This is a genomic window from Paractinoplanes polyasparticus (assembly GCF_019710575.1).
In the GTDB taxonomy this organism is placed as follows: Bacteria; Actinomycetota; Actinomycetes; order Mycobacteriales; family Micromonosporaceae; genus Actinoplanes; species Actinoplanes polyasparticus.
The window spans coordinates 817258-872258 of sequence record NZ_JAHWFK010000001.1 but is presented as its reverse complement, the minus strand read 5'-3'; the positions used below and the strand labels follow the sequence as shown (position 1 = coordinate 872258).

Annotated in this window: 58 protein-coding genes (2 of these 58 only partly in view); 26 read left to right on the top strand and 32 right to left on the bottom strand. The window is 71.3% G+C overall.

The annotated features are described in order from the left end of the window. The 3 genes in view from KXC43_RS04700 to KXC43_RS04690 are tightly spaced (at most 9 nt apart) and all read right to left on the bottom strand, a layout consistent with a single transcriptional unit that may run on beyond the window. Positions 1-1252, bottom strand: the 5' portion of a protein-coding gene (locus KXC43_RS04700) for an acetyl-CoA acetyltransferase (protein ID WP_221374609.1). It extends 263 nt beyond the left edge of the window; the window shows 1252 of its 1515 coding nt (coding positions 1-1252); it begins with the start codon at positions 1250-1252; its stop codon lies off the left edge, out of view. Further along, positions 1252-2364, bottom strand: a complete 1113-nt coding sequence (locus KXC43_RS04695; RefSeq protein ID WP_221374608.1) for an NAD(P)H-dependent flavin oxidoreductase — start codon at positions 2362-2364, stop codon at positions 1252-1254. The genes KXC43_RS04700 and KXC43_RS04695 overlap by 1 nt, the downstream gene beginning before the upstream one ends. Positions 2365-2373: 9 nt before the next feature. Further along, positions 2374-3045, bottom strand: coding sequence for a DUF305 domain-containing protein (locus KXC43_RS04690; RefSeq protein WP_308128953.1), 672 nt, complete (start codon positions 3043-3045; stop codon positions 2374-2376). A 126-nt stretch (positions 3046-3171) separates the two neighbouring features. Between KXC43_RS04690 and KXC43_RS04685 the strand changes: the two genes are divergently transcribed. Both KXC43_RS04685 and KXC43_RS04680 read left to right on the top strand, forming a co-directional pair. Further along, complete coding sequence (locus KXC43_RS04685) at positions 3172-4605, top strand: LVIVD repeat-containing protein (protein WP_221374606.1); 1434 nt, start codon at positions 3172-3174, stop codon at positions 4603-4605. A gap of 205 nt (positions 4606-4810) precedes the next feature. Next, a complete protein-coding gene (locus KXC43_RS04680) occupies positions 4811-5578 on the top strand; it encodes an SAM-dependent methyltransferase (RefSeq protein ID WP_221374605.1) in 768 nt (255 codons plus the stop codon). 29 nt (positions 5579-5607) lie between these two features. On the opposite strand, the gene KXC43_RS04675 is transcribed toward KXC43_RS04680, so the two are convergent. Together KXC43_RS04675 and KXC43_RS04670 are read right to left on the bottom strand one after the other, a co-directional pair. Then, positions 5608-6246: a response regulator gene (locus KXC43_RS04675; protein WP_308128952.1), complete on the bottom strand. Its 639-nt coding sequence runs from the start codon at positions 6244-6246 to the stop codon at positions 5608-5610. Next, entirely contained in the window at positions 6239-7378 is a 1140-nt protein-coding gene (locus KXC43_RS04670; RefSeq protein ID WP_221374604.1) for a GAF domain-containing sensor histidine kinase, read from the bottom strand. Before KXC43_RS04670 ends, KXC43_RS04675 begins: the two co-directional genes overlap by 8 nt. A 121-nt stretch (positions 7379-7499) precedes the next feature. Here KXC43_RS04670 and KXC43_RS04665 point away from each other — a divergent pair, with 121 nt between their 5' ends. The 4 genes from KXC43_RS04665 (at position 7500) to KXC43_RS04650 (ending at position 11699) form a co-directional block, all read left to right on the top strand. Beyond that, a complete protein-coding gene (locus KXC43_RS04665) occupies positions 7500-8180 on the top strand; it encodes an SDR family NAD(P)-dependent oxidoreductase (RefSeq protein WP_255643355.1) in 681 nt (226 codons plus the stop codon). Next, complete coding sequence (locus KXC43_RS04660) at positions 8177-9136, top strand: S-adenosylmethionine:tRNA ribosyltransferase-isomerase (protein WP_221374603.1); 960 nt, start codon at positions 8177-8179, stop codon at positions 9134-9136. Before KXC43_RS04665 ends, KXC43_RS04660 begins: the two co-directional genes overlap by 4 nt. Positions 9137-9265: 129 nt before the next feature. Further along, positions 9266-9958 (top strand): GNAT family N-acetyltransferase, encoded by a 693-nt coding sequence (locus KXC43_RS04655; protein ID WP_221374602.1) that lies wholly within the window; start codon positions 9266-9268, stop codon positions 9956-9958. Positions 9959-10100: 142 nt separating this feature from the next. After that, a complete protein-coding gene (locus tag KXC43_RS04650; protein ID WP_221374601.1) occupies positions 10101-11699 on the top strand; it encodes an ABC-F family ATP-binding cassette domain-containing protein in 1599 nt (532 codons plus the stop codon). A 55-nt stretch (positions 11700-11754) separates the two neighbouring features. Here KXC43_RS04650 and KXC43_RS04645 read toward each other — a convergent pair whose 3' ends face one another. From KXC43_RS04645 to KXC43_RS04625, 5 genes are all read right to left on the bottom strand, one after another. Continuing rightward, positions 11755-12201, bottom strand: coding sequence for a DUF6918 family protein (locus tag KXC43_RS04645; RefSeq protein ID WP_221374600.1), 447 nt, complete (start codon positions 12199-12201; stop codon positions 11755-11757). 202 nt (positions 12202-12403) lie between these two features. Beyond that, positions 12404-13165, bottom strand: coding sequence for an esterase/lipase family protein (locus KXC43_RS04640; protein ID WP_308128951.1), 762 nt, complete (start codon positions 13163-13165; stop codon positions 12404-12406). Positions 13166-13250: 85 nt separating this feature from the next. Next, a complete protein-coding gene (locus tag KXC43_RS04635; protein ID WP_221374599.1) occupies positions 13251-14201 on the bottom strand; it encodes an ABC transporter substrate-binding protein in 951 nt (316 codons plus the stop codon). An 87-nt stretch (positions 14202-14288) separates the two neighbouring features. After that, positions 14289-14750 (bottom strand): hypothetical protein, encoded by a 462-nt coding sequence (locus KXC43_RS04630; RefSeq protein WP_221374598.1) that lies wholly within the window; start codon positions 14748-14750, stop codon positions 14289-14291. Between the two features lie 55 nt (positions 14751-14805). Then, on the bottom strand, positions 14806-15609 hold the full coding sequence (locus KXC43_RS04625; protein WP_308128950.1) for an MBL fold metallo-hydrolase: 804 nt from the start codon (positions 15607-15609) through the stop codon (positions 14806-14808). A gap of 57 nt (positions 15610-15666) precedes the next feature. Here KXC43_RS04625 and KXC43_RS04620 point away from each other — a divergent pair, with 57 nt between their 5' ends. Beyond that, positions 15667-16623 carry a TIGR03885 family FMN-dependent LLM class oxidoreductase gene (locus tag KXC43_RS04620; protein ID WP_221374597.1) on the top strand — a complete coding sequence of 319 codons (957 nt, stop codon included), beginning with the start codon at positions 15667-15669 and terminating at the stop codon, positions 16621-16623. On the opposite strand, the gene KXC43_RS04615 is transcribed toward KXC43_RS04620, so the two are convergent. Beyond that, positions 16624-17127, bottom strand: coding sequence for a hypothetical protein (locus tag KXC43_RS04615; protein WP_221374596.1), 504 nt, complete (start codon positions 17125-17127; stop codon positions 16624-16626). 157 nt (positions 17128-17284) lie between these two features. Here KXC43_RS04615 and KXC43_RS04610 point away from each other — a divergent pair, with 157 nt between their 5' ends. Then, positions 17285-18085, top strand: coding sequence for a methyltransferase domain-containing protein (locus KXC43_RS04610; RefSeq protein WP_221374595.1), 801 nt, complete (start codon positions 17285-17287; stop codon positions 18083-18085). On the opposite strand, the gene KXC43_RS04605 is transcribed toward KXC43_RS04610, so the two are convergent. Next, positions 18060-19241 (bottom strand): LCP family protein, encoded by a 1182-nt coding sequence (locus KXC43_RS04605; protein ID WP_221374594.1) that lies wholly within the window; start codon positions 19239-19241, stop codon positions 18060-18062. The two genes, KXC43_RS04610 and KXC43_RS04605, sit on opposite strands and share 26 nt — an antisense overlap. Positions 19242-19758: 517 nt before the next feature. Between KXC43_RS04605 and KXC43_RS04600 the strand changes: the two genes are divergently transcribed. From KXC43_RS04600 to KXC43_RS04590, 3 genes are read left to right on the top strand one after another with little or no spacing between them, the layout of a single operon-like run. After that, positions 19759-19965: a hypothetical protein gene (locus tag KXC43_RS04600; protein WP_221374593.1), complete on the top strand. Its 207-nt coding sequence runs from the start codon at positions 19759-19761 to the stop codon at positions 19963-19965. Next, positions 19947-20507, top strand: coding sequence for a hypothetical protein (locus KXC43_RS04595; protein ID WP_221374592.1), 561 nt, complete (start codon positions 19947-19949; stop codon positions 20505-20507). The genes KXC43_RS04600 and KXC43_RS04595 overlap by 19 nt, the downstream gene beginning before the upstream one ends. Next, a complete protein-coding gene (locus KXC43_RS04590) occupies positions 20500-21084 on the top strand; it encodes a hypothetical protein (RefSeq protein WP_221374591.1) in 585 nt (194 codons plus the stop codon). Before KXC43_RS04595 ends, KXC43_RS04590 begins: the two co-directional genes overlap by 8 nt. Here KXC43_RS04590 and KXC43_RS04585 read toward each other — a convergent pair. Then, a complete protein-coding gene (locus KXC43_RS04585) occupies positions 21030-21716 on the bottom strand; it encodes a S1 family peptidase (protein WP_221374590.1) in 687 nt (228 codons plus the stop codon). The genes KXC43_RS04590 and KXC43_RS04585 overlap by 55 nt on opposite strands. Positions 21717-21871: 155 nt before the next feature. Between KXC43_RS04585 and KXC43_RS04580 the strand changes: the two genes are divergently transcribed. Continuing rightward, on the top strand, positions 21872-23308 hold the full coding sequence (locus KXC43_RS04580) for an aldehyde dehydrogenase family protein (protein ID WP_221374589.1): 1437 nt from the start codon (positions 21872-21874) through the stop codon (positions 23306-23308). A 69-nt stretch (positions 23309-23377) separates the two neighbouring features. Continuing rightward, a complete protein-coding gene (locus KXC43_RS04575) occupies positions 23378-24463 on the top strand; it encodes a hypothetical protein (protein WP_221374588.1) in 1086 nt (361 codons plus the stop codon). Between the two features lie 39 nt (positions 24464-24502). On the opposite strand, the gene KXC43_RS04570 is transcribed toward KXC43_RS04575, so the two are convergent. The 4 genes from KXC43_RS04570 to KXC43_RS04555 all read right to left on the bottom strand — a co-directional run bounded on the left by KXC43_RS04570 (position 24503) and on the right by KXC43_RS04555 (position 28340). Then, the gene (locus KXC43_RS04570; RefSeq protein WP_221374587.1) at positions 24503-25147 is read right to left on the bottom strand and encodes a class I SAM-dependent methyltransferase; all 645 of its coding nucleotides are present in this window, start codon (positions 25145-25147) and stop codon (positions 24503-24505) included. 4 nt (positions 25148-25151) lie between these two features. Beyond that, complete coding sequence (locus KXC43_RS04565; protein WP_308128949.1) at positions 25152-26201, bottom strand: alpha/beta fold hydrolase; 1050 nt, start codon at positions 26199-26201, stop codon at positions 25152-25154. Positions 26202-26548: 347 nt separating this feature from the next. Further along, positions 26549-27541 (bottom strand): MerR family transcriptional regulator, encoded by a 993-nt coding sequence (locus KXC43_RS04560; RefSeq protein WP_221374586.1) that lies wholly within the window; start codon positions 27539-27541, stop codon positions 26549-26551. 367 nt (positions 27542-27908) lie between these two features. After that, entirely contained in the window at positions 27909-28340 is a 432-nt protein-coding gene (locus KXC43_RS04555; protein WP_221374585.1) for a DoxX family protein, read from the bottom strand. A 56-nt stretch (positions 28341-28396) separates the two neighbouring features. Between KXC43_RS04555 and KXC43_RS53530 the strand changes: the two genes are divergently transcribed. Together KXC43_RS53530 and KXC43_RS04545 are read left to right on the top strand one after the other, a co-directional pair. Then, positions 28397-28627, top strand: a complete 231-nt coding sequence (locus KXC43_RS53530) for a hypothetical protein (protein ID WP_438870850.1) — start codon at positions 28397-28399, stop codon at positions 28625-28627. Positions 28628-28738: 111 nt separating this feature from the next. Beyond that, positions 28739-29941 carry an ATP-binding protein gene (locus tag KXC43_RS04545; RefSeq protein WP_221374584.1) on the top strand — a complete coding sequence of 401 codons (1203 nt, stop codon included), beginning with the start codon at positions 28739-28741 and terminating at the stop codon, positions 29939-29941. A gap of 101 nt (positions 29942-30042) precedes the next feature. On the opposite strand, the gene KXC43_RS04540 is transcribed toward KXC43_RS04545, so the two are convergent. After that, on the bottom strand, positions 30043-30462 hold the full coding sequence (locus KXC43_RS04540) for a VOC family protein (protein WP_221374583.1): 420 nt from the start codon (positions 30460-30462) through the stop codon (positions 30043-30045). Positions 30463-30475: 13 nt separating this feature from the next. Next, entirely contained in the window at positions 30476-31198 is a 723-nt protein-coding gene (locus KXC43_RS04535) for an SDR family oxidoreductase (protein ID WP_221374582.1), read from the bottom strand. Between the two features lie 101 nt (positions 31199-31299). Between KXC43_RS04535 and KXC43_RS04530 the strand changes: the two genes are divergently transcribed. Beyond that, positions 31300-32139 carry a LysR family transcriptional regulator gene (locus tag KXC43_RS04530; protein WP_221374752.1) on the top strand — a complete coding sequence of 280 codons (840 nt, stop codon included), beginning with the start codon at positions 31300-31302 and terminating at the stop codon, positions 32137-32139. Here the strand turns inward: KXC43_RS04530 and KXC43_RS04525 are convergent. Genes KXC43_RS04525 through KXC43_RS04515 form a run of 3 tightly spaced genes read right to left on the bottom strand, consistent with a single transcriptional unit; the run spans position 32136 to position 34821 of the window. Next, positions 32136-33263, bottom strand: a complete 1128-nt coding sequence (locus tag KXC43_RS04525) for a DUF3500 domain-containing protein (RefSeq protein ID WP_255643351.1) — start codon at positions 33261-33263, stop codon at positions 32136-32138. The two genes, KXC43_RS04530 and KXC43_RS04525, sit on opposite strands and share 4 nt — an antisense overlap. Positions 33264-33272: 9 nt before the next feature. Beyond that, on the bottom strand, positions 33273-34076 hold the full coding sequence (locus tag KXC43_RS04520) for a hypothetical protein (protein ID WP_221374581.1): 804 nt from the start codon (positions 34074-34076) through the stop codon (positions 33273-33275). 52 nt (positions 34077-34128) lie between these two features. Then, a complete protein-coding gene (locus KXC43_RS04515) occupies positions 34129-34821 on the bottom strand; it encodes a DivIVA domain-containing protein (RefSeq protein ID WP_221374580.1) in 693 nt (230 codons plus the stop codon). A gap of 120 nt (positions 34822-34941) precedes the next feature. Here KXC43_RS04515 and KXC43_RS04510 point away from each other — a divergent pair, with 120 nt between their 5' ends. Further along, positions 34942-35289, top strand: a complete 348-nt coding sequence (locus KXC43_RS04510) for an MmcQ/YjbR family DNA-binding protein (protein WP_221374579.1) — start codon at positions 34942-34944, stop codon at positions 35287-35289. On the opposite strand, the gene KXC43_RS04505 is transcribed toward KXC43_RS04510, so the two are convergent. From KXC43_RS04505 to KXC43_RS04495, 3 genes are all read right to left on the bottom strand, one after another. Next, on the bottom strand, positions 35290-36057 hold the full coding sequence (locus KXC43_RS04505) for an ABC transporter permease (RefSeq protein ID WP_221374578.1): 768 nt from the start codon (positions 36055-36057) through the stop codon (positions 35290-35292). It abuts the gene before it with no gap. Next, positions 36054-37016 carry an ATP-binding cassette domain-containing protein gene (locus KXC43_RS04500; RefSeq protein ID WP_221374577.1) on the bottom strand — a complete coding sequence of 321 codons (963 nt, stop codon included), beginning with the start codon at positions 37014-37016 and terminating at the stop codon, positions 36054-36056. The genes KXC43_RS04505 and KXC43_RS04500 overlap by 4 nt, the downstream gene beginning before the upstream one ends. A 71-nt stretch (positions 37017-37087) precedes the next feature. Beyond that, a complete protein-coding gene (locus KXC43_RS04495; RefSeq protein WP_221374576.1) occupies positions 37088-39922 on the bottom strand; it encodes an ATP-binding protein in 2835 nt (944 codons plus the stop codon). 138 nt (positions 39923-40060) lie between these two features. Here KXC43_RS04495 and KXC43_RS04490 point away from each other — a divergent pair, with 138 nt between their 5' ends. The 3 genes from KXC43_RS04490 to KXC43_RS04480 all read left to right on the top strand — a co-directional run bounded on the left by KXC43_RS04490 (position 40061) and on the right by KXC43_RS04480 (position 43023). Continuing rightward, complete coding sequence (locus KXC43_RS04490; RefSeq protein WP_221374575.1) at positions 40061-41194, top strand: AI-2E family transporter; 1134 nt, start codon at positions 40061-40063, stop codon at positions 41192-41194. 172 nt (positions 41195-41366) lie between these two features. Beyond that, on the top strand, positions 41367-42212 hold the full coding sequence (locus KXC43_RS04485; protein ID WP_221374574.1) for a helix-turn-helix transcriptional regulator: 846 nt from the start codon (positions 41367-41369) through the stop codon (positions 42210-42212). 49 nt (positions 42213-42261) lie between these two features. After that, complete coding sequence (locus tag KXC43_RS04480) at positions 42262-43023, top strand: SDR family oxidoreductase (protein WP_221374573.1); 762 nt, start codon at positions 42262-42264, stop codon at positions 43021-43023. Here KXC43_RS04480 and KXC43_RS04475 read toward each other — a convergent pair. Together KXC43_RS04475 and KXC43_RS04470 are read right to left on the bottom strand one after the other, a co-directional pair. After that, positions 42987-43604 (bottom strand): ribonuclease FAU-1 family protein, encoded by a 618-nt coding sequence (locus tag KXC43_RS04475; protein WP_221374572.1) that lies wholly within the window; start codon positions 43602-43604, stop codon positions 42987-42989. The genes KXC43_RS04480 and KXC43_RS04475 overlap by 37 nt on opposite strands. 64 nt (positions 43605-43668) lie before the next feature. Beyond that, a complete protein-coding gene (locus KXC43_RS04470) occupies positions 43669-44043 on the bottom strand; it encodes a cellulose binding domain-containing protein (protein ID WP_308128948.1) in 375 nt (124 codons plus the stop codon). Positions 44044-44367: 324 nt separating this feature from the next. Here KXC43_RS04470 and KXC43_RS04465 point away from each other — a divergent pair, with 324 nt between their 5' ends. The 4 genes from KXC43_RS04465 (at position 44368) to KXC43_RS04450 (ending at position 47726) form a co-directional block, all read left to right on the top strand. Further along, positions 44368-44946 (top strand): sigma factor-like helix-turn-helix DNA-binding protein, encoded by a 579-nt coding sequence (locus KXC43_RS04465; RefSeq protein WP_255643350.1) that lies wholly within the window; start codon positions 44368-44370, stop codon positions 44944-44946. A 2-nt stretch (positions 44947-44948) separates the two neighbouring features. Further along, complete coding sequence (locus KXC43_RS04460; protein WP_221374571.1) at positions 44949-46034, top strand: hypothetical protein; 1086 nt, start codon at positions 44949-44951, stop codon at positions 46032-46034. 146 nt (positions 46035-46180) lie between these two features. Further along, positions 46181-46819 (top strand): RNase H family protein, encoded by a 639-nt coding sequence (locus KXC43_RS04455; protein WP_221374570.1) that lies wholly within the window; start codon positions 46181-46183, stop codon positions 46817-46819. A gap of 511 nt (positions 46820-47330) precedes the next feature. Beyond that, positions 47331-47726: a GNAT family N-acetyltransferase gene (locus KXC43_RS04450; protein ID WP_221374569.1), complete on the top strand. Its 396-nt coding sequence runs from the start codon at positions 47331-47333 to the stop codon at positions 47724-47726. A 473-nt stretch (positions 47727-48199) separates the two neighbouring features. Here the strand turns inward: KXC43_RS04450 and KXC43_RS04445 are convergent, their stop codons facing one another. Together KXC43_RS04445 and KXC43_RS04440 are read right to left on the bottom strand one after the other, a co-directional pair. Further along, positions 48200-49867, bottom strand: a complete 1668-nt coding sequence (locus KXC43_RS04445) for a glycoside hydrolase family 43 protein (RefSeq protein ID WP_221374568.1) — start codon at positions 49865-49867, stop codon at positions 48200-48202. 84 nt (positions 49868-49951) lie between these two features. Further along, positions 49952-50818: a methylenetetrahydrofolate reductase gene (locus tag KXC43_RS04440; protein ID WP_221374567.1), complete on the bottom strand. Its 867-nt coding sequence runs from the start codon at positions 50816-50818 to the stop codon at positions 49952-49954. A gap of 857 nt (positions 50819-51675) precedes the next feature. Here KXC43_RS04440 and KXC43_RS04435 point away from each other — a divergent pair. Next, the gene (locus tag KXC43_RS04435; protein ID WP_221374566.1) at positions 51676-51882 is read left to right on the top strand and encodes a hypothetical protein; all 207 of its coding nucleotides are present in this window, start codon (positions 51676-51678) and stop codon (positions 51880-51882) included. A gap of 677 nt (positions 51883-52559) precedes the next feature. Here KXC43_RS04435 and KXC43_RS04430 read toward each other — a convergent pair. Both KXC43_RS04430 and KXC43_RS04425 read right to left on the bottom strand, forming a co-directional pair. Continuing rightward, positions 52560-52997 (bottom strand): acyl-CoA thioesterase, encoded by a 438-nt coding sequence (locus tag KXC43_RS04430; protein WP_221374565.1) that lies wholly within the window; start codon positions 52995-52997, stop codon positions 52560-52562. Next, entirely contained in the window at positions 52994-53629 is a 636-nt protein-coding gene (locus KXC43_RS04425; RefSeq protein WP_221374564.1) for a TetR/AcrR family transcriptional regulator, read from the bottom strand. Before KXC43_RS04425 ends, KXC43_RS04430 begins: the two co-directional genes overlap by 4 nt. Before the next feature lie 61 nt (positions 53630-53690). Between KXC43_RS04425 and KXC43_RS04420 the strand changes: the two genes are divergently transcribed. Next, positions 53691-54440, top strand: coding sequence for an SAM-dependent methyltransferase (locus KXC43_RS04420; RefSeq protein WP_221374563.1), 750 nt, complete (start codon positions 53691-53693; stop codon positions 54438-54440). Between the two features lie 165 nt (positions 54441-54605). Here the strand turns inward: KXC43_RS04420 and KXC43_RS04415 are convergent, their stop codons facing one another. Then, positions 54606-55001, bottom strand: the 3' portion of a protein-coding gene (locus KXC43_RS04415) for a histidine phosphatase family protein (RefSeq protein ID WP_221374562.1). Its footprint extends 54 nt past the window's final position; only the last 396 of its 450 coding nucleotides appear in the window; its start codon lies off the right edge, out of view — the gene reads right to left on this strand; the stop codon is at positions 54606-54608.

Genomic DNA, 55001 nt, shown 5'->3' with positions numbered 1-55001 from the left:
GCTCGCTGCGGGACGAGCGGAAGGCGTACGGAATGGTGGTGTAGACGCCCGTCGAGTGTTTGCTCATGATGCCGCCGTTGGCCCCGACGAATCCGTACGAGCCCGGCGCCGACCGCACCCGTTCGACCACCGAGGCGATGGCGTGCATCGAATAGTTGTTGCCCGGCCCGCCGAAGAACGGCAGCCCACCGGTCACCGTGAGCCCGCGGGCGTCGTTCACCGCAATTCCCAGGGCCTCGGCAACGATGAAAACCGGTGCCGCGTAACAGCTGTAGAGGTCGATCGCCGTCAGGTCCGAACTGGAGATCTCCGCTGTCTCGAGAGCGTGCTGCGCCGCCCGGGCCGCGGCCGGTGAAGTGCCGTAGTCGGCCCGTTCCAGCAGATTCCGCTCCCGCAGATCGGCGTGCCCGGCCAGAAACACCCAACTGCTTTCCGGTACGCCGAGCCGCCGCGCCGCCCCGGCCGACATCAGCAGGACCGCCGCCCCCTGATTCACCTTCTCGCGCGCCACCACATAGCGCGTGTACGGATCGGCGATCGGCCGGTTGGCGGCACCGGGAGTCACCAGCGAAACGGCGTCGCGGAACACCGGCGCCGCCGCGTGCGGATTGTCCGCCGCCACTGCGGTGAACGGCGAGAACAGTTCCCCGATGGCCATCGCGTAGTCGTCCCGGGACATCTTCAGCCGGGCCCGCCGCGCGTTCTCGATGAGCGCGTACTGCGACGGCGTGTCCGACAGCCCGTGCGCCACGTGGTGCATCGACACGATCCCGTCGAGCCCGTGCCCGCGCGACTCGAGCGATCCGCCCGGGCTCTCGGTGAAATCGGGCGGCGACCCGGCCGCGGCCAGCGCCGTGATCGTCGAGATCGCCTCGGATCCGAACAGCAGCACCACATCGGCCCGGCCGGCCGCGATCTCCGCCGCGAACTCGTTCACCAGATGCTGCGGCGCCTGCCCGCCACCCACCTCGAGCACCGCCCGCCGCGGCGTGGCCCCGAGCCGTGCAGCCACCGAACGCGGAAAGTTGTCGGAGCACCCCAGCAGCGGCACCGCCCACGGCAGCGAGATCTCGAACTGCGGCACGCCGGCAACCGTGTCGACCGCCGGCGCGTCCACGCCCGCGTCGGCCAGCGCCGCCCGCGCCGCGTCAGCGGCCAGGTCGACCGGCGAGCGCGCCCGATACCCCGGCGAGTCGAGCCGCTCCGACACCTGACCCACGCCGACCAGCACCGGCGTGCGGGAATCGACCATCACAGACGCTCGGCGAGCTCGCGGATCCGCGCCGCGCACTCGGCCGCCATGGTGCGGGTGATCTCGCCGGCCGGCCGGATGTCGCGGAACGACCCGACGACCTGCCCGACGAAGAACGACTCGAGCTTCAGCGCGCCCTCGTGCCCGGCCTCGGCCGCTGCGTCGATCCGCTGCCACGCCTCGTCGACGAGCATCGGCTGCAGGGGCAGCGGCAGCGGGGCCGGGCTGCCCGGCGCCGCCCACTCGTCGTGCCAGGCTGTCCGCAGCTGGCGGGCCGGCTTTCCGGTACGGGTGGGTGAGCGCAACGTGTCGGCCGAGCTCGCGGCCAGGAACTTGCTCTTGATCGCCTGCACCGCGACGTCCTCGGCGCTCGAGAGCCAGACCGATCCGCACCACACGCCGGCCGCACCGAGCGCGAGCGCCGCCGCCATCTGCCGCCCGTCCGCGATGCCGCCCGCGGCGAGCACCGGCCGTTCCCCGGCGATGTCGACGATCTCGGGGGTGAGCACCATCGTGGCGATCGTGCCGGTGTGCCCGCCGGCCTCGGTGCCCTGCGCGACCAGCACGTCGACGCCGGCCGCGATCTGCCGCTCGGCGTGCCGGGCCTGCCCGACCAGCGCCGCCGTCACGACCCCGAGCTCCTTGGCCCGGGCCACCAGCTCGGGCGGCGGGGTGCCGAGCGCGCTGGCGATCAGCGCGATGCGGTGCTTGAACGCGGTGTCCAGCAGCGCGATCGCGCCCGGCGTGGTCAGCGAGGCCGCGACCTGCTGATGATCGACGGTCGGGGCGGGCGGGATGTCGTACTTCTCGAGCAGGCCGCGGACGAACGCGAAGTGCTCGTCGGGGATCTGGGCCCGCATGCTGGCGACCAGGTCGGCCGGGTCGCCGGGCACGAACTTCTCGGGGACCAGCAGGTCGACCCCGTACGGCTTGCCCTCGACCTGCTCTTCGATCCAGGTGAGCTGGGCGTCGAGTTCCTCGGGGCCGTAGACCGAGGCGGCGAGCACGCCGAAGCCGCCCGCGTTGGTGACCGCCGCGACCACGGCGGGGGATCGGTTGAAGCCGACGACGGGGTGCTCGACACCGAGCAGGTCGGTCAATGCCGTACGCATGGCGACACGTTACCCGGCGGTCACTTGCGCCAGGCGCCGGATCTCACTTCCCTGTTCCACGGCCATCTCGTTGGCCACCTCGCGCAGCTTCTCGTCGCTGCCGCCCTTGATCACGTCGGCCGCCATGCTGAGCGCGCCCCGGTGGTGGTCGGTCATCATCGTGGCGAACCTGGTGTCGAACGCGGCGCCGGTGCTGGCGGCCAGGGCGGCCATGTCGGCGTCGCTCTGCATGCCCGGCATCGACCCGTGATCGTGCTTGGGGTCGGTCTCCGGCAGGTTTCGTTCCTTCAGCCACGTACGCAGGAAATTGATCTCGAACGGCTGGGCGTCGCCGATCCGGTCGGCCAGCCCGCCGAGGCGCTGGTTGGCGGCGCGCTCGGGCGCGAGCTTCGCCATCTCGATCGCCTGCTGATGGTGGACGATCATCATCTGGACGAACGTGGTGTCGATGGCGTTGTAGGTGGACCCGTCGGGCGCCTTGACGCTGTCGGAGTCGCTCACGACGGCCTCGTCGCCGGGCGCGCCCGGCAGCACGACGCGATGCGGCGGGGCCGCGCTGACACTCGGACGGGGCGCCGCCGCCGAGCCGTCGGAGCCCATGCGGGCCGCCACCGCCAAGGTCACGGCGCCCGCGAGGACGACCACAGCCGCGACGAGTGTCGATGTCCTGACCCGACCCACCGGTCCTCCACTATCGATCATCAAAGATGTTCCCGGAACCGCCCGCGGCCACTACTGTAACGACAAAAGTGAATACGCATCGTGCGTCGCCACCTCGCCGCACGAAGCGTCCAGGGAGGGAGACCCATGAAGCACACTGCCCCACGAGGGCGGATGCTCAAGCGCCTGGCCGCAGTCAGTGCCTTCGCACTGATCACCGGCCTGCTGACAGCTCCGGGGAGCAGCGCGGCGCAGACACCCGTCGGTGGCAACACGATACCGGGCATCGACGAGATCGTCAGCAGCCCGAACCTCAAGCAGGTCGCTCACCTCGACAAGTCCGGCCCGCTCACCGGCACCAACACGGACTGGGCGTTCCAGGGCCGGTACGCGTACGGCGGCAACTACGACGGGTTCTACGTCTACGACGTCAAGAACCCCAAGGCGCCGACGGTGGCCGCTCAGGTGCTCTGCCCGGGCTCGCAGAACGACATCTCGGTCAGCGGCAACCTGCTCTTCGTCGGCACCGACTCGCAGCGTACGAACGACACCTGCGTCAACGCGGCCTCCACGGCCGCCGTGCCCGGCGAGCGCTGGGAAGGCATCAAGATCTTCGATATCAGCAACCCGCTGACGCCGAAGTACCTGAAGTCCGTCAAGACCGACTGCGGTTCGCACACGCAGACGCTGGTCCCCGGCAAGCGCGGCGAGAAGAACGTCTACCTGTACATCTCGTCGTACAACCTGGCCGGCGTCGACCTGCCCAACTGCGCGCTGCCGCACGACAAGATCTCGATCGTCAAGGTGCCCGTGCGCAACCCGACGGCCGCGGCCGTGGTCGCCACGCCGGTCGTCTTCCCCGACGGCGGCTTCCCCGGCAGTGAGCGAGGCTCCGCCACCACGGGCTGCCACGACATCACCGTGTACGCCGAGAAGAACCTCGCCGCCGGCGCCTGCATGGGTGACGGCGTCCTGTTCGACATCTCGGACAGGGTCAAGCCCCGGATCATCAACACGGTCCGCGACGAGGTCAACTTCGCGTTCTGGCACTCGGCCACGTTCAACAACAACGGCAGCAAGGTCGTCTTCACCGACGAGCTCGGCGGCGGCGGCGCGGCCACGTGCAACGCGACCGTCGGCCCCAACCGCGGCGCCGACGCCATCTACGACATCGTCGGCCACGGCAACAAGCGCAAGCTGGTCTTCCGCAGCTACTTCAAGATCCCGCGCTACAACGCCGACACCGAGGTCTGCGTGGCCCACAACGGCTCGTTGATCCCGGTGCCCGGCCGCGACATCATGGTCCAGGCCTGGTACCTCGGCGGCATCTCGGTCTGGGACTTCACCGACTCCCGCAAGCCCAAGGAGATCGCCTACTGGGAGCGCGGCCCGCTCTCCCTGAGCACCCTCACCGGCGGCGGCTCGTGGTCCGCCTACTGGTACAACGGCTACATCTACTCGAACGACATCACCAAGGGCGTCGACGTGCTCGAGCTCAAGGACTACCGCACGAACATCGCCAAGTTCTTCCGCACCGACACCTTCAACGCCCAGACCCAGGACAACTTCCTGCGCTGGTAGCCGTCGCACGATCCGGCGCCCGTCCCGCGACGCGGAGGCGGGCGCCGGTGGTTTGTGCGCCTGCGGTCCGGTCCCAGGTCGTCTTCGCTGATCAATGGGCCGGCGTCGCGGGAGCCGCTGCCCAGTGCTGGAGCCAGCCGTCCGCGCGGATCCTCCCGGCCGCAAATCGATCGACATCGCGGGCCGGGGCTGCCACCCTGCCCCGATGACCGACGATCTGAAGCAGCGACTGAGCCGGCCACGGTTCCCCCGGAGCGCCGGCTACGGCCCCCGGTGGATGATCGAGAACTGGATGGGCCCGAGTGCTCTGTGGCTGCTCGAATGGCTGTGCTCCGGACTCGGCCTCGCGCCCGGCGCCCGCGTGCTCGACCTCGGTTGCGGCCGGGCCATCACCTCGATCTTCCTGGCGAAGGAGTTCGACGTCCAGGTCGTCGCCGCCGACCTCTGGATCAAGCCCGGCGAGAACTGGCGCCGGATCGACGCCGCGGGCCAGGGCAAGCTCGTCACCCCGCTGCTGGCCGAAGCACATGACCTGCCGTTCGCCGAGGGTTACTTCGACGCCATCGTCAGCGTCGACGCCTACCACTACTTCGGCACCGACGCGCTGTACCTGCCCTACCTGAGCCGTTTCCTGGCTCCCGGCGGCCACATCGGCATCGCGGTGCCCGGGCTGACCACGGAATTCGACGACGGGCTGCCGGATCACCTCGAGCCGTACTGGGAACCGGATTTCTGGACCTTCCACTCGCCGGCCTGGTGGCAGCGGTTGTGGAGCCGCAGCGGCGTGGTCCAGGACGTGCGCGCCGACTTCCTGGAGGACGGGTGGCGCGACTGGCTGGACTGGAGCGAAGCCGTCCTGGAGACGACCGACAACGACACCCCCCGGCGGCTCGTTCCCCGGGAGGTGGCGATGCTGCGGGCCGACACCGGCCGTCACCTCGGCTTCACCCGCGTCATCGCCCAGCGGACCTGACAAAGCCCCGGCACGATCGGCACCGCGGGTCAGCCGTGGCCGGAGTCGCGCGGGACGATGCCCGTGCGGACGGCGTGCAGAGCGGCCTGGGTGCGGTCGGCCAGGCCCAGCTTCATCAGGATGCTGGAGACGTGGGTCTTCACCGTCTTTTCGGCCACCACCAGGGCACGGGCGATCTCGCGGTTGGAGCGGCCGTCGGCGATCAGCGCCAGCACGTCCCGCTCGCGGGCCGTCAGCGCGGGGGTGTCGGCCGGGGCGCCCAGCAGGGTGGTGGCGACCTCCGGTTCGAGCAGCAGGTGGCCGGCGTGCACCGAGCGCACGGCCGCGACCAGGGCCTGCGGGTCGACGTCCTTGGAGAGGTAGCCGCGGGCGCCGGCGCGGACGGCGGGCAGCAGGCGGGCGCGGTCGGTGAAGCTCGTGACGACCAGGACCTTCGCGGGCAGGGCGCGGCGGGCCAGTTCGCGCAGCACGCCCACACCGTCCATGCCGGGCAGCACCATGTCGAGCAGCACCACGTCGGGCGCCGTCTGCTCGACCAGGTCGATCGCGGTCGGGCCGTCCGCGGCCTCGCCGGTCACCCGCAGGTCGGCCGCCAGTTCGAGAAAGGTGCGCAACCCCCGGCGTACGGCGGGATGGTCGTCGACGATCAGCACCCGGATCTCAGTCACCGGGCACCTCCAGGAGCACCGCCGTGCCCTGACCGGGCGTCGACGTGAAGACGGTGTGGCCGCGGACCGAGCAGGCCCGGTCGCGCATCGACCGCAGGCCCAGACTGCGCCCGGCCTTGAGGGTGGCGGCGACGTCGAAACCGGCGCCGTCGTCGGCGACCTCGAGGCGCACGCCGCACGACCCCAGCCGGGCCAGGCTGACCCGGATGACGTGGGCGCCGGCGTGGCGCACGGCGTTGTGCAACGCTTCTTGGGCGACGCGCAGCACCACCGCCTGCTGCGCCGGGGACAGCACGGGCGGATCGTCCTCTGTGTAGTGCAGGCGGGGGCCGTCGGCGCCCGAGGCCCGGTCGAGGATCTGCACCTGCTTGCGCAGCACGTCGGGCAGGCCGTCTTCGTCGAGCCGGGCCGGCCGCAGTTCGAGCACGGCCGCGTGCAGCTCCTCGGCTGCCTCGCGGGCCAGCGCGGTGACCTCGGCCAGCCGGGCCCGGGCGGCGGCCGGGTCGCGGTCGATGAGCAGGTCGGCCGCCTGCGCGGTCAGCCGCAGCCCGAACAGGCGCTGGGCCACCGCGTCGTGCAGGTCGTGAGCGATGCGGGCGCGTTCCTCGGCGATGGTCAGCTCGCGGCTGCGCGCGTAGAGCCGGGCGTGGGTGAGCGCGATCGCCGCGTGCGCGGCCAGCACCCGCACCAGCTCCTCGTCGTGGGCGGTGAAGCCGCCGGGCTTGTTGGCCAGATAGAGCGCGCCCAGGATCTCGTCGCCGTTCATGATCGGGACGCCCAGGAACGCCTCGAGGACGGGATGGGCCCGGGGCCACCAGTCGAACCGCGGGTCGGCCCGGATGTCGTCGAGACGCTGGACGACCGGCTCGCGCAGCATCACCGCGAGGAAGCCGTGCTGGCGGGGCAGCGGGCCGATGGCGGCCTGCTGCGCGGGGGAGACACCGGAGACGAGGAACTGGGCGAACGAGCCGTCGTCGTCGGGCACGCCGAGCGCGGCGTACTGCGCTGCGGCGAGCTCGCGGGCCGTGTCGACGATCGTCTGCAGCACCTCGGGCACGGTGAGCTGGTCGCTGACCGCCAGCACGGCCGCGGAGAGGCGGCGTGCGGTGTTGAGCTGGTCGGCGGCGGTCACGGGCCCACCATAGCCACGAGCTGGGCCGGCCGCCTCGGGCCACGGTCCTAGGACCAAGGTCGTGCTCAAGAGGCGACCTGGGTCCGACGCCGCGGGCCGCCGGAGCGGGCAGGGTCGGGGCATGACGAACACAGCCGTGATCACCGGCGCTTCCCAGGGGCTCGGCGCCGCCCTCGCCCGCACGCTGGCCGGCGCCGGTTGGGCCCTGGTCATCGATGCCCGTACCGGAAAGGACCTGGAGGTGGTGGCCGCGGAACTCGGCCGGGTGACAACCGTGGTGGCGATAGCGGGCGACGTCGTCGACGACGACCACCGCGCCGAACTGGCCGAGGCCGCCTCGAAGCTCGGCGGGGCCGACCTGCTGGTGAACAACGCGTCCACGTTGGGCGGCAGCCCGCCGCCCCCGCTGGCTGACTTCCCGCTGCCCGCGCTGCTCGAGACGTTCGAGGTCAACGTGCTCGCGCCGATCGCGCTGACTCAGCTCGTGCTGCCACAGCTGCGGCTCTCGGACGCCGGGGCCGTGCTGAACATCAGCTCCGACGCGGCCGTCGAGGCGTACGAGGGCTGGGGTGGTTACGGCGCCGCGAAGGCCGCGCTCGACCACGCGAGTGCGGTGCTGGCCAAGGAGGAGCCGGAGCTGCGGGTGTGGTCGGTGGATCCGGGCGACCTGCGGACGCGGTTGCAGCAAGAGGCGTTCCCCGGCGAGGACATCTCGGATCGGCCGCTGCCGGAAACGGTCGTGCCGTACTTCGTGAAGCTGGTCGACGAGCGGCCGGCCTCGGGAAGGTACGTCGCCCGATGACGGTCGTCGACTTCGAGCTGCCGACCGGACTCGAGGCACGCGAGCCGGTGGAGGCCCGCGGCCTGACCCGCGACGGCGTCCGGCTGATGGTGAGCCGGGGGAGCGCGATCAGCCACCACCGGTTCACCGAGCTGCCGCGCCTGCTCGGCCCGGGCGACCTGCTGGTGGTCAACAACTCGGCGACGTTGCCGTCGGCGATCGACGCTTCGGGCGTACGCCTGCACGTCTCGACCGAGCAGGCCGACGGCAGCTGGCTGGTCGAGGTGCGCGACGCCCCGGCCCGGGCCGGGCTCCGGCTCGAGGTGCCGGGCGGCTCGCTGACGCTGGTCCGCCCGTTCACGGCGCGGTTGTGGGCGGCGACCCCCGCGGTCGGCGCGGGCCGCGTGGAATACCTGACGCGGCACGGGCGGCCGATCCGCTACAGCTACACCGACCGGGACTGGCCGTTGCACGTCTATCAGAACGCGTACGCGACCGAGCCCGGCAGCGCCGAGATGCCGAGCGCCGGGCGACCGCTGACCGGCCGGGTGCTGGCTGAACTGGCCGGCCGGGGCGTGCTGGTCGCGCCGGTCACCCTGCACACCGGGGTGGCGTCGCCCGAGGCCGACGAGCCGCCCTACCCGGAGTGGTACCGGGTCCCCGCGTCGACCGTCCGCCTGATGAACCACGTGCGGTCGGCGGGGCACCGCGTGATCGCCGTCGGGACGACGGTGGTGCGGGCGCTGGAATCGGCCGCCGCCGGGCCCGCATCGGGCTGGACCTCGCTGGTCATCGAGCCCGATCATGTCGTGCGGTCGGTCGACGGGCTGCTCACGGGCTTGCACGAGCCGCGTGCCTCACACCTCAAGATGCTCACGGCCGTGGCCGGTGAGGACGCACTGCGGGCGGCCTACGCCGAGGCATTGCGCGAGCGCTACCGGTGGCACGAGTTCGGCGACGTGCACCTCATACTCTGACGTCGGACCGGCGGCGTCCGACGCGGGACGGAATACGGCTCGGGGCCGCCACGGAGCATCGCAGACAGGCGCTATGCGCCCGCTCACAATCGCTGCGCGGCCCACCGTCCGCGCGATAGGAAAGACCGCATGACAACCGTGGACCGGGCCGTGCTCGACAATCCCGCGTGGACGGCGCTGACCCACGGCCAGAAGACCTTCGCCGAGGCGCGCGGCCGAGCTGCCCGCTACCTGCCGGACGTCTCGCCGTTCGCCGCCGTGGCCGATGCCGCCGACCCGGCCGCCTGGGCCGATCTGGCCGAGCTGGCCGGTCCCGGCGGCGAGGTGTGGATGCCCGCCGCCGCCGACGGCACGATGCCCGGTTGGGAAAGGACCGGCGGTGGCGTCGGCGTGCAGCTCACCGGCGAAGATCTGACCGCCGCGCCCGACCCCGAGGCCGTGCGGCTGACCGCGGCGGACGTGCCCGAGATGCTCGACCTCGTGGCGCGCACGAAACCCGGGCCGTTCGGGCCGCGCACCCGCGAGCTCGGCACCTATCTGGGCATCCGGCGCGAGGGCGCGCTGGTCGCGATGGCGGGGGAGCGGATGCGCCCGCCGGGCTGGGCCGAGATCAGCGCCGTCTGCACCGACCCCGCGTTCCGTGGTCAGGGCCTGGCCGCCCGGCTGGTCCGGGCGGTCGCGGCGGCCGTCCGCGAGCGCGGCGAGACGCCGTTCCTGCACGCGGCGGGCACCAACACCGGGGCGATCCGGCTCTACCTCGCCATGGGCTTCCAGCACCGGCGGGACATCAATTTCCATGCGTACCGGCGGGTCGCGAGCTAAACTCGCCGCAGTCTTCCGAGAGCAGGAGCAGGCAGATGGCAGGCGACGACGACATCTCCGGGTGAGGTCCCCGGTCCACGTCGTCCCTCGCTGTCTTCCGCCCGGCCCACACGGCCCGGCGGCCTTCTTCACGGAGCTCTTCATGTCCGACGCTTTTGTCGTCTGCACCTCCCTGTCCTTTTCCTGGCCCGACGACACCCCGGTCTTCGACGACCTGACGGTGTCGGCGCCGGCCGGGCGCAACGGCCTGGTCGCGGCCAACGGCACCGGCAAGTCCACGCTGCTGCGGCTGATCGCCGGCGAGCTGACGCCCACCGGCGGCACGGTCACCGTCGGCGGCGTGCTCGGCTATCTGCCCCAGCACCTGCCCTTCGCCTCGGAGCAGTCGGTCGCCCAGGTGCTCGGGGTCGACCGTACGGTCGCCGCGCTGCACGCCATCGAGGCCGGCGACGCCACCGAGGAGCACTTCGCCACGGTCGGCGCCGACTGGGACGTCGAGGAGCGCAGCCGGGCCGAACTCGACCGGCTCGGCCTCGGTGACGTGGCCCTCGACCGGCGGCTCGGCACGCTCAGCGGCGGTCAGGTGGTGTCGCTCGGGCTGGCCGCGCAACTGCTCAAGCGGCCGGACGTGCTGCTGCTCGACGAGCCGACCAACAACCTCGACGGCGAGGCCCGCGAGCGGCTCACCGCGGTGCTGCGGACGTTCGCCGGGTGCCTGCTCGTGGTCAGCCACGACCGGGCGTTGCTCGACGAGATGGACCGCATCGCCGCCCTCGAGCACGGTGAGGTCCGCTGGTACGGGGGCAACTTCACCGCGTACGCGGAAGCCGTGGAAGCCGAACGTGAGGTCGCCGAACGGCAGGTGCGCAACGCCGAGCAGGACCTGAAACGGCAGAAGCGGGAGATGCAGCAGGCCCGTGAGCGCACTGCCCGGCGGCAGTCGACCGCCGCCCGCAACCTGGGCAGCGCGGGCCTGGCCCGGATCCACGCGGGCAACCTCAAGAACAGCGCCCAGGTCTCGGCGGCCCGCTCGAACGACGTCCACGCGTCCCGGGTGGTCGATGCGCAGGCCCGCTACGACGAGGCGAGCTGGGCGGCCCGGCAGGGTGACCGGATCGTCATCGACCTGCCCGGAACGGCGGTGCCGGCCGGGCGCACGGTCTTCACGGGTACGGGGCTGCAGGCCACGTACGACGGGCGGCCGGTCTTCCCCGGCGCGGGCATCGACCTGATCATCCGTGGGCCGGAGCGGATCGCCCTGGTCGGGCCGAACGGCGCCGGCAAGTCGACGCTGATGCGCCTGATCAGCGGCGACCAGCAGCCGAGCGCGGGCACCGCCGCGCGGGCGGAGGGCCGGGTGGCGTACCTGTCGCAGCGCCTCGACCTGCTCGACGGCGAGCTGACGGTGGCGCAGAACCTGGCCCGCTCGGCCCCGGCGCTGGCCGACGCCGAGCGGATGAACCTGCTGGCCCGGTTCCTGTTCCGCGGCGATCGGGCCCATCTGCCGGTGCGGATGCTCTCGGGCGGCGAGCGGCTGCGGGCGACGCTGGTGTGCGTGCTGTTCGCCGAGCCTGCGCCTCAGTTGCTGCTGCTCGACGAGCCGACCAACAACCTCGACCTCGAGAGCGTCGGCCGGCTCGAGTCGGCCCTCACGGCGTACCGGGGAGCGTTTGTGGTCGTCAGCCACGACGAGCGGTTCCTGGACGCGATCGGGATCGACCGCCGGGTCAGCCTGGCCTGACAGAAGGGAGCCGCGCTCGTCGCTCGGACGGGCGCGGCTCTCTTCGTGCGGCAGATCAGGCGGCGTACTTCTCCACCAGGCCGCCGAGGGCCGGCAGAGCGGCCTCGATGTGCTTCGAGGCGCCACCGCGGACGGTCTTGTAGGCCTTGACGACAACGGCCTTCTCGGAGGCGTTCGCCATGTCGTCGGTGACCAGCAGCATGGCCGGGGTGACCTCGTCCTGGCGCTTGACCAGGTAGTCACCGAAGGTGCCACCGCCGGCGGCCCGGAAGTCGGTCCAGAACGGCTGCAGCTGCTCCAGCATCGACGGGACCATGATGTTCAGGGTCTCCTCGTAGTAGCCCGGCGCGAACGAGGTGACCGCCTTGTAGGCAAGCTTCACCGCGCCGGCGGAGATGCCCGACTTGCCGGCGAGCTCGGCCTCGACCAGCGCCTGGGCGTCCTTGACGATGGCAGCCTTGGTGGCCGGGTTGTCGGAAAGCTCAAGAAGGTTCAAAACCATGGGTGTACGCGCTCCTCATCACGGGACAACGGCGAGCACACTACTCAATGCAGAATCACTTTCAACTCCTGCCTCTGCCGTCTCGCCAGATGCCCCGCCCCGGCTACGATCTTCGGTCTGAACGGTCATTCGGATGACCCGTTCGGCCGGGTGGCCACGCCCCCGCCGGTAACGCTCATCTGCTAGTGGCGCGACACGGTGGTCAGACGGCGGGGCAGGTTCGCGGCTCGCTCAATGGTTCGGCGCCGAGGGCGTCGAGGACCAGGGCGGTGACGTACGGATCGGTCGGCAGTTCGCTGTGGGCGGTGCGCGCGGCCGGGCAGATGCTCTGCAACGGCAGGTTGACGGCGCCGTCCAGGCGGGCCGAGTCGGGCGGCTGGACGGTCTCGTCGTTCTCGGTCCAGATCGACAGCCAGGGCAGCCCGCCCGGCAGTGCGCCGTCGATGCTGTCCAGCAGGTCGCTGCCGGGCGCCAGCTCCTGACAGGCCTGCGGGCACTGTGCGCCCCCGAACCGCGCGCCCAGCCCGGCCAGCCGGGTGCCGTGCAGCGGCGAGCCCAGCGAGACCACCCGCCGAGCCACCTCGGCCCCGTCGTGGCGCTCGACCCACAGCCGGGTCACCACGCCGCCGGCCGAGTAGCCGATCACGTCGACCGAGGGCGCGCCGGCGGTCACCGCCTGGCGGGCGGCCGAGTCGAGCAGGTCGGCCTGCTCCTCGAGCCGGCCGGTGCCGTCGCCGGGCAGGGTCAGCACGGTCGCCGTGCGCCCCTCGGCCCGCAGGCGGTCGGCCAGCCGGCTCAGCCCGGCGCGGTTGCCGCCGTAGCCGGGCACGAGCAGCACGGTTCCGGGCCGGGCCTGGTCGGGCCGGGGCCCGTCGTCGTCCGCCGCACCGAGCAGGCGCACGCCGGCCAGCGTCAGCAGCAGGAGCACCACGGCGCCGGCCACGGCCGGCAGCAGGTACCGCACCGGACCATCATGCGGCAGCGGGCCGCGCCGATTCAGGCGTTCGGGCCAGGCCGGTCAGGCAACCAGAGGCGCCGGCGGACGAGACTCAGGGCAGCAGCTGATCCAGGGTCGGGGCCTTGGTGAAGATGCCGTCGCGCTCGCCCAGCAGCGCCACGCGCTCCAGCGAGCGGCGGTTGATGTCCTCGGGCCAGCTGGGCAGGATCATCGCGATCCGGACGGTGTCGTTGATCTGGGTGTACGTGCCGACGACGTCCCGCACCTCCTCGGGGTGGCCCGCCGCGTAGCGCATCGACTCCTTGATGGCCTCGGTGAAGTCGGTGACCAGCTTCGGCTTCGCGGCCATGGTGCCCTGACTGGTGAAATAGAGCGCCACGGTCAGGTCGGGCGCGGTGTCGACGAAGTTCGAGGCCAGGATCTGCCCGCCCTGGGTGAGCACCGCGCTCAGCGCCGGCTCGACCACCCACGCCGCGTCCACCTTGCCCGCCTGCAGCGCACCCGGCATGTCGGGGAACGGCATGGCCTGGAAGCGCAGGTTGCCCGCGTCGCCGCCGGCCCGCCGCACCGACTGGCGCACGGTGGTGTCGCCGAGGTTCTTCAGCGTGTTCACCGCGATCCGCTTGCCCGCCAGGTCGCGGGCCGAGCGGATCGGGCTGCCGTCGGTCACCACGATCGCCGAGAAGTCGCGCCCGGCCCGGCCGTTGGAGGCGACGCCGCTGGCCACCGCCTTCAGCGGCGCGCCGCCCGACTGGGCGGCCATCAGCGAGGTCACGTTGCTGAAGCCGAACTGGTACTTCCCGCCGAGCACTCCCTCGACGATGGGCGCGCCACCCTGCTCGGAGGTGAGCGAGAGCTCGATGCCGCGCTTCGCGAAGAAGCCCTTCTTCTTGCCCAGATAGATCGGCGCCACGTCGATGATCGGGATGACGCCGACGCTCACCTTCGTGCCGCCGGTCGCCTCGGGCGTCTTGTCGTCGGAGCATGCGGCGCCGGCGAGCACCAGGACGACGGCGGTGGCAGCGGCGAGGATCCGGCGCATGGTGTGCCCTTTCGGATACGCGGCGCAACTGCGCCGGGCGCAATTTACCGGATCAAGGGCGTCGTGGGCTCGGGCGGAAAGGGAAAACTAAATGTCTGCCCGTCCGTCGCGCAGGTCGTCGATCCTGCGGTGCACCTGCGGAGCGGACGAGCCGCCGGCCGCAAAGCTGTCCACCTCGGTCTCGGCGGCGGCCAGCCTTTCGCGTACGCCGTCGTAATCGGACGCGTCCGCGCCGGGCACGCTGAACCGCAGCCGCCATCCGGCCAGCTCGAGCCTCGAGGCGTGCACGAGCAGCTTGCCCGTGGCCGCGGGCAGATCGGCGGCGTGCGCCAGTTCCAGGTGGAGCTCGTCGAGGCCGCGGTCGAGCCCGGCCACATAGGCAGCCCATTCCTGGTCGGCGACCTGGTGGCCGGCGTGAGCGGACTCGAGCCCCTTGCGCAGGCGGTCGAAGGAGGCGCGGATGGCCTCGGCGTAGTCGGCGTGCCGCTCGGCGGCAGCCTGCTCGGCGCCGGAGAGACGGCGGTGGAGGTCTTCGTTCCGTGTTGTCACCGGCCGACTTTACGATCTCGGGCGCACACGTGAGCGACCAGCAGATGAACAGATCTCAGCCCGTCGCGGCCAGCCGCTTCAGCGCCGCGGCGGCGTTCGAGCTGATCGGGGCGCCGTGGCCGGGCAGGATCGTGCGCACGTCGAGGGCGGCCAGCTTCTTGATCGAACCGGCGGCCGTGGTCATGTCCTCGCTGTACTGCGGATCGGGGCCGACCAGGCCGTCGGTGGTGGTGCGCAGCGCGTCCCCGGCGACCAGCGTCCCGGTCGACGGGTCGAAGATCGCGATGTGCCCGGCGGTGTGGCCCGGCGTGCCGATCACCTGCAGTCCGAAGACCTCGTCGCCGTCCTTCAGCGGGGTCAGGGGCTGCGCCGACTGGATCGAGGAGACGTCGGCCTCGCCCGTGTAGAACTTGGCTCCGGTGGCCTGCGGCTGGACGTCGCCGAGACCGCCGGCGTGATCGTCGTGCTTGTGGGTCAGCACCACATGGCGTACGGCGGAGAAGCCGCTGCCCGCTGCCGTGAGCCCCTTGCCGATGGCGTCGGCCGAGCCGGGCACGCCCAGGTCGACGATTGCCGCCTCGGAGCCCCGGATGAGCAGGTACGCCGAGACGAAGGAGAGGTCGACCCGTTTCCAGGCGCCGGGGCCGGCCGAGCCCGAGGGCGCAGCGCCGGACGGTGGGGCAGTCGTCGTCCCGCCCGCCGGCGGGCTCGTCGTCCCGCCCGACGGCGAGGAGGAGTCCGAGCAGGCGGAGAGCACGGCCACGCCGAGCACCCCCGAGCCCGCGGTGAACAGAAGCCTTCGGCTGAACCGAGCATCACCCATGAGCCGATGCTCGGCCGCGCGGCCGATGATCGCCACCGGTACGTGTCCTTCGTATCCGATTCTTAGCCGCCCAAGCTGGGTATGGGGCCAGCCATGACGGAGTACGGAATCCATGCCTCGCACGAGCAGATCCCGCCCGCCGAGTTGCTCGCCGCCGTGGTGGCTGCGGAACGCGCCGGCTTCGAGGCGGCGATGTGCTCCGATCACTTCTCACCGTGGAGCCGGCGGCAGGGCGAATCCGCCTTCGCGTGGTCGTGGCTCGGCGCCGCGCTGCAGGCGACCAACCTGTCGTTCGGTGTCGTGAACGCACCCGGCCAGCGCTACCACCCGGCGATCATCGCGCAGGCCATCGGCACGCTCGGCGCGATGTATCCGGGCCGGTTCTGGGCCGCGCTGGGCAGTGGCGAATTCAGCAACGAGCACATCACCGGGGAGCCGTGGCCGCGCAAGGAGGTGCGCGAGGCCCGCCTGCTCGAATGCGTCGACGTCATGCGCGATCTGCTCGCCGGCGAGGAGGTCACCCGGGACGGCCTGGTCAAGGTCGACCGGGCCCGGCTGTGGACCCGGCCCGAGGTGTCGCCGCCGCTGATCGGGGCCGCGGTCAGCACGAAGACCGCGGCGTGGTGCGCCCGCTGGGCCGACGGGCTGGTCACGGTCAACGCCCCGGAGGACCACCTGCGCGCGATGATCTCGCAGTACCGGGATGCCGGCGGCCGTGGCCCGATCTGCCTGCAGGTGCACCTGAGCTGGGCGCCGACGCAGCACGAGGCCGAGGCCATCGCGCACGACCAGTGGCGCAGCAACATCTTCGCCCCGCCGGTGTGCTGGGACCTCGAGACGGTCGACCACTTCGACGTGGTGAGCGAGAACGTCACGGTCGAGCAGGTCGGGAAGGTCGTCAACATCTCGGCCGACCTCGAGGAGCACGTCGAGAAGCTGCGTGGCTACGCCGCCCTCGGATTCGACCGGATCTATCTGCATCACGTGGGGCAGGACCTCATCCCGTTCGTCGAGACCTTCGGGTCCAAGGTCCTGCCGGCCCTGCGATGATCAGCCGGCGTTGACGCTGCAGTCGCCGCGGAACTGGTAAGTCGTCGTATTCACCTTCGAGCCGCCGAGGTAGTCGATCTGCATGCCCGAGGCCGAGCCGTCCAGCGCGCCGCTGCGGCTCACCACGAGCAGCAGGTTGGCCTCCTCGCCGGCCCGGATCGTGGCGTTCTCGGCGGGCATCCGGAAATCCCAGGTCGGGTTGGCCGCCGGAGGGTAGTTGGCGTTGCCGATGGGGGTGCGGCCGCTGCTCAGCGGCACGATGAACGCCTTGCCCGCCTTGACGCCCTTGGCCCCGGCGAGGGCGATCTTCTGAACGACGAGGTCGGAACCAGCCGGGGCGCGCAGCACGTCGCCGACCACCATGGAGGCTCCCTCGGCCACGCGCACGCACTGCGTGACCGGGTCACCGCCGAACACGAGCTCGTCGCCGCCGTCCGACCCACAGGCGGTCACGGCGACCGCCAGCACAACACCGAGCGTGGCCAGGCCACTCCGCCGAATCATGGTCGGGGACCGTACTGCCCGATTGTTACGGGTTGATCTCAGTGCGTAATGATTTTTTCGAGCCCCAGCGGCTGCGGAATCCGTCGTGGACCCTGCCCGGCGGCGTCGTTTCCGGGGCGGCCGAACACGGTTCTGGCCAAGTGTCAAGACACACGCAATGATGATCGTCGTGGTCTGGCGCAGGTACCTGTTGATTCCCCGGCTCACCCTGGCCGCGCTCGGCGCGCCGCGTTCACAGTCCCGCGCCTGGGAGCGTTACTGGGCCGGCGTCACGCGCACCGGGCCGGGCGGTGACGTGCTGTGGGAGGCCGACGAACCGGCCGAGAACGAGCTGCTCGCGGAGGTGCTGCGGCGGCATGCCGACCCGGACCGGCCGATGGTCGACCTGGGCTGCGGGTCCGGGCGTCAGGCGTACGCGTTGACGGGCTTCGCCTCTCGGGTCATCGGCATCGACGGCTCGGCGGCGGCAGTGGCCCGGGCGTCCGGGGCGTTCACCGGCCTGACCTTCCGGGTGGCCGACATCGCGTCACCCGGCCTGGGGGAGCGGCTGCACGACGAGTTCGGCGACGCCAACGCGCACATCCGCGGTGTGCTGCACGTGCTCGACGACGACGCCCGCCGTGCCGTGGCCGCGAATGTCGCCGCGCTGCTGGGGGAGTGCGGAACGCTGTTCCTGAGCGAGACGAACCACACCGGCGACCCGCTCGACTATCTGCTCGACCAGGGCGCCCGGCCGACCCGCCTGCCGCCGCTGGTGCACCGGCTGATCAGCGCGGGCGTACGGGCGCCGCGCCGCTTCGGGGCCGAGGAAGTCGCGGAGGCCTTCCCGGACGACGCCTGGCAGGTGCTCGAGCAGGGCGCCACCGAGGTGTACGGGGTGCCGCTGGAACCGGGCGGGCCGGTCCAGCGGATTCCCGCGTGGTACGCCGCCGTCAGGACGCGGCGCTCCCGTCCGTGATCACGTTCTCCGGGTGACGCAGCAGGAACTCGGGCAGCTTGTCGGCCGAGGTCGCCTCGAACAGGGCGCGGGTGTCGTCGCTGATCGCCTCGCCGCCGTCGCCGCCGTTGAACGTGCCGCCGTTGGTCTTGATCGGGATCAGGTCGCCGGCGGCCAGGCCCTTGAGGCCGAAGATGAAGTTGTCGACCGGCACGCCGTTCGTGTCCATCTTCAGCGACTTGCCCGCGGCGGACAGGATCCGGGCCACCTTCGACGGGTTGCCCATGATGCCGGCGCTGCTGGCCTTCTTGGCCATCGCGCGCAGCAGCTGCTGCTGGTGACGCTGACGGTCGTAGTCGCCGTTGGTCGAGTGGCGCAGGCGCGAGAACTCCAGCGCCTCCCACGGCTGCATGTTGCGGCAACCCTTCTTGAACACCAGGGCGTCGCGCGGCTTGCTCTTCGGGTCGGCGCCGTGCGCGTACTCGATCTTGCCGTTCTTGACGAGGTAGTGGCTCGACCACATCTCCTTGTCGACGCAGAGGTGCACGCCGCCCATCGCCTCGAGGATGCCCTTGAAGCCGTTGAAGTCGATCACCATGACGCCGTCGAACTCGATGCCGGTCAGCTCGTGGATGGCCTTGGTGGCCAGCTTGGCGCCGCCCTGCCAGCCGCGTCCGCCCTGCGAGCCGAACAGGTAGGCGGCGTTGATCTTGGTGCGCTGCTCGCGGACGCCCATCTCCTCGTCGGCCGGGATCGTGGCCACGGTGTCGCGGGGGATCGAGATCATGTACGCCTTGTCGTGCGAGGCGGTGATGTGCAGGATCAGGATCGTGTCCGACCGGGACTCGCCGTCGCCCCAGCCCGTACGGGTGTCGAGCCCCAGCAGCAGCATGTTCATCGCGCCCTTGGGCAGCTGGCCCGCCTTGGCGTTGGTGTTGCCCAGCCCGCCCGAGGCGCTCAGCACCGACGACGTGGTCTGGATGTTGGAGGTGAGCTGACCGAGGAAGTACTTGACGCTCACCAGGCCGCCGACGCCGACCAGCGCCATGATCACGCCGAATGTGGTGAGCAGTTTCGCCCACAGGGGTGCTTTGTGGCGCTTGGACGTCTTTTTGCCGGTTCCGCCGCCACCCTGCGCGCTGCGCTGTCCCGGACGGGCGTTGCGATCGCCTCTCATGGCGGTCCCAGCCGGCATAGGTGGTAGCTCCCTCGTGTGACGCGGTGCGTTTGGCAACGCGCCGGGCTCAACGCCGTCAGAACAGATATATGGTCACGATCTATTAGTCAACCCCGCTGGACGCGGGGTGACGCCGTGGCAACGTTTCGAATTCAAAAGACCAGATTTCGGTACGCTGAGTAGTGAACCGAGCGCACCGAGACGCCTTCCCATTATTCGACGAGCGTCAAATGGTTGCCCACCCCGTTGTCCGATTCGGGCAGTTTCTGATCTCTGACTGATAGCGATCCCACACTTTCTGGGAATTGCCTGAGCGCCATTCCCGTGCGCATTGATAACCCGATCGCGACGCGCCCTCCGGTCGGTCGGGGCGCGTCCGCCGGCCCAGATACATCGCTGTCCGCTACCGGATGACTCCGGTGCGCACGCCGCGGAGCTCGTGCTCTGATCGGCCTTTCCCGCCATCTGTGCCCGGGGGTGAGACCGTGAGCGTCGTCGTCCTGCTGCTCCTGCCCGTTTGCGCCTGCCCGCGGCCCGCGGCTGGTTCCTGGAGACCTCGCACGCCGACACCGTGCAGCTCAGTGGCTGGTTCAACCAGGTCGCCGACGTCGACCGGGACTGGCCGCACGGCACGGCCCCGGGCGACACCCGCGACTTCACCTTCCACGTCCGCAGCCGGGCGCCGTCGGGGACGCCCGGCTGGCCATGGTGCGCAAGCTGCTGATGACCAACCCCGACTTCCGCGAGCTGGTCAGGGTGCACGGCCGACACCGGATCGTCCGGCTGATCCCGGTCAGCGCGGTCGGCGCCGACTTCGCCGGGATCGGCCCCGACGGGCAGGTCGAGAAGCGGCCCGACGGCGAGGTGCGGCCCTCGAACGTGGACGCGCCGCTGTCGGCCGTCGTGCCGGACATCTTCGAACAGGTGGAACACCAGGTCGACCAGGCCCGGCCGCACGCCCTGATGGAGGACGTGCGGCGGCAGACCGCGGGCGGGCCGGGCGTGGCGCTGGCCGAGCTCGGGTCGTACGTGGCCCGCGCGGCCGGCACGCTCAACCCGCTCTACTCGGTTTTTCTGGGCGAGGCGGTGATGGAGCTGGAACGCGGCCGGGCGGCCCGGCAACGGCTCAGCGAGCGCCTGCTGGGCGAGGCCGAGCGTGAGGTGAGCGAGTTCCGGGACGCCCGCCGGCGGGTGATGCGGTCGCTGCGCAGCCGGGTCGACGTGCTGGAGGGGCGCCTGCCCAGTTCGAGGCTCTCCGATGACTGAGGCCCGCGGCTGGCCGTTCCTGATCGGGGCGGGCCGCCGCAACGACTACCGGACGCTGGTCGCGCCGGACTTCCTGACCGGGTGCGGGGTGCTGGACCGGTATGCCGGGCGCATTCCGGAGGGGGAGACGCGGGTGGCCCGCATCGGGCCCGGTCTGTGGATCGCGTACGAGACCCGGAGCGTCCCGGACGTGCGCGACGAGCACAACCGGCCGCTGCAGGTGTTCGTCGGCTTCGTGGCGGACGCCGCGATCGACCGGCCCGACCCGGCCGACCTGGAGGCGGCGGTGGGCGCCGCGACGCCGGACTACCGCCGGTATCTCGACGACGAGGACTCCTTCGACGTGGCGAGGTCGGCGGCGTTCACGCTGCGCTCGCCGGTCCGGCCGGTGGAGCCGAGGACTCGCTCGAAACTCTGGTGGATCGTCGCTGCCGTCCTCGCTGCCGTCGTCGCCGTGGTGGTCTTTCTGGCGACAAGAAGCCCGGAGCCGGCATGCGTGCCGGCTCCGGGCTCAGAGGTGTGTCAGACGCCCGCGACCGAGCTGATCCAGGAGCGGTTGTACGCGACACTGCCGTAGTACTGGCGGGCCGTGCCGTCGGCCGTGGACGCCACGCCCACCTGCGCGCCGTTGTAGACCTGCGGGCCGCCGGAGTCGCCGCGCCACGCGTTGCCGTTGATCCGGGTGCTGCCGATCGCGCGGCCGCCGTAGGCGTCGGTCTGGTTGGTCGAGGTGACCTGCACGGTGGCGGTCTTCAACGTGGTGGAGGCGCTGCATCCGCTGTAGCAGGTCATGCCCCAGCCGTAGATCGAGTTGGTCGACCCGACCGGCGGGTAGGCGCTCGACAGCGGCATGTACGACGTGGTGATCGGCGACGCGAGCCGCATCAGGGCCAGGTCGTAGCGGGTCGACGTGCTGCTCACGGCCCGGGTGGTGCCGCCCGATGTGCGGTTGACGCTGCCCACCCGCACGGACATGGTGCCCGAGATGCAGTGGCGCGCGGTCAGCACGTAGTTGGCCGAGATGATCGTGCCCGAGCAGGTGAAGCTGCCGTTGCTGAGCACGGCGGCCGCCCACGGCGCGGACGAGACGGTGCCGCCGCCGATGATGTTGGTGCCCGGGTCCTCGACGGCGGCCGAGGCGGCCGAGGGTGCGGCCAGGACGCCGGTCAGGACGGTGGCCAGCGAAGCGACGACGATGCGGATGCGCACGCCGGACTCCTTTCGGGGGATCGTCGACACCTGCGCCGGTCGGGTGCGGCGCCGTATCGAAGGCTGTCGAAGTACCGTACGTGCCGCGGCGGAGAAACGGTTACAGCCCAATTCGCCCCTATCACCGGTGTGATGACCGCCGATAGCCTGGCCGGGTGGATCTCGCGATGTTCGTCGGCGGCGCCTGGGTGCCCGCTCGCTCGCACGCCACCACGGTGGCGACCAGCCCGGCGACGGGCGAGGCGCTCGGCCGTGTGCCGGAAGGGGACCGTGACGACGCCCGGGCGGCCATCGTCGCCGCACGCTCGGCGGCGCCGGGCTGGGCCGGGCTGACAGCCTTCGAACGGGCCGCGCTGATGCACCGCGTCGGCGACGTGATCGAGGCCCGGCGCGACCAACTGGCCCGCACCCTGACCCTCGACCAGGGCAAACCGCTGCGCGCCGAGGCGTACGACGAGGTGGATGAACTCGTCACGTACTGGCGGATGGCAGCCGAGGACGGCAAGCGCCTGGGCGGGCTGCTGCCGAACTCGTCGTCGCCGGGCAAACGCGCCCTGCTGATCCGCCGGCCGCGCGGCGTGGTCGGCGTGATCACCCCGTGGAACTGGCCCTACACCATGCCCGCCGAGCTGATCGCGCCCGCGCTGGCCGCCGGCAACACCGTGGTGTGGACGCCGGCCCCGTCGACCTCGGTGGCCGCCGTCGCCCTGGCCGAGTGCCTGGCCGAGGCCGACCTGCCGCCGGGCGTGGTCAACCTGGTCACCGGCCCCGGGCCGGTCGTCGGTGACGAGATCGCCCGCAACCCGGGCACCGACGCGGTCGCGTTCATCGGCTCGACCGCCACCGGACGGCTCGTCGCGAACGCGGCCGCGGGCAAGGCGACCCTGCTCGAGATGGGCGGGAACGGGCCGATCGTCGTGCTCGACGACGCCGATCTCGACCGTGCGGTCGAGGGCGCGCTGGTCGCCTGCTTCCTCTGCGCGGGACAGAGCTGCACGGCCGGGGAACGGTTGCTGGTCCACTCGGCGGTCCGGGACGAGTTCTCGGCCCGGCTGGCCTCCGCCGTGCGGGAGCGGGTCAGGCTGGGCGACCCGTTCGACGACGCGACCACGATGGGCCCGCTCAACAACGCCGCGGTGGCCGCCAAGATGGACGAACACGTGGCCGACGCGGTGGCCCGGGGCGCGACCGTCCTGACCGGGGGCGCCCGCGCCGGCTCCTTCAAGACCGATCTGTACTGGCCGCCCACGGTGCTCACCGACGTGCCGGCGAACGCGCTGGTCGCCACCGACGAGACGTTCGGCCCGGTGGCGCCGATCGTCGGCATCGGGTCACTCGACGAGGCGATCGAACTGACCAACGCCTCCCGCTACGGGCTGCTGGCCGCGATCTACACAGCCGACCTGACCAAGGGGCTCGCCTTCGCCGACGCCGCGCGCACCGGCTGGGTCAACATCAACGAGTCCTCGAACTACTGGGAGAGCCACCTCCCGTTCGGCGGCCGTTCCGGCTCGGACAGCGGGCTCGGCCGCGTGGGCGGCGCCCACCCCATGGAGGCCTTCACCGAGCTGCAGACGGTCATCATCTCCTGAGCGCCTGACCCGCCCGGGTCCGGCCGACCTGAACCACCGGGTGGGGCCCGGGCCGCGGCGGCAAGATCGATGTTCTCTGCGACCATGGGCGGCATGCCTGGACCCGGCGGACGACGGTTTCCCGTTGGTCCTCTTGCGGTGGCAGCCCTGTTGATTCTGATTCTCAGCGGGCTGTCGCTCGACCGTGCCGACAAGCTCGCGAGCATCGCCGCGCTCTTTGTCGCGCTGGCCGGATTTGTGTACAACTACCGTCCCGGCGGCGCCGACGGGTCGGCGCCGGCTGAACCGGCGGCCGACCCGGGCCCCGGCAGCGGGTCTGCCGCCGTGCTCGTCCGCCGAGGCGCCGCCCGGCTGGGACGTCTGCTCCTCGGAGAACCCAAGATCCCGCTCGGCCTGGCGGCGGCAGCGATTGCCGCCGTCGGCGTGATCGGCGTAGCGGTCACCTACATCGTCGGTGGCCCCGAGACTCCTTCCACGAGTCAGGTCGTCAGCCCGTCGCTGTCGCCGACCTCCGAGCTGCCGTCGTCACCCCCGTCCGAGCCGGCCTCCAGCCCACCGGACGTCGTGGACTGTCCGCAGGCCGGGACGCCGCCACCGATCGCCTCGCCGTCGTCGAACACCGTGCGACGGCAGGCGCGGATGAAATTGCCGGCGCTCTATTACGGCGATCTCGACTCCACGTGCCCTGACTGGGGCATCAAGAGTGGGCGTGACTCCTCGCGGCACGACATCGTGAACGACGGCACAGGCCTGTTCCACGGTTCGGACACCGAGATCTCCAAGTTCGACGGCGGCAAGGTGCCGACCTATGAGGGCTGCCTGAAGAGCACCACCTACCTGGCCGCACCGATCGCGTACGCGTCGTTGAAACCGGGTGATCGGTACTGCGTCAAGACGATCGACCGTGACCGCAGCCGACAGAGTCTGCTGACGGTCGTCTCATCGCAGCGTTCCGCGTCAGGCCGGACTGTCGTCCTGGACGTGCGGACATGGGCGACGACAAGGGCGGCTGACGTGGGTGATGATTCCTGGGCGATCGTCGCGGGCATTGTCATCGCTGTTCTGGTGTTCGGCGGCGGTGGGGCTACGGCCGCGAGCAAAGGCAAAGGCAAAGGCAAAGGCAAGCGGACGCGTAATGACCGCAAGGACGGTTGAGCGCCGCGGAGTCCGATCCGGATGCTCCCGGCCGGGCGGTCAGGCGTGGGCCACGCCGGCGATCTGCGTGTTGAACGTGATGAACGGGCTGTGCAACCGATACGGCGTCAGCTCGACGTCGGTGAAGCCGGCGGCGCGCAGCACTCTTGCCAGGTCTCGTTCGCACGAGCAGCCCTCGAACGTCCACGCCCAGGGGCGGCGCAGCGCTCGCTGAAGCTTGCGCGTGAAGGTGCCGGCGGGAGCGGCCACGTGCTCGACGAAGAGGAACGTGCCGCCCGGTCGCAGGATGCGGCGCACCTCGGTCAGCACCTCGGCCGGGTCGGACACCGTGCACAGCACGAGCGACGAGATCACGGTGTCCGCGCTCCGGTCCGGCAGGCCGGTCTGCTCGGCTGTGCTGTCATGCAGGTCGAGCCGGACGCCGCGCCGGTCCGCGGCCGACCGCAGCCGACGGTGCATCGCGGTGTTGGGTTCGATGGCCACGAGCGTCGAGCCCGGCCGCAGGTAGCGCAGGTTGGCGCCCACGCCGGAGCCGATCTCGACCACGGTGCCGGGCAGGCCGGCGAACACCCGCCGCTTGTGGTGCCGCACGTTCCACTCGATGTACGGGCCCATCAGGCCGAAGAACGTGGCGTTGAAGGGCCCGCGGACCCGGTTCACTTCGTAGCTGGTTGCCAGTGACATGGCCCTATCGTGGCCGCGCGCCGGCACCCGGCGCAGGCGGGGAAATACCCCACTGTGCGCTGTACCAGGCGGCGATCTGAGCTCGGGAGCGAAAACCCAGGCGCAGCCGGATCCGTTCGACGTGGCCCTCGGCCGAGCGCTCGTCGATTCCCAGGCGGGTCGCTATCTCGCGGTTCGTGCAGCCCTGGCTGACCAGCGCGGCCACCTCGCGCTGGCGGGCGGTCAGCCCCTCGGCGTGGCGGCGCGCCACGGGCCGGCCGAGAAAGCGGCGGATCACCCGTACCAGTTCGTCGCGGTCACCGGCGTACGGCAGATGCGACCGGCCGGGCAGCAGGGTCAACCGGGCGCCGCTGATGCCGGCGGCGAGAGCCTCGGCCTGGGCGACGGGGGCCGCTCGATCGCCGGTGCGGTGCACAACCAGCGTCGGTGTCCGCACCCGGCCCAGAAGGTCGCCGACGTCGAGGTCGTAGCTCAGCGCCAGCAGGTCCCGAGCGGTCGCAGCACTTGAGCACGCGCGCTGGTAGCGGGCCTGCGCGGCCCGGGTGGCGGCGTCGGCGTCGGGGGCGAAGATGTCGGTCAGCACGTCCGACCCGAGCCCCCAGTGCGCCTCGACCAGACCCAGAACGTTTTCCCGTACGCCCGGAGCCGACAGTTCCGCGCCACGCACCCAGCCGCCATAGAGGACGAGGCGCCGCACCGACTCCGGATGAGCCGCCGCCCACGCGGCCGCGACGGGCGCCCCCATCGACGTGCCCATGAGGTCGAACGGCTCGCCCAGCGTGGCCGCGACGGCGCTCAGCTGTTCGAGCTCGTACGCCAGCGACGCCGGCCGCTGCGTAGCCGGCGACAGCCCGCACCCGGCCCGGTCGTAGCGCACGAGCCGCCCGCCCTGCGCCAGCGCCTCGTAGAGCGCCCTTTCCGCCGGCAGTTCCCAGCCCAGTCGCAGATGCGTGAGCCAGCCCATCACGTACACCAGAGGCCGCCCCGAACCGATCGAGGCGTACGCCACCGCAGTGCCGTCGTCCAGCACCACCCGATCCAGCCGCTGCCGCACCCCGCCATTGTCCTATGCAGGACTGCCATCGAGGGTGCCGAACCCAGCCGCATTCACCTACCCCGTCCTCAACGCCTCGGGCCATCTCGACACCGAACGTTGGAACGACGACCAATTATTCGAAGGCGGCCTCGAGGCCATCCTCGCCCTCCCCCCACACATCTCACATACGCTCAAACACTGAATAGCGCTGTTGAGCGACCATCCCCGCCGAGTGTGTTCACATCGGAGCGAGCGTGCCGGGCTGACCTTGGCAGCATCACACCGGTATCTGTGCGGTCTGCAGGAGTCCGCCCGGTTCGCCTTGTTGAGCGGGTAGAACAACCGGCCGACCCGCGTATCGCCGATCAGGAAGCCGGTGTTGCGGACGCGCGCAGTGCTGCGGCCAGCCACTCGAACGGCAACGGCTCCGGCGGCACGTTGTTAACGGCCGTGACCAGCGCCATGTACCGGTGAAACAGTCCCGGCGGATCCGGCGGGGTGCGCTCCCATTCCGCAGCTTGCAGCATGTGGTCGGCCGCCTGGAACCGGAACTCGGGGGTGTCCGGCCGCCCCGGGCTGTCCGGTGTCGCGAAAATGCCGGACAGCCACCCGATCCACCGGTCGGCGATCTCGCGTCCCTGCGGTGAGTCCGGCGGCACCCGCTCGCGGGCCGCGTCCATCGCCGCCTGGCCGATCGGCGTGGCTGTCTCCAGAGCGTCCAGCATCGGCGACGAGGTCATCAGCGGCCCGGCACCGGTGGTGCAAACCTGACGCAGCTCGCCGCGCACGACCTGCCGGACCTCGGCGTCGCGGACGAACTCGGCCAGCTCGATCCACGCCTCCAACTGGGCTGCGGTGGGATTTTCAGGCAGTGCCGGCCGGGCTGCTCGCCACCACTGGACCATTCGCTCCGGCGGCTCCCAGCCGGTGGTCACCTCGGTCCAGAACTCGTCGATCAGCCGGTCGCGTTCCTCATCCGGCATGCCGGCCAGCTTGTGCATCAGCGTGACCTGCTCGGCCGTGGTGTCCTGCCGGAGGATGGCGGACAGCACGGCGCGACGGCTACGCAACCGTGCCTCCTGCCTTGTGAGCAGGGCCAGGTGGGTGGCGGCCAGCGCGCGCAGCGTCGACTCGCCAGCCAGCACTTGCCGGATCTCGTCCAGGCCGGCGTCGAGTTCCCGCAGCGTCCGAACCAGTTCCAGCCGGGCGATGGCCGACACGTCGTAGAGGCGATGGCCGGCCGCGGTGCTGGCGACCGGTGTGACGACACCGGCGTCCGCGTAGTACCGGACGGCACTGACGCTCAGGCCGGTCCGCCGCGCCACGTCCCCGATCGGGTACAGCTCGCTCATGTCCACGACGCCCACTATGCGTTCTCAAGCCGCTTGAGCCGCAAGCCCCTCCTCGGCCGCCCGCAGAAGAAGGTCAAGCCCGGCCGACCGTGCCATCCAGTCGAGATCACATGCCGGGCCACCGCCCCAAGCGTGTACCGGGGCCGACCCCGACGGACGCAAGGCGCAGCAGCCGGCTTCAGCGTCGTGGACTCTTGGGCATTGTCCGGCCGGGTCGTCGGTCACTCGACGCGAGCCTGTTCTTCGATAGGTTGGCCCGATACCGATCAGCGCTTGTCAGACGTCCGAAAACCTCGGCGACGTCGATGCGTCCCTGCGTGTCGTGCCGCTCAGCAAGACTGTCGCCGGAGCGGCTGCGAGTTGCATCTCCGCCTTACTGGTTCTTCGAGCTCGCTCTGGCGGAAATCGGATCTGGCCTGAGCGGCCAGGTCAGCCAGGCTAGTGCAACGGCAAGTGACGTGAGTATGAGGGGCTGCAGCACATAGGCCAGGCCGCCCCAGTGCGCATCGCCGCTGAGCACTGTCATGGAAAGCACGGTCGCCGTTCCGACGGAGCTGATGAGAACGACCGCCCCGAAAAATGTACAACGAGGCACGAACAACAGCACTGCGCCCACCAGGTCGAGCGATCCCGTCAGATAGCGAAACCATTGTCCCCAGCCGATGGCTTCGAGATACTCGACCGTGTCCGCGGTGCCAATGAGCTTGGTAGCTGCTATCACGAGAAACATCGAGCCCACGACGGCTCGCAACATCCACGCGGCAATTGTCCGCGATGTGGATCGTTTACTCGATTGCGGCTTCATGGGATTGTGCACCGCCCGTCGGAATTCGTAGCAATGGGACGTCCTGTCGAAGGGGCTTGTTCTTCTCGCTGCCCGGGCGCGTGGCGCCGAAGCTATGGCGAGCCGGCGGCTCAGCCGGTGATGACGACTTTGCCTCTCGCGTGCCCGGCCTCGACGTAGGCGATGGCCTCGCCGGCGGCGCTGAGCGGAAAGGTCTGGTCGATGACGGGGACGACCCGCTTGCCGTCGAGCAGGTCGCGGAGGACCGCCAGATCATCCCGGTTCTCTGGTCAGCATCGGCGCCATGACCTGGCTGATCAACCGGGAGCACAGAAGCATCCTGACCCGTACCCCCGCTGGACCTGCCGCCCGTCGGTTCGACCGCACCGCTCGCGCGGTCGCGGCAGATCGAGTCCGTGATGTTGTTCGTCGAGCGGGCCGCCGCGGCGTCCGGCGAGTTCCGGCTCACCTCCGCCAACCAGCAGCCCGTGGTCGAACTGTGCCGCCGCCTCGACGGGCTGCCACCGGCGATCGAACTGGCCGCCGTGCGGACCCGGGTGCTCAGCGTGGAACAGATCCTGGGCCGGCTGGCCGACCGCTTCGCCCTGCTGACCGGCGGTGCCCATACGGCACTCCCGCGTCATCAGACCCTGCGCACCACGATCGACTGGAGCCACGACCTGCTGGGCGCCGACGAGCGGCGGATGTTGCGGTGGTTATGCGTGTTCGCGGGCAGGTTCACGCTCGACGATGTCGAAGGAATCTGTACCGGCGGCGGGCTGCCTGTCCCGCGCGCGCTGGACACGCTCGCGTCACTCGTCGACAAGATGCGCGAGTACGCCGGCGTCAAACTTCGCGAGGCCGGCGAGGAGGAAACCGCCCACCTCCGCTGCGCGGAGTACTACCGGGCGACCTGCCTGCGGTCCGGGCCGACAGCCCGGTATCGGTTGCCCGACTGGCTGGCCTGGATGGACTTGGAGATCGACAACATCAGGTTGGTGCTCCGGCGGTGCGTGGCGCGGGGGGACACTCACCGCGGACTGGATCTCGCCGGCGCGGTGGGCTGGTACTGCTCCACCCGCGCGACGAGCGAGGGCGTCCGAGGGCTCGACGAACTCCTACCGCCCGCCGACGACGACGAACCGGCGCATGCGTTGGCCCTTTTCGTCCGCGGCTTCCTCTCCGTCCTGCAGTACCAGCCGGCATCCGCCATACCTGCTCTGGACCGAGCGGCGTCGGCGGCACGCGCGGAACACCAGCCGCGCCTCGTGTCCGAGTCGCCGGCGATGGCGTCGATCGCCTGGCACCTGGCCGGCGACCGGGCGCGCGCCGGGCGGACCCTCGACGAGGCGGCCGAAATCGCCGCGGGCGTCGACGAGTTCCCCGCGACGGTCGCGGTCCTGCAGGCGCGGGCTCTGCACGGGCTTTTCGACGGCGATCTCGACGCGGTGTCGACCGCGGCAACGGAAGGCGCCCGGCGCAGCCGGGCGGCGGGCGACCTCTACAGCCTCGGCATGATGTTGCTCAATCTGGGCTTCGCGACCCTGATCGCCGGAGATGTCGACGGGGCCCAGCCGCTGTTCATCGAGGCGCTGCGGATCGCCCACAGCATCGACGGCTGACCGCCTACGCCGACCGAACAGGCGGATCGGCCAGTCCGGCGCTCAAACCAACCTGGTCGAAGTAGGCCTGGACATGACCCGGTTCCCGACCGCGTGACGGATCAATCGATGTCAACCTGTGCGCGTTCATGGGGGCGACCGAGCAGATCCCAGCGGTTGCCGGCGATGTCGAGGAAGACCGCGACCCGGCCGTACGGTTCGTCGCGGGGCTCCCGCACGAAGACGACGCCCGCGTCGGTCAGCTTCCGGTGCGTGGCCTCGAAGTCGTCGACGCGCAGGAACCACCCGACCCGCCCGGCCGCCTGGTCACCCACGGCCGCGCGCTGGCGGTCGCCGTCGGCCCGGGCCAGCAGGATGCCGGTCTGGGCGCCGGGCGGCCGGACGACCACCCAGCGCTTGGGCCGGCCGTCGGTGGTCAGCGACGGCGAGTCCTCGATGAGGTCGAAGCCGAGCACGCCGGTGAAGAAGGCGATGGCCGGGTCGTACTCGTCGACGATCAGGGCAACCAGATCGATCTGCACCTGGGCAGCCTAGTTACCACGGGATGACGCCGTCGTCGTTGGTGAACGTGCCGGTCGGGCCGCCGTCGGGCAGGGTGGCCAGCCGGATCGGGGTGGCTGCGGCCTCTCGCGCCGGGCGGCCGGTGAAGCCGGTGAAATCGGTCGCCACCAGGCCGGGGCAGGCGGCGTTGATCAGGATGTTCGTGCCGGCCAACTGGCGCGCGTAATGCACGGTCAGGGCGTTCAGATAGGTCTTGGTGGGGGAGTAGGCCGCCATGATCGGGCCGACCTCGATCGCCGGGTCCGACTGCCAGGTCAGTGAGGCGACGCTGCTCGAGACGTTGACGATGCGCGGCGACGGCGAACGCCGCAACAGGGGCAGCATCGCGTTGGTCACCCGGATCACGCCGTAGACGTTGGTGTCGACGACCTCCCGCACGACGTCGAGGTTGAGAACGGTCGGGTCCTGCTCCCAGCCCGGCCCGGTCGGGCCGGAGATGCCGGCGTTGTTGACCAGCACGTCGAGGCGGCCGATCAGTTCGGTCGCCTCGGCGACGCTGCGGTCGCTGGTGACATCCAAAGGCACGGCTCGGGCGTCCACCCCGGCCGCCCGCAGTGTCTTCGCGGCCGCTTCGCCGCGGGCCCGGTCACGCGCGCCCACCAGCACGCGGTAGCCGAGCGCGCCCAGGCCGGCTGCGATCTCGTACCCGAGTCCCTTGTTCGCGCCGGTGATCAGCGCGGTCTTGTTGTCGCTCATGACGCCGATGCTGGCTCGCCGCAGGCTCTGCTGCTTACACCATTACGGTGGGCTGTGATACCCGGCCGGTATCACCGCAGTATCGTCGGACGGTGGACACGCTGGAAACCCGCGAGCTTCGCTACTTCGTCACCGTGGCCGAGGAACTGCACTTCAGCCGGGCCGCGGAGCGTCTCGGCATCGCCCAGCCGCCGTTGTCCCGGGCGATCCAGCAGCTCGAACGGCGTCTCGGCGTCGCCCTGCTCGAACGCGACCGCCGCGGTGTGGCGCTCACCGACGCCGGCCGGGTGCTGCTCGACGAGGCCCGGGCCCTGCTCGACAGCGCCGCTGCGGCTGCCCGTCGCACCCAGCGGGCGGCGACGGGCGCGAATCGGCTGGTCTTGGCGACCAAGGCCGGTGCCAACCACGACCTGCTGCGCCACCTGCTGGACGCGCACGCCGCCGAGCCCGGCGCGGCCGAGATCGAGGTCGTGCTGTGCGGGATGGGTGACCAGGCCCGGATGCTGCGCGACGGCCGGGCCGACGTCGCGTTCATGCAGCGCCCGTTCGACGCCCTGACCGGGTTCGACACCGAGGACCTGCTGACCGAGCAGCAGGTCGCCATCCTGCCCGCCGACCACCCCCTCGCCGCGCGAAGCTCGCTGATCTTGGCCGACCTCACCGGCCGGCCGGACCTGCCGGTGGCCCGCTGGCCGCGCCAGGACGGCACGTACGAGCCGGGGCCCGGTCCCGAGATCCACGACCTGTCCCAGCTGGCGCAGCTGATCGCGCTCGGGCACGCCTCAGCCGTGCTCTGCGCGTCGTCCCGTTCCTGGCTGTGGAGCGCCCACGTCGCCGTCCCGCTGACCGACGCCCCGCACGTCACCACCGTTCTCGCGTGGCCTGCGCACAGCCGCTCGCAGGCCGTCGCCGCCCTGGTGAAGACGGCCGTACAGCTTTAGTGGTACTCCCGGCGGTGGGCGCTGAGCACGTCGAGGCCGAAGTCGTGGCCGGGGTCGCGCCAGACCGAGTGGGCGTGGTTGGCGTTGCGCTGGGTGTTGTCCCACTCGAGGAGCAGGCGCGGGCCCTGCACCCGGTAGTAGTGCGGCGCGCCCTGTTCGGTCGACCCGGCCCAGGCGAGGTGCACGAGGTCGAGCGCGGCCTCGTCGTACGCCGCGAGCGGGGAGACCGACTCGGGAACGCGGCCGAAATAGGTGCCCAGCAACGCGTACAGAAGCTCGCGTTGACCGGGGTTGAGATCGCGGCCGGGGATGCCCTTGGGCCGGGCCGTGTATTCGAGGGAACGGTGCTCGGGTTCGCCATAGGCCGCGGCGGCGTCGATGGCGTCGCTCGCGGCCCGCAGCTTCTGCCACTCGGCGGCGTCGCTGAAACGCTCGTCGCGCCAGATGCCGTCCAGCGGGATGACGCGGTCGCCCTCGCCGATGTCGGTGCGGTTGCCGGTGACGAGGTCGGACGGCGCCCGGGTGGACAGGATCGCGCGGCGCTGGTCGTCGGGGCCGAGCGAGAGCACCAGCTCGCGGGCCAGGTCCTCGGCCCGGGCCAGCGGACGGTTGACCGCGCCGCCGAGCAGCTCGGAGGTGGCCGGGTCGGCGCCCATGAAGCACGGTGTCGTGGCCACCAGCTCGCCGTCCACGACCAGATTGTTCAGCGAGACGTGGTGGCCGCCGAAGCGCCAGCCCCAGGCGCCGTGGCCGCCCGGCTCGCCGAAGACGCGCAGGTAGTAGAGCCCGGGATCGCGGCCTCGCTCGCGGTCGAAGCGGGCGACGAAACCCTCGGCGTGGTCGAGCACGTTCTCGAGCCCGATCGTGGTGGCGACCGTGACGAAGCCGGGCCGTGACAGCCCGGACGCCACGAGCCGCATGGCCGCGCGCTGCTGGGCCGGACGCTGCTGGTGGAACGTCAGTCCACCGTGGTCGGTCGGGGTGTAGAACCAGCGCCGCCGCTCGCCGTCCGTGGCGTCGCCCGACGGGCCGTGACCGACGGCGATCGAGCGCTGGTCGTCGGTCAGCAGCTCGAGCCACGCCCGGGCCGCCTCGGCCATCCGGGCGGCTACGTCATCGACCATGAGCTCAACCTAACCGTTGCGGTGGTGTTTCTTGACGAAGGTGTAGCCGGGGGCCAGCGGACCGATGCCTGCGCTCTCGGCTGCCTTTCGCTGCTTCGCCGACGGCTGGGCGCCGCGGGGGAGCTTGCGGATGAAGCCGCTCACCCAATGGTCGCCGCGGTGCGACTCGGCCGGGACGGGCTCGACCATGGGGGCGTAGAACACCATGTCGGTCTCGGCCTGACCGTCGACCGCGGGGTAGGACGGATGGCCGGCCGGGTCGACGCTGCCGGTCACCCGGGTCAGGAAACCTTCGCGGATCAGCTGGTCGACCGCGTTGCGCAGCAGGAACGCTCCCTTGGCGCCACGTCCCAGACCGGAACGCTTGGCCAGCAGCTCCTCGCTGAGGACGGCGCTGCCGTCGTCGAAGACCCGGCCGAGCTTGCGTACGGTGTGCAGCACCTTCGCGCGATTCGACTGGTCGGGCTGGTAGTCGCGGGTGACGACCTTCGGGTCGTACGCGTAGAAGTAGTCGACCCCGTCGACGCGCAGCGGGTCGTCGAGCGGGTCGGGGCGGATCACGAAGTCGTCGCGGGCCGGGTGCCAGGTGACGGTGACCAGCACGCCCGGCGGGAAGGCGGCCGGCCAGGTCAGGCCGGTCAGCTGCCACTCGACGTCCTGTCGCAGCTCGCACTCGACGGTCTGCCGGTTGTCCACCACGACGATGACCTTGTCGCGCTCGCCGAGGGCCTCGGCGGCCTCTTCGGGAGCGGCGCAGACCCCGGCCTCGAGATCGGCGCGCCACAGCGCGAGGCGGCGGCTGACCGTCTTCATCCGGCGAATCTACCGTGACCGGCGGCAATGCCGGCCACGGCGGGCGCGCGTGTCAGTCGAGGTCGCGCCCGCTGGCGCTGTCGAGTTCCTGCAGCTGGCGCTGGACGTGGTCGCCCAGGGCCTGCTGGTAGGTCTGTGCCAGCTGGCCCAGCCGCTCGATCTCGTCGAGCAGCTGGTTCCGCTTGTCGACCAGGCCGTTCATGGCCTCGGTGTGCTTGCGGCGGGCGTCGCTCTCGATCGTGCTCGCGGTCAGCTGCGCGTCGCTGGTGACCTTGTCGGACTCGGACTGGGCCGAGCCGATCAGCGCGTCGGCCTCGGCCCGGGCGTCCCGCATGTGGTCGTCGGCGGTGCGCCGCGCCATCATCAGCACGGGCGAATCCTGGCCGTCGCCCGACGACGGCGGCGGGCCGGACGGCGTCTCGCGGCGGGCACGCTCGAGCTGGGTCTGCATGCTGCGCGCGTTCTGCTCGGCGCGGGCGCGTGCCTCCTGCAGGCGGCCCAGCTGGGCCGTCAGGTCGGAGAGCTCGGCCTCCATGGCGCGGTTGCCCGGCCCGTTCGCCGCCGGGCCGCTCGGCCCGGGGCGCTGCACCTGGTCGTGCAGGGCACGGTTCTCTTCGAGGAGCCGGGTGAGTTCCTGCTCGACCTCGTCCAGGAACGCGTCGACGTCTTCCTCGTCGTATCCGCGCTTGCCGATCGCCGGCTTCTTGAACGCCACGTTGTGAACGTCGGCTGGAGTTAGCGGCATCGTGCTCCTCGGTTCCCCTCTGTTTCGACCTGCCGAGGCATCCTACGCACAGACCCTTGGAGTCTGCTCAGGTGTCATAACATCAGTCGCCGACCCAACACTTGCGGAAGGGTTCTCCCGGTGGCCGACGCCGACGATGTGCGCCGACTCGCGCTCGCCCTGCCCGACGTGGTCGAGATCGACAGCGACGGTTTCGACTTCCGGGTCCACAACCGGGGCTTCGTGTGGTCGTATCCGCAGCGTGAGCCGGGTAAGCCGCGTGTCATCCGGACCGATGTCGCGGTGCTCTACGTGGGTGACGAAGCCGAGAAGCAAGCTCTGGTCCTGGGCGAACCAGAGCTTTTCTTCACGGTCCCCTCGTACGACGGACTGCCGTTGGTGATGCTGCGGCTACCAAAGGTAACCAGTGCGCGGCTGCAAGAACTTATCGGCGACGCCTGGCAGATGCGCTCGGACAGTACGGGCTGACTACCGTCCGAGCAGGCGGTAACGACGCACCGCGAGCGGCGCGAAGATCACGAGCAGCACCAGCGGCCACGCCAGGGCGAGGGCGATGGCGTGCTCGCTGCCGGCCCCCGGGTTGCCGAAGAGCTCGCGGGCCGCCGCGACGGTGGCCGAGATCGGGTTCCACTCCGAGATGGCGCCCAGCCAGGCCGGCATCTGGTCCGGCGGCACGAAGACGTTGGACAGGGCGGTCAGCGGGAAGGCCAGCGGGAAGACGATCAGGCTGACCGTGTCGGGGTTGGGCACGATGCTGCCGAGGAAGATGCCGACCCAGGTCAGCGCCAGCCGCAGCAGCAGGATCAGGCCCATGGCGCCCAGCGCCGCGCCGATGCCGCGGTGCCACTGCCAGCCGACGAGCAGGCCGCAGACCACCAGCACGATCATTTCCAGTACGGCCCGGGCCAGATCGGCTGTGCTGCGGCCGACCATGAGCGCGGAGCGGGCGGTGGGCATCGAGCGGAACCGGTCGACGACGCCGCGGCTGATGTCCAGCGAGATGGCGGTGGCGGTGGCGCCCAGCCCGTACAGCTGGGTCATGACGAAGACCCCGGGCAGCAGGTACTCGCGGTAGCTGTCGCCGCCGACGGCCATGCCGCTGCCGAACACGTAGCCGAAGACCAGCACGAACATGATGGGCAGGGAGAAGTAGATGATGATCTGCTCGGGTTCGCGCACGACGTGCCGCAGATAGCGGCCGGTCATCACCCAGCCGTCGGCGAGGGCGGTGGTCATCGGGTCTCCTTCTGGCTGTCGGTGTCGGTGCGGTGGCCGGTCAGGCTCAGGAACGCCTCGTCCAGCGTGGGGCGGCGGATGCCCAGGTCGTCGACGGTGACGGCCGCGTCCCGCAGCAGCCGGGCGGCGTCGACGAGCGCCATCAGCCGGTCGGTGACGGCGACCCGCAGCCGCCGGGTGTCGACGTCGGTGTCGACCGCGCCGATGCGTCCGAGCAGGGCGGCCGCCTCGGTCAGGCGGTCGTGCTCGCGGACCACGACCTCGAGCCGGTCGGCGCCGATCGCCGCCTTGAGCTCGTCCGGCGTGCCCTCGGCGACGACGCGTCCGGTGTCGACCACCGAGATGCGGTCGGCCAGCTGGTCCGCCTCGTCCAGGTACTGGGTGGTGAGCAGCACGGTGGCGCCGTCGGCGACCAGCTTGCGGACGGTGTCCCAGACCTGGTTGCGGCTGCGCGGGTCGAGTCCGGTGGTCGGCTCGTCGAGGAAGAGCACCTGCGGCGCCCGGATCAGGCTGGCGGCCAGGTCGAGCCGCCGTTGCATGCCGCCGGAGTACTCGGTGGCCGAGCGATGGGCCGCGGCGGTGAGGTCGAACTGTTCGAGCAGTTCGTCGGCCCGCGCCTCAGCGGCCCGGCGTCCGAGGTGGTGCAGGCGCCCGAAGAGGACGAGGTTCTGCCGCCCGGTCAGCGAGCCGTCGACCGCCGCGTACTGTCCCGTCAGCGCGATCCGCTCGCGCACCTGCTCCGGTTGCCGGGCCACATCGGCTCCGGCCACCGTGGCCTGTCCGGCGTCGAAGCTCAGCAGCGTGGCCAGGATCCGCACGGCCGTGGTCTTGCCGGCCCCGTTCGGCCCGAGCAGCCCGCACACGGTTCCGGCGGGCACGCTCAGCCGGAACCCGTCGAGCGCCGCCACACCCCGGTACGTCTTCCGCAGCCCCTCGGCCGCGATGGCGATCTCTGTCATGCCCCGAGACTGCCGACCCGCGCTGACGAGCCGCGCACGAGCCGCTGACAACCTCGGTCAGCGGGCGGGCGTCACGGGGCCGGGCCGGCCTCCAGAGCGGCCAGGGCGGCGGCGGCCTCGGCGGTGACGGCAGTGGCGTCCAGGCCGGTGGCCTCGGTGGTGACCTGGCGGAACCAGTGGGCGGCTTCGTACCGGTCGCCGGCGGCCTCGGCGGCGTGGCCCAGGGTGAGTTTGATGGTCAGGCGTACGCCGTCGGCCGTGTACCAGCCGGTCGGGCACTCGGCCAGCGCGCTCAGGGCCAGGCCGCGCGCCGTGGTGTGATCGCCCCGGCGGAGCGCCAGGCGGGCCTGGCCGAGGCGGGCCGACGCGACCACCTCCGTGGCGCCGCACGCCGTGGCCAGGGCCATCGACTCGGAGAAGTCGCCGGCCGCGCCGGCCGGGTCGTCGCCGAGCATGCGGGCCTCGGCCCGGGAGCGCAGCATCTCGGCCAGGTCGACCTGGGAGCGCAGCTCGGCCGCCAGGCGCAGCGCCTCGTCCATCGGAAGCCGGGCCGCCCGGTGGTCGCCGCGCGCGGTGGCCAGCTCGGCCAGGCCGGATTGCGCGAGCATCATGCCCCAGCGTTCGCCCAGCGCCTGGAACCCGACCAGGGCGCGGGCGAACTCGCGTCCGGCCCAAGCCTGGTCATCGTGGAAGAGGGCTATCCACCCGCTGCCGATCGAGGCCAGCGCCTCGCTCCACGGTGAGCCGCGCAGCCGGGCCCGCAGGCGTTCCTGCATCGCGATCACGTCCTCGTGCGACGACTCGGGCGGGCCCGCGGCGAACGCCGACAGGTACAACAGGAACGGCTGCGCGGGCGGGCGCCCCAGCGTCTGCAGGAAGCGGGCCGGATGCTCGGCGGCGTCCAGCGGCGTGGGGAGCCCGGCGTTCAGCCGGCACAGCACGTGCTCCTCGGCCAGCCCGGGCGGCGCCGACGGGCCGGCCCGGTCGAGCAGTTCGCGGGCCAGTGCCTGTGCCTCGCCGCGGGCGCCGCGCAGCCACCAATAGAACGAAAGGGCCGCCACCAGCCGCAGCGCCACCTCGGCTGAGCCGTGCCGCACGGCCGCGTGCAGGTTGTCGCGGTCGGCGTCGAGCCGGTCGAGCCAGGTCAGCTGGTCGGGGCCGCGCAGGTGCGCGTCGGCCGTGCGGGCCAGTTCCAGGAAGAACAGCGCGTGATCCTCGGACGGCGGCGGGCCCTGGGCGGCGCAGAAGGCCCGGATCGTCGACAGCATGCGGTAGCGCGAGCCGTCGCGTTCGATCAGGGACTTGCCGACCAGCCCGTCGAGCGCGTCGAGGGTGTCGTCGCCGAGACCGCACACCTCCTCGATCGCGTCGAGCCCGGCGCCACCCCGGAACACTGTGAACCGCTGCGCCAGCAGTTGTTCCCGGGTGGTGAGCAGATCCCAGCTCCACGCGACCAGGTTCCACAGGGTGCGGTGCCGGTCGGCGGCCGTGCTGCTGCCGCGCGACAGCACGCGGAACCGGTCGCCGACCCGGCGGGCCAACTCGTCGACGGGCAGCACCGGCAGCCGGGCCGCGGCCAGTTCCAGGGCCAGGGGCAGACCGTCCAGCGTACGAACGATCTGCCGCACAGCCGCCTCGTCCGCCGCCGCGAGCGCGAACCCCGCCGCCGCGGCGCCGCGCTCGGCGAACAGCCGCATGCCCGCCTCCGTTGGCAGCCCGGCCACGGGCACGCGCACCTCCCCGGTGACACCGAGCGGCTCCCGGCTGGTCGCCAGCACCCGCAGGCCGGGGCACGCCCCGAGCAGCCGGCCGGCCAGCGCGGCGGCCGCCCCGAGCAGGTGCTCGCAGTTGTCGAGCACGAGCAAAAGCTCCCGGGTGGACAGCGCCGCCAGCAGCCGGTCGAGCGCGTCCGGCCCGGCCGACCGGTCGAGCAGGCCCGTGTCCCGCAGGCCGAGCGCGTCGAGCACCGCCCGCGGCACGTCGTCGGGCCCGGTGCCGGCCAGCTCGACCAGACAGGCTTCGCCCGGGTGCCGGGCCGCGACCTCGAGCGACAGCCGGGTCTTGCCGGCGCCACCCGGCCCGACCAGCGTCACCAGCCGCGCGGACCGCAGCGACTCCGCGGTACGCGCGAGTTCGTCCCGCTCCACGAAGCTGGTCAGCTGGGCGGGCAGCCGGGACCGTGGCGGCACCGGGGTCAGGGGCCCGCGCAGGACGGCTGTGTGCACCGCGCTCAGCTCGGCCGACGGGTCGGCGCCGAGCTCGTCGGACAGCACGCGGCGAGCCTCTTCGAACGCGGCCAGAGCCTCGGCCGGGCGCCCGCCCGCGACGAGCGAGCGCATGAGCAGCGCCCAGGTGTGCTCGCGCAGCGGCGCCGCCGCGAGCAGCGCGCGCAGGTCGTCGACGGCGTCGGCCGAGGGGCGCAGGTGCAGTTGCGCCTCGATGCTGTCCTCGACCGCCCGGCGGCGCTGCTCCTCGAGGCGGTCGGCCGCGGCCGGGGCGAAGGGCGCCGCCCGGACGTCGGCCAGGGCCTCGCCCCGCCACAGCGCGAGCGCCTCCGACAGCCGCGATTCGGCCGAGGCGAAGTCGCCGGACCGGAGCGCGGACCGTCCCTCGGCGGCGAGCCGGGCGAACCGGTGGACGTCGACCTCGCCGGGCTCGACCTCCAGGCGGTAGCCCGAACCGTCGTACGCGATGGGAACCTCACGCCGCAGCCGCGAGACGTTGGACTGCACCGCGTTGACGGCCCCGGCGGGCGGGGTGTCGCCGTAGAGATCGTCGATGAGCCGGGGGAGGGGCACCACCCGGCCCGCGTCGAGAAGCAGCCGGGCGAGCAGGGCGCGCAGCCGGGCCCCACCCGCCGCCACGGCCGGGCCGGCGAGTGTCGGACCCAGAACCCCGTACGGCATGGGCTCCATTGTCGTCCGTGGCGCCGAGCCGCGTGCCGGGGCCTTCCGGCGGCCGGATGGACACGGTTCTGTCCCAGCCGGCGTGATCCGGCGGGTGTCGCCCAGCGCGTTCGCGAGCTGCTCTCTAAGGTGATCGGCATGCCTGCCAAGCTCAATCCCGACAAGGCCCGGTCCGCCTTACGGACGTCGGCCGTCCTCTCGGCGCAGACGCTGCTCGTGCTGGCCATGGCGTACGTCGTGCTGTGGCTGCTGGGCCGTGCCTGGTCGGTCATCTGGCCCGTGGTGGTGGCGCTGCTGCTGACCACGCTGACCTGGCCGGTGGCCCGGTTCCTGCGCTACCGGTGGAATTGGAAGCCGGCGCTGGCCGCAGCCTTCGTCACCGTGCTGTTCCTGGCAGTGATGGCGGGCATCGTCGTCGTCATCGCGGTGCCGGTCGCGTCGCAGTCGGGCGAGCTGTCGCAGGGCGTCGTCGACGGCATCCAGCGCGTGCGCGAGTGGGCGTCGGGCCCGCCGCTGAACTTCGGCGACGACGACATCACCGGCGCCTTCGACGCGGCCGTGGAACGCATCCAGGCCAGCGCCGGCAACATCGTCAACTACACCCTGACCGGTGTGAACACCGTGCTCAACGGCGTCATCACGACCGTGCTGGCGCTGTTCCTGATGTTCTTCTTCCTCAAGGACGGCCCGCGCTTCCTGCCCTGGCTGTCGAAGCAACTGCCGGGCCGGCTGGCCGACGACGTGCCGGCCGTGGCCACCCGCAGCTGGGACACGCTGGGCGCGTTCGTGCGGTCGCAGGCCTTCGTCGGCCTGCTCGACGCGGTCTTCATCGGCCTCGGCCTGTGGATCGTCGGTGTGCCGCTGGTGCTGCCGCTGGCCGTGCTCACCTTCATCACGGCCTTCGTCCCGATCGTCGGCGCGCTGTTCGCCGGCTTCGTGGCCGTGCTGATCGCGCTGGTCACCCAGGGCTGGGTCGACGCGCTGATCGTGCTCGGCATCATCATCGTGGTGCAGCAACTGGAGGGCAACGTCTTCCAGCCGATGGTGCAGAGCCGGGGTCTCGGGCTGCACGCGGCTGTCGTGCTGCTCGCGGTGACGCTCGGCGGCGGCCTGGCCGGCATCATCGGCGCCCTTCTCGCGGTGCCGGTGGCCGCGCTGGTGTCGGTCGTCTACGTCTACGTGCGCGAACAGCTCAGCGACAGCCCGCCCGATCCGGAGCCGGAGGTGCCGCCGGAGCCGGGCCCGGGCGAGGAGCCGGCCGCCTCGGTCTGAGCACGAGGGGCTCCAACACCCGCTTCACGTGGGCTCCCGAGTCCGACCTCACCACCTGGACCGGCCTGGCCTCGGTCGGATGCCCGGGGTGCCGGCACGGGACGGCGATCGCGCGGTAAGGCGCCGGACTTTCACCTTCCGGGTCGGCCGCTGACGGGGCATCGTTGGCGGCATGAGCGAGCTTCCGTCGCGCCTGCTGCGGTCGAGCGACGTCCTCGGGTGGCGTCAGGTGCACGCCAGCACCTGGCGCGACCCGCCCGTCGCCGACGAGTTCCGCCGCGCGCCCACGCCGGACCTGACCGTCGTGCTGGTGACCAGTGGCAGCTACCACATCGAGAGCCGGGGCGGCGGTTCCTGGCGGGGCGCCGCGTACCGTCCCGGTTCGGTCGGCATCACCGCGCCCGGCCGCGGCGTGCGCCTGCGCTGGCGGGCCGCCGGGCCGCAACCGATGGAATCGCTGCATCTGCGGCTGAGCGCGGGCCTGGTGGGAGAGGCGCTGTCCGCGTACGGGCGGACACCGGCCGACCTGCCCGACGCGCTCACGGTCAACGACGACTACGTGGCCGCGGCCGCCGGCGCGCTGGCCCGCGCCCTGCACGAGGGCGCGCCCTCACTCTACGCGGACGCCGTGGCGCAGGGCCTCGTGGCGCATCTCGTGCACCGCTCGATCCCCGTCACCCGGCCCGCGACGCTCGCCTCGCTCGACACCGGCCGCGTCATCGAGCACATGCACGACCACCTGGATGACGACGTCGACCTGGACGCGCTGGCCGCGGTGGCCGCGATGAGCAAGTTCCACTTCGTGCGCTCGTTCCGCGCGGCGACCGGCCTGACCCCGCACCGCTACCTGACGATGCTGCGCATGCGCCGCGCCGCCGGCCTGCTGCGAACGACGACCCTCAGCATCCGCCAGGTCGCGTCCGCCTGCGGTTATCAGAGCCCGAGCCGCTTCGCCGCCGCCTTCCGGCGCGAGCACGGCGTCAGCCCCGCTCTTTACCGCAAGTTCGGGCTTCCCTAGCGCAAGATCGGGATCGGCCCGCGACCGGCGGGCGGGCATCACCGGGCGCATGACTGGAAAACTCGCAGGTAAGACCGCCGTCGTCACCGGCGGAAGCGCGAACATCGGGAAGCTGTTCGCCGAGGCGCTGGCCGACGACGGGGCGAACCTCGTCGTCCACTACAACAGCCCGGAGCGGGCGGGGGAGGCCGAGGCCGTCGTCGGCGACCTGAAGAGCCGGGGCGTCGAAGCCATCGCCCACCAGGGCGACCTCACCGCGCCGGGGCAGATCCCCGCGCTCGTCGACGCTGCGGTCGAGCGCTTCGGGCACTGGGACATCCTGGTCAACACGGCCGGGATCATCGTGCGCAAGCCGCTCGCCGAGACCACCGAGCACGAGTACGACGCTTCGTTCGCCATCAACGCGAAGATCCCGTTCTTCCTGATGGCCGAGGCCGCCCGCCGGATGGCCGACGACGGGCGCATCGTCAACCTGGTGACGACGCAGGTGGCCGTCACCGCGGCGACCTACTCGGCCTACGCCGGCAGCAAGGCTCCGGTCGAGCACTTCACCAAGGCGTTCGCCAAGGAGGTCGGCCCGCGCGGCGTGACCGTCAACTGCATCGCCCCCGGCCCGCAGAAGACGAACTTCTTCTACGACGTGGAGACCGACGAGACCATCGCCTGGCTCAAGAGCATGACCATCAACGGCGACCTGGGCGAGCCGGCCGACATCGTGCCGGTGATGCGCTTCCTGGTCGCCCCGGAGACGCGCTGGGTCACCGCCCAGACCATTTACTGCAACGGCGGGATGATCTCCCCGATCAACTGAGCCCACGCCGGGTCCGGGCGGAAGCCGGTGTGGGTGCCGTCGAACGGGAAGGCGCCGGCCTTCGCGAGCGCGATGAGGCGCTCGCCCTCCGCCCGGATCTCGCCGGCGGTGGCGGCGTCGAAGTAGCCGGGGGCGCCGATGGCGGCGGCGAACTCGTCCTCGTCCTTCCACTCCCAGCTGAGATCGGGGCTCACCACGATGTCGAGCACGAGGTCGGTCGTGTCGACACCCTCGGGGCGCCGGGTGAACGGGGTCTCCAGATTGACGTACCAGCCGCCGAAGCCGCCCTCGGGGGAGAAGAACCACCAGACCGAGTACGCGGCGCCGGCCGGCATGAGCACGAGGATGTCCCAGAACCGCCACTTCTTGCGGACGAGCCGTGGATCCCGCATCTCGTGCAGGGGGCGGTCGTGCAGCGTGCTGCCGTCGGTGTCGGTCAGCTGGGCGTGCTCGGTGCCGACCGGCATCCACAGCAGCAATCCGGCCTCGTCGTCGCTGACCACGCGCATCGGCTTGGCGAAGGTGGTGCGCCCGGCCCGGACGTATCGGCGCACGATGATCTGGCTCGGAGCGAACGGCATGGGCGCGACTTTACGAGGCCGCCGCCAATGCCGTTCGCCGACCCGTTCATCGAAGAAGCCGGTTCTACGCTGCGGAGCAGCTCACTGTGGGAGTGCCGTTGGCGCCGGTCCACGAGCCGAGGAAGCCGAACTGGGTGCCGGAGCCGGCGGCCAAGGCGCCGTTGTAGCTGGCGTTCCTCGCCGTCACGGCCGAGCCGCTGCTCGTCACGGTGGCGTTCCACGCCTGCGTCACCGACTGGCCGTTCGCGTAGGCCCAGGTCACCGTCCAGCCCTTGACGGCGCTACTGCCCGCGGTGACCTCGACCTCGGCCTGGAAGCCGCCGCTCCACTGGCCGGTCACCGCGTAGGCGGCGGTACAGGCGCCGGTCGGCGGCGGTGTGGTCGGCGGCGGTGTGGTCGGGGTCGGCGGCGGGCTCGTCGGGGGCTCGCTGCCGTACACAGTCGGGCGAACTGCCAGCGAACTCGCCGATCACCAGCGGCCAGCCGTTGCGCTCGAACGTGTCCAGGTAGCTGGTGACAGCGGCGGCCTGGTTGAAGACCGCATACATGTGGATGGAGAGCACGGTGTTCCGGGTTCTCGAGCACGCAGATCAGCTTGTTCTGCTTGCAGAGCGCAATCACGTTCGCGGCGTCGTCGGCGGTGTTGGTGGTCCAGCGCCCGCCCACTCACGCGTTCACCGCGTCGCGCCCGGCCCGGGGGTCGGGGGCTGAGCGCTCGCGGTGACAACACCAAATGCCCGTGCAATTACATCGCAGTCCATCGATGTCCGAGCTTTTTGCGTACGCCTGGGAACCTCACGGGGTGCGCCCGCGTGTATCGGACATGGTGGTTCCGACGACAGCTCCCCGTTCCGCCCCGGCTCCCGCTCCCGCCCCGCCGGCGGCCGATGGCTTCGAGGGCTTCTACCGCGCGCACGTCGACCGGGTGTATCGCGCGCTGGCGGTGACGCTCCGGCGGGACGATCTCGCCCATGAGGCGGTCGACGAGGCGATGGCCCGGGCCTACGCGAAATGGCCGGTGGTGGGCGCGCTCGACAATCCGGCCGGCTGGGTCTTCCGTGTCGGCCTGAATTGGGCGACGTCCCGGTGGCGCAAGCTTCGCCGCGAGAGCCCGCCGCCGGGCGAGGCCGACCATCCGGCGCTCGACAGCACTCCGGTCGGCGCGCTGCTCGTGCTGGCCGAGTTGCCGCTCCCGCAGCGGGCCGTCGTCACCTGCCGCATCCTGCTCGACCTGTCCACCGCCGAGACGGCTGAGGCCCTCGGCCTCAGCGAGGGAACGGTCAAGAGCCGCCTCTCCCGCGGCCTGGCCACCCTCCGCACCCAGCTGAGCTCCGAGGAGTGAGCATGGACCAGATCCCCCGCGACATCGAGCTGGCCGTCCGCGCCGCGGCCGAGGCGCCCAAGGGCTACGCGGGCGAGTTGCCCGCCGTCTACCGCCGGGCCCGCCGCCACCGCATCCGCCGCCGCACCACCGCCGTGGCCGGGGCCCTCACCGTGCTGGCGGGCCTGGTCGGCGGTGGGCTCGCCGTGCGGCAGAACGCCGACGCGACACCGCCGTTCAACCCCGCGGTCGCGGTCACGACCTCACCTCAGCGCCTGCTGCTGTCCGGCGCCGACGGGCAATACGTCGCGGCCCAGGGCGATCCGTCGCCGGCCCGGCTGACCGGCGATCTCCGGATCGGCGAGCTCTCCGTCGACGACCACCTGCTCACCCACGCCGTCGAGGGCGGCGGCGACTACGACAGGTCGATCGGCCTGCCCGACGGGCGTCTGGTCTCCCTCGGCCCGCGCGGCACAGCGGTGGGCGGTGACTCCGGCCTCGAGATGCTGCTGACCATCCAGGCCCCCGGGCGCGGGACGCAGCAGCGCAACGTCCGGCAGGAGGGTCAGCCGGTCTCGCTGGCCGCGGCCGACGCCACCACGGCGTACCTCTGGCGCCCGTACGGTCTGTACGCGCACGACCTGTCCGGCGGGCTCGAGCGGCTGGTCATCTCGTCCGCCATGCTCGACCTGCCCGACGACAACCCGGCCGGTGCCCTCGACGCCGCCGACGTGACCGGCGACCGGCTGCTGATCGCCGCCTCCAGCCGGTCGTGCCGCCCGCTTCTGATGTCCATCGCGCCGCCGCAGGGTCTGCGTTTCCTGCCGCTGACGTCTCTGGGGTGCAGGCGGGTGACCGGCCTGCGGCTCTCACCGTCGACCGGCCGGGTCGCGGTCAGCTATCAGAAGTCCGGGGGCGCGGTCCGAGTGGCAGTCCTCAGCACCGAGAACGGCGCCGTCCTGGCCGACCGTGAGGTGGTTGCCGCCGGCGGCAAGGGGACGCAGACCGTCGACCTCGCCTGGACCGACGAGCGCATCGTACGCGGCGTGGCCGTGCCCGTCGGCGGCACCGGCCCGCACGAATTGCGGCAGTTCACGATTCCCACCTGAGGCGTCACTCTCCGTTCCGCGCCGGCCCGTCCCCGATCCGCGGATTCCTCGACCCGAAGGTGGGATGCCCAGGACGGCCCGCGGGGCGGGAACCTCGGAAGCGGGCCGTCCGGTGCGCCCAGTCTTCAACCCGGCGAGGGGGAAGCGTGAACCACGGCCTGGCTCGGGCGGGCTCCGATGCTCGAGGGCTGCCACGCCACCACCGTGCCGCCGCGGTCACCGGCCACCTGGGCAAGCCGCCGGCCGGGCTACCGCTCACCGTTTACACCGACGGCTCGGTCTCCCTGAGACAGATCGCGCGGCGCCGGGGCTGGCTCACCGGCTGGGGTTACCTGTCCACCGGCGGCAGCTACGGATGCGGCCGTTACCCCCAGTTCGCCGCGAACGCCGGCAACGAGGTCACCACCGTCACCGAACTGCGCGCGGTCTGGCACGCCATCCGCGCCGACCTGACCACCCGCCCCGTCACCATCGTCACCGACAGCCGGAACGCGGCCGCCATCCTCGAACGGTGGAAGGCCGGCAGCGAGCGGATGCCGGCGGGCTACATCGGCAGCAACAGCGGCGTCGCCACGCTCGACAAACTGCGCCGGCTGGTGACCGCGAACCCGGCCCACCTCACCGTCGAGACCGTCCGCGGCCACTCCGGCGACATCCTCAACGAGGGCGCCGACACCCTGGCCCAGCTGGGCATGCGGTGGGCCCGCGACAACCTGACGAAGGACGACGTCCACCAGCGCGCCGAGCGCGTCGCCGAAGGCTTCCTCACCCAGTGGCGCTCCTGACGGGCCGGGCCATGTCGCCGCCACCCGTTGCTGTTACGCGTTTTCCGCTTGACGCGCGGCTGAGGATGGCGGTGTGGAAGACCTGCGACTACGGGCCCTTGAGTACCTTCGCCGGCGCGGCGGGGTCGTGGACGGCGAACTGTTCGTCCTGACTGTCCCGCCGGGTACAGAGGTCCCGCCGGGCGGTGCGGTTGCGCCGGGCGCCGCCGTTCCGGGCGCTGCGGTGCCGCCGGGCAGTGCGGTGCCGCAGCGCGGTGCGGTTTCGCCGGGCGCTGCCGTTACCGGCGCTGGGGTCCCGCCCAGCGTTGCGGTTCCGCCAAGCGTTGCGGTTTCGTCGGGCGTTGCGGTTTCGCCCGGCACGGCCCTTTCGCCGGGTGCTGCCGTTCCGCCGGGCGCTCACGTTCCGCTGGGCGCGGCCGTCCCGCCGCTGGGCGTCCCGGTCGCTCAACGGCCCGCGTCGGGGTCGGTGGCGCCGCCGGCCGGCGGCGTGCCTCGCCCGCCGGAGGTTGAGGTGGTCCTGATCGACGAGACGGCGCCGGTCGCCTTGATTCGCGAGAACCTCGACGTCAACGAGCGCGGCTTCGATCCTTCGGCGGCGCCGGTCACCTACGAGCAGGCCGCCGCGTTCCGTCGGGAGATGGTCGGCGCGCGAGCGGTCACGGTACGGGCGGCCGGTGAGCCGGTCGCCGCGGGCATGGCCCTGCCGGTGTGGTCGGGCGTCGCCGAACTGGTCGGCATCACCACGCTGCCTACAGCCCGCCGCCGTGGCTTCGGGCGCCTGGTCACCGTCACGCTCATCGAAGCCGCGGCCACCCTGGGCGCAGACCTGATCATCCTCAGCACCTCCGACGACGACGCCCGGCGGCTCTACACGTCAGTCGGCTTCCGCCACGAGCCTATGTCGTGATGCTGGCGTCGTGACCCGACGGCGACACGAGGCGGTGTTCGAGCGACCCGGCATCTGGCTCACGGGCGCTGGTCCTGCTCGACCGCAGGAATCGTGGCGATCATTGAAGCGCGGGTTTCCGCAGTCCGCCGTCATGGCGGGAGTGCCTTCGCGGGCTGGGCTGTCTACGTGATGGCGGAGTGCCTTCGCGGGCTGGCTGTCTACGTGATGGCGGGAGTGCCTTCGCGGGCCGCTGCCTATGCGATGGCAGGAGTGCCTTTCACGCGCTGGCTGCCTGTGCGATGGCTGGGCTGCTGTTTTCCGGGTCCGGCGATCTGCGTGCGGCCGGGTCGTGCACTGCCTTCGGCGTTCGCGGCTGGTCGTGTGCTCGCGAAGGGGCGAGTTTCCTGACGTGCGGGCGGCCGGTGGTTGTTGGCTCTGAGCGGACGGGTTTGGCCGTGGCGCCGGCCGGTTGGGTGGGTGGCTGCCGGGCTTCAGGTGGTGGCTCGGTAGGAGGCTCGGTCGAAGTCGGCGTAGGCGCCCTCGCGGCCCAGGTCCTGCACCCACAGGCCGGCGAAGGCGCCGGTGAAGCCCCAGGCGGCGGGCTCGCCGTTGATGACCTGGGCGGCGTACTCGTCGGAGAGGGTGGTGGCGTCCAGGGAAGGGCCCGCGTTGTGCCACTCGGCTGTCTCCGTTGCGCTGTTGAACGCGTACGAGAAAGAGAGAGACGGACCGGCGAAGCGCAAGCGCAGGCGGACGGGGGTGAGCGGGGCGGGGGTGCGGACGCCGGGGACGACGGTGACCTGGCCGCTGTCGCAGGTGAGCAGGTCGAGGATCGGGGTGCCGTCGTCGTCGGCGGTGATGTGCAGGAAGTACCAGTTGCGGGTGTTGTAGTAGGCGGTGATCCCGGCCAGCTGGCGATAGTTGCGCGGCGTGAACTCCATGGTGGCCTCGAACTCGCCGTCGGTGGCGACGACGCGGCGGGCCACCAGGCTGGGCTGGTGGCGTCCCATGGGCGATCGGCCGCCATGGATGCGCAGGTGGGACGGGCGTTCCGAGAGCGAGACCCAGTCGGGAGTGGCCGGGCGGCGCAGCGTCGACCAGTTCACGCCGAGCTGGGGGGCGTCGAAGTCGTCGTCCTCGAGGTGTTCCGACGAGACGGGCGCCTCGGCGGGCACCTTCACGCCGATCGGCGCGGGCACGATGTCGGCCGGCGTGCCGTCGGTGATGCGCGGCCAGCCCTCGTCGGTCCAGGTGACCTCCTGGATTGCCGACTCGCGGCCGAGGACGCAGCGACCCCGCGGCGTGTACGGCCGGCCCACCAGATGCGCGAGGTACCACTGGCCGTCCGGCGTCTCGACCAGGCTGCCGTGGCCGGCCTTCTGGAGCGTCAGCGACGGGTCCCCGGCCGAGGTGAGCAGGGGGCCGACCGGGTCGGCGAGGTACGGGCCGAGCACGTGGCTCGACCGGGCGACCGTCACCTGGTGCTCCCAGCTCGTGCCGCCCTCGGCGGTGACCAGGTAGTACCAGCCGTCCTTGCGGTACAGGTTGGGCGCCTCGGTCACGCCCGCCGCGGTGCCCGTGAAGATCATGTGCTCGGGGCCGACAAGTTTGCGCGTCGCACGGTCGTACTGCTGGATCGAGATGCCGCCGAAACGGTTCCGGCCCGGGCGCCAGTCGGCGACCATCGACAGCATCCAGGTGGTGCCGTCGTCGTCGTGGAAGAGCGACGCGTCGAAACCACGCCCGTGCAGCACGACCGGGTCGGACCACGGCCCGGTCGGCCCCGGCCCGGTGACCAGGAAGTTCTGCGGGTCCCAGTAGCCGCCGGCGAACGTCGCCACGTCGGAGTAGAGCAGGTGGAACTCGCCATGGGCGTACGAGAGATTGGGCGCCCACACGCCGTTCGAGTCGCCGGTGCCGGTCAGGTCGAGCAGGCGCTTGTCGTCGAGGGCGCCGCCGAGCGGAGTCCAGTCGACCAGGTTGGTCGAGTGGTGCACGCGTACGCCGGGATACCACTCGAAGGTCGAGGTCGCGATGTAGTAGTCGTTGCCGACCCGCAGGATCGACGGGTCCGGGTGGAATCCGGCCAGCACCGGGTTCCGGATTCCCCGGCTCGGGGTGGTGGCCTCGCTGAGTGTGCTCGTCTCGGCGCTCGTCATCGTCGTCCCCTGCCGCTCGATCGCGTAACTTCCGGACTGTACCGCAAGTTTTCGCTCGCAAGGCGCCGCTTTCTCGGCCCCGGCTCAGCTGGTTGCCGGCTGCTGTCCGGTGCGGAAGTCGCTGATCCACTGGGTGGTGGCCCGCAGGCCGCCGAACGTGTAGAAGTGCAGTCCGATCCGTCCGTGCTGGTCGGGGTGGTGGTCGGTGGCCAGCGCGCGCAGGAAGGCGTCCGGACCGGCGGTGGCCAACAGGTCTGCGCCGTACCGCCGGGCCAGGGTGGCGCTCGTGCCGACACCGAAGCGGGCCGCGTATCGCAGCAGCCGGCGCACGCCGGCCGGCCCGGGCACGCCGACCCGGATGGGGATGTCGATCCCGCGCTCACGGACGGCGGCGATCCAGTCGAGCACCGGGTCGGCGTCGAAGCCGAACTGGGTGACGATCTCGGCGGCCAGCCCGCGGCCGCGCAGGCCGGCGAGCTTCGAGGTGAGACTCGGCCACAGCACGTGATCGGGAATGCCCGGGTGACCCTCCGGATATCCGGCGATACTCACCCGCTGTACGCCATGGGTCTCGAGAAGCCCGGACTCGATCACCGACAGTGAGTCGCCGAACGGCCCCTGCGGCTCGTCCGGGTCCCCGCCGGCCACGAAGACGTTGTCAACGGCACCCACCCGGCCCAGCTCCCGCAGAAACTCCTCCAGGGCAGCGCGCGAAGCCAACCGGCGGGCCGAAATGTGGGGGACGGGCGTGAACCCGTACGCCTTGACGGCCGCGGCCGCCGCCAGGCGGAGCCCACGGTCCTCGCCGCTGAGAAACGTGATGTTGACCCGGGTGCCGACATCGATCAGCTCGCGCGCGGCCGCCAGCTCGCCGACGTCCTTGCCGGTCATCTCGAGCGAGTAGCCGGCAAGCAGCTCTGCCAGCTTGATTTGCGCGCTGTCGGCTTCCATCGCCCCCACTCCACACCCATCATCGTGCCGATCGACGACGGCCACCCACCCGACTCGCCGATCACCGGCGGCCTCCTGGCTTCGTGCGTGTGACGAGCCCAGATGTGCGCGACTTTCGGGCCCGGGTTGAGCAATTTCCTTGATCGATATCGCTGACCTTGGAGCCCGCTTCTGCGGTGGCGGGACCGAGGTTCACAACGGTGGGTCAGCGGCCGGGCGAGTGATGACGGCGGTGTCGGGGAGCGGCAGCGCTGGGATGTCGTGACAGGTGAGGGGAGCCCAGCGAGCGGCGGATCGCGTGCGCGGCGTGGGCGATGCCGCCGGCGAATCCGAGGATCGTGATGTCGCTGATTGCGAACGTGGTGCCGGCTTTTCTGCTTGACCACCAGGTAGGGATGCGATTCGGACGGTTCAAGGAGGGAAGGTGGCGCATCTCAAGGTCCATCGGACGTGGTCGGCGACGTCGGCGAAAACGAGGATGGCCTGCAGTGCCCAGTGGGTGCGCCGGACAGGGGCGGCGGTGATCCGGTCGGGCATCGGCGGGCTTTCGTTCGGACCCGCCAATGCTCCCACCGTCAACGGCGGGTCCGAGACCGGCGAATGTTGAACCAGCCAATTGATCGGGACTCCAACTGGCGGACGAAACGCAGGTCATCGCGTGCCCATCCGGCCTACTCAGCTTCACTGACAGCACACGGTCGGTGCATCGCCGGAGGCGCCTACAGTGCCGAGACACCGGTCAGCGACGCGAAGGTTATTGATGTCCGGTGATATTTTGTGAGGAGGATGGTTGCGCATCCGCCGTGGTGGGCCGCTAGATGTCAGCCTTTTCCGCCCGCGTCCTGGGGAGAGATGCCATGACGAGCAAGAACACGCCCCCTGGCGCCGCAGGTCTCGGGCCCTGGGGAAATCTGGGAGTCTGGATCGCATTCGGCTCACTCTTCGGCGTTGTCGTCGGGGGTTTTTTCGACAACGCCGGTTTCGGAGTCGCGCTCGGTGCGGGCCTGGGTGTGGTCGTCGGCTCCGTCTTTATTGCACGAAGGAACGCGCAGGGCCGATCCTGAGCGTCGCGAGGTCCGTCAGCCTCGTCGCCGCGATCCGTTCACCCGCGCCGCGGCGGCGTCTTCTTCCATGTGATCTGGTGCCGCCGACACGACATCAACCGACTGACCGCTCAACCACGCGAGAGCTACGAACAACTTTGCCGCCGCTGACAACCCACCACCAACACGGTGGGCCGGAAGTCGGCTGCCGAGCAGTGGGACCCGAGACCACCGATCAACGGGGCCTCCAACTCACCGATGAAGCCAGCCGCCCACCGGTGTGCTGATGTGCGCCGGTTCGCTGGCCCGCAGCCCGCTGTTCCAGGTCGTGCCGGCGCTGCAGCGGTGCGTCCGGGCCGGATTCGAGCCACCGAAGCCTGTCTCTGGGCTTGCTGAGCTGCGATTCTCTGCAGTCGGGCATGATCTGCCGGCGGCGGCTCAGCAGCATCAACGTCCAGAAAGTTCTCGCCCAGATCTTCACGCGCTCGGGTGACCGGAGACAAAGTTGCACGCGGACACACTGCGATGGCAACGGACACGGGTCGTGTTCCGTCCTGCGCGGCTTGCCGACCGGCGGTGGTGCGCGTCGGTGTCGGCGATGAGTGCTTGTCGGGTCGTGTCGGCCGGTCGGTGGCGGTGTCGCGCGGGGCGGCCAAGCGTGCCCGGCGCTCCTCGCCGCCGCGGACCGTGGTGCTGGGTCAGGGGCGTTGGAGGGTGGCGGCTATGGCTCGGCCATCGGGCGTCCACGGGGCTGGGCGCATGGTGGCGGGGTCGAGGCGGACATTGACGCGGCGGCCCTCGGCGTAGACGGTCTGGGCGTCGGCGGACGTCACCTGGAAGCCGTACTCGGCGCTGGTGGTGCCCATGCGGTCCAGCCAGAAGCGGATGTCGATCTCGCCGGTGCCGCGGATCGGTGTGTGGAAGGTGATCTGGTATTCGCGCACCACGTTGAACGCGTCGGGCGTGGTGGGGCGGCCGCCGGTGAAGGACACGCCGCGCTCGGCCCACCAGACGACGATGGCTCTTTCCACCAGGACGGCGTAGCGGCTGTTGTGCAGAACGCCCATTGCGTCGAGGTCGTCGAAGTGCACGGCCTGTGGAACGACGGCGCCGTAGGTGTGGACAGCGGTTGTCATGTCGGCTCCGGAAGGATCGTCGGGTCAGTGGTGACTGCTCGCAGATGGTCGAACAGGGCACGGCGGGCATGGCGGAACGTCACGTCGGCGCCCAGCACCGGCGCCTGCATCACGGCGCAGACGCCAAGAGATTCCGCTTCGTACGCGATGCCGGCCGGATCGGTGCCGGGCCTGAAGTCACCCAGCGCGACTGCGTCCGTGGCCAGGCTGGTCAGAAAGCCCATCCAGTCCCGGAGTTCCACGGCCAGCCGGTCTCGCACCGCGCCCGGCCGGGCATTGAACTCGAAATGCGCGTTGGCGAAGAAGCAGCCACCGGGCAGGGTCTTCGACTCGTAGAAGTCGAGCCGCTGGTTGTGCACAGCCCACAGGCGTCGCACGCCGCGTGGCGCTTCCAGAGCCGGGCCGATGACCAGCTCTGTCCACTGGGCGCGGGCGTGGGCGATGACTGCCAGCTGCAGCTCTTCCTTGGAACGCCAGTGCGCGAACAGACCGGACTTGCTGACGCCGAGCGAATCGGCGACCTGGCTGAGCGACAGGCCGTCGAGGCCCGCCGTCGTCGCCAGCTGCAACGCCCGGTCGAGCACGGCGGTGCGGGTGCGCTCACCCCGCAGTAGCCGCCCGTCTGTTCCCATGCCGTCGACCCTACTAAACGACCGACCGTTCGTAAATATAGTTTCGTGTTGACTGGACCACGTGGATCGTCAACGTGTCAGCGCGCTCGCGCACACCCATCACCCCATCGCCGCGCCGGTCGCGGGCGTCAACGTGAACAAGTTGCTGCGCCGTGCCGGGCGCGGACCGGCAGCCCGGATCCTCGATCTGGGCTGCGGCCAGGCGGCGTGGGCGCTGCAGGCGCTGGCCCACTATCCCGACGGACACGCCGACGGCGTCGACCTGAGCGCGCACGCCCTGGAGCGTGCGGAAGCGGTGGCGGCCATGCGCGAGCTGTCCGACCGTCTGACACTGCACGAGCGCGATGCGCGGACGTACGTCCCCGACGGCGACTACGACCTGGTGCTCTGCGTCGGCTCCACCCATGCCTTCGGCGGCTTCGCCGAAACCCTCGACCTGGCCGGCCGCCACGTGAACCCCCACGGCGTCCTGATCGTCGGCGACGGTTTCTGGGAGACGAGCCCGACCCCGCAAGCCCTGGCCGCGTTGGACGCCAAGCCCGGCGACTTCACCGACCTGCCCACCCTGATCGAAACCGCCGCCGACGCCGGCTGGCATCCCATCTACGCCCACATCAGCGACGCCGCCGAGTGGGACGACTACGAGTGGTCCTGGACCGGCTCCCTGCTCGAGTGGGCCATCGACAACCCCGGCCACCCCGACGCGCCCGAAGCCACCCGCCTGGCGAACGAGCACCGCGACCAGTGGCTGCGCGGCTACCGCGGAGTCCTCGGCTTCGCCACCCTGGTCCTCCGCCGCCGGCCCCTCTAGTGCGGAATTCAGGTGGCAGTCTCATGCGCGTGACCCCGCCGGGGCACTGGGGCGGAACAGGCGGCTCCAGCTACGAGAGGTGGTCGGCCACCTGGCTTCGGCCCGCGGCGGCTTCGTGCGCGTCCGCCTGGAGTCGACGCTGGGATGGCGTCGGTCGCTTGGCCGTCAGTCGAGCGTGTACTCCCAGCCTTCGGGGCGCCACTCGAAGGTTTCGGCTACCAGGTCGTGAATGGTGCGGCCGTGGGCTGCGTGTTCCAGGGCCCGGTAGGTCGCCAGGCGGTCGCGGCCCACCTCGGAGGACGGGCTTCCGTTGCGCTCGCCGAAATCGCACTCGCGCAGGCGCCAGTCGTACAGGATCGGGATGGTGGTGGCGCCGAAGGCTATCTCTGCCGTGTCTGCGGCTCGGCGCAGATCTGAGCTGAAGACCGCGGCGATGCCGTCGTCGCGGCGGCGGCGGCCCATGTCGGCTGCGTTGGACCGGCCGCGTTCGCTGAGGCGGCCGGGTAGCCAACCCGTGGCGAAGCCGCGTTCGTTGTCCTCGGTCAGCGCGTGCGTCTCGAA

Bases quoted from the DNA above. Each gene is read 5' to 3' on its own strand.
- KXC43_RS04485 (WP_221374574.1), top strand. From the start codon at position 41,367: ATGAGCGAGCTTCCGTCGCGCCTGCTGCGGTCGAGCGACGTCCTCGGG.
- KXC43_RS04660 (WP_221374603.1), top strand. From the start codon at position 8,177: ATGACGGTCGTCGACTTCGAGCTGCCGACCGGACTCGAGGCACGCGAG.
- KXC43_RS04695 (WP_221374608.1), bottom strand. From the start codon at position 2,364: ATGCGTACGGCATTGACCGACCTGCTCGGTGTCGAGCACCCCGTCGTC.
- KXC43_RS04685 (WP_221374606.1), top strand. From the start codon at position 3,172: ATGAAGCACACTGCCCCACGAGGGCGGATGCTCAAGCGCCTGGCCGCA.
- KXC43_RS04435 (WP_221374566.1), top strand. From the start codon at position 51,676: ATGACGAGCAAGAACACGCCCCCTGGCGCCGCAGGTCTCGGGCCCTGG.
- KXC43_RS04570 (WP_221374587.1), bottom strand. From the start codon at position 25,147: ATGTCACTGGCAACCAGCTACGAAGTGAACCGGGTCCGCGGGCCCTTC.
- KXC43_RS04445 (WP_221374568.1), bottom strand. From the start codon at position 49,867: ATGACGAGCGCCGAGACGAGCACACTCAGCGAGGCCACCACCCCGAGC.
- KXC43_RS04425 (WP_221374564.1), bottom strand. From the start codon at position 53,629: ATGGGAACAGACGGGCGGCTACTGCGGGGTGAGCGCACCCGCACCGCC.
- KXC43_RS04495 (WP_221374576.1), bottom strand. From the start codon at position 39,922: ATGCCGTACGGGGTTCTGGGTCCGACACTCGCCGGCCCGGCCGTGGCG.
- KXC43_RS04635 (WP_221374599.1), bottom strand. From the start codon at position 14,201: ATGCGCCGGATCCTCGCCGCTGCCACCGCCGTCGTCCTGGTGCTCGCC.
- KXC43_RS04620 (WP_221374597.1), top strand. From the start codon at position 15,667: ATGACGGAGTACGGAATCCATGCCTCGCACGAGCAGATCCCGCCCGCC.
- KXC43_RS04535 (WP_221374582.1), bottom strand. From the start codon at position 31,198: ATGAGCGACAACAAGACCGCGCTGATCACCGGCGCGAACAAGGGACTC.
- KXC43_RS04680 (WP_221374605.1), top strand. From the start codon at position 4,811: ATGACCGACGATCTGAAGCAGCGACTGAGCCGGCCACGGTTCCCCCGG.
- KXC43_RS04520 (WP_221374581.1), bottom strand. From the start codon at position 34,076: ATGAAGACGGTCAGCCGCCGCCTCGCGCTGTGGCGCGCCGATCTCGAG.
- KXC43_RS04525 (WP_255643351.1), bottom strand. From the start codon at position 33,263: ATGGTCGATGACGTAGCCGCCCGGATGGCCGAGGCGGCCCGGGCGTGG.
- KXC43_RS04515 (WP_221374580.1), bottom strand. From the start codon at position 34,821: ATGCCGCTAACTCCAGCCGACGTTCACAACGTGGCGTTCAAGAAGCCG.
- KXC43_RS04430 (WP_221374565.1), bottom strand. From the start codon at position 52,997: ATGACAACCGCTGTCCACACCTACGGCGCCGTCGTTCCACAGGCCGTG.
- KXC43_RS04655 (WP_221374602.1), top strand. From the start codon at position 9,266: ATGACAACCGTGGACCGGGCCGTGCTCGACAATCCCGCGTGGACGGCG.
- KXC43_RS04590 (WP_221374591.1), top strand. From the start codon at position 20,500: ATGACTGAGGCCCGCGGCTGGCCGTTCCTGATCGGGGCGGGCCGCCGC.
- KXC43_RS04460 (WP_221374571.1), top strand. From the start codon at position 44,949: ATGGACCAGATCCCCCGCGACATCGAGCTGGCCGTCCGCGCCGCGGCC.
- KXC43_RS04480 (WP_221374573.1), top strand. From the start codon at position 42,262: ATGACTGGAAAACTCGCAGGTAAGACCGCCGTCGTCACCGGCGGAAGC.
- KXC43_RS04505 (WP_221374578.1), bottom strand. From the start codon at position 36,057: ATGACCACCGCCCTCGCCGACGGCTGGGTGATGACCGGCCGCTATCTG.
- KXC43_RS04475 (WP_221374572.1), bottom strand. From the start codon at position 43,604: ATGCCGTTCGCTCCGAGCCAGATCATCGTGCGCCGATACGTCCGGGCC.
- KXC43_RS04650 (WP_221374601.1), top strand. From the start codon at position 10,101: ATGTCCGACGCTTTTGTCGTCTGCACCTCCCTGTCCTTTTCCTGGCCC.
- KXC43_RS04500 (WP_221374577.1), bottom strand. From the start codon at position 37,016: ATGACAGAGATCGCCATCGCGGCCGAGGGGCTGCGGAAGACGTACCGG.
- KXC43_RS04545 (WP_221374584.1), top strand. From the start codon at position 28,739: ATGTTGTTCGTCGAGCGGGCCGCCGCGGCGTCCGGCGAGTTCCGGCTC.
- KXC43_RS04610 (WP_221374595.1), top strand. From the start codon at position 17,285: ATGATGATCGTCGTGGTCTGGCGCAGGTACCTGTTGATTCCCCGGCTC.
- KXC43_RS04575 (WP_221374588.1), top strand. From the start codon at position 23,378: ATGTTCTCTGCGACCATGGGCGGCATGCCTGGACCCGGCGGACGACGG.
- KXC43_RS04555 (WP_221374585.1), bottom strand. From the start codon at position 28,340: ATGAAGCCGCAATCGAGTAAACGATCCACATCGCGGACAATTGCCGCG.
- KXC43_RS04490 (WP_221374575.1), top strand. From the start codon at position 40,061: ATGCCTGCCAAGCTCAATCCCGACAAGGCCCGGTCCGCCTTACGGACG.
- KXC43_RS04615 (WP_221374596.1), bottom strand. From the start codon at position 17,127: ATGATTCGGCGGAGTGGCCTGGCCACGCTCGGTGTTGTGCTGGCGGTC.
- KXC43_RS04440 (WP_221374567.1), bottom strand. From the start codon at position 50,818: ATGGAAGCCGACAGCGCGCAAATCAAGCTGGCAGAGCTGCTTGCCGGC.
- KXC43_RS04595 (WP_221374592.1), top strand. From the start codon at position 19,947: ATGGTGCGCAAGCTGCTGATGACCAACCCCGACTTCCGCGAGCTGGTC.
- KXC43_RS04665 (WP_255643355.1), top strand. From the start codon at position 7,500: ATGACGAACACAGCCGTGATCACCGGCGCTTCCCAGGGGCTCGGCGCC.
- KXC43_RS04605 (WP_221374594.1), bottom strand. From the start codon at position 19,241: ATGAGAGGCGATCGCAACGCCCGTCCGGGACAGCGCAGCGCGCAGGGT.
- KXC43_RS04465 (WP_255643350.1), top strand. From the start codon at position 44,368: ATGTCCGAGCTTTTTGCGTACGCCTGGGAACCTCACGGGGTGCGCCCG.
- KXC43_RS04645 (WP_221374600.1), bottom strand. From the start codon at position 12,201: ATGGTTTTGAACCTTCTTGAGCTTTCCGACAACCCGGCCACCAAGGCT.